Here is a 57,671-nt window from a genome sequence, read left to right as displayed (position 1 = left end):
CTGCAAATGGTAATGAAGAAACCCAAATGTCGCAGATTGAAAACATGATCAACCGTGGCGTTGACGTCCTGGTGATAATTCCTTACAACGGACAAGTCTTAAGCAATGTCATCAAAGAAGCGAAGCAAGAAGGGATAAAAGTCCTGGCATATGACCGTATGATCAACGATGCCGATATCGATTTTTATATCTCTTTTGATAATGAAAAAGTGGGCGAATTACAGGCTCAATCACTGGTCGATATTGTACCCCAGGGGAATTATTTTTTGATGGGGGGTTCGCCTGTCGATAATAATGCGAAACTGTTCCGCGCCGGGCAAATGAAAGTATTAAAACCGTATATTGACGAAGGAAAAATTAAGGTTGTCGGCGATCAATGGGTTGACGGCTGGTTACCTGAAAATGCCTTGAAGATTATGGAAAATGCGTTGACCGCCAACAATAACAAAATTGATGCCGTTGTCGCATCAAATGACGCAACGGCGGGCGGTGCAGTTCAGGCGCTAAGTGCACAAGGTTTATCAGGAAAAGTCGCTATTTCCGGACAGGATGCAGACCTCGCCGGTATCAAACGCATTATGGCAGGTACGCAAACGATGACGGTGTATAAACCAATCTCCCTGCTCGCCAATACCGCCGCAGAGATCGCCGTCGAAATGGGGAATGATAAGCAACCTAAAGCAGATACCACGCTGAACAATGGTTTGAAAGATGTCCCTTCCCGACTGCTGACGCCTATTGATGTGAACAAAGACAATATTTCCGAAACCGTCATCAAAGACGGGTTCCACAAGCAAAGTGAGCTTTAAGCGTTACGCCCTCTGAATCATCAGAGGGCGGTACCCACGTTGCAGAAAAATAGCGACAGGTACATGTCAACATCCACGCAGGGTTCTCTTATTGGCTTATGTGGAGCAGTTATGCCATATCTACTTGAAATGAAGAACATTACCAAGACATTCGGCGTCGTGAAGGCGGTTGATAACGTTAGCCTCAGGGTCAATGCCGGCGAAATCGTTTCATTATGCGGCGAGAATGGTTCTGGGAAATCAACATTAATGAAGGTGCTGTGTGGTATTTATCCGTACGGCTCTTACGAAGGCGAGATAATTTTCGCAGGCGAAACGATTCAGGCTAACCATATTCGCGACACAGAACGCAAAGGTATTGCCATTATCCATCAGGAATTAGCCCTGGTTAAACATTTGACGGTTCTGGAAAATATATTTCTTGGCAGCGAAATCACGCGTAATGGCCTTTTGGATTACGACATGATGACGCTGCGTTGCCAAAAATTATTAGAACAGGTGAGCTTGTCCATTTCGCCCGATACACGGGTAGGCGATTTAGGTTTGGGTCAACAGCAACTGGTCGAAATTGCTAAAGCGCTGAATAAACAGGTCCGTCTGCTCATTCTGGATGAACCCACCGCCTCGCTCACTGAGCAGGAAACCGCCATCCTGCTGAATATTATACGTGACCTGCAGCAGCATGATATTGCCTGCATTTACATTTCACACAAACTCAATGAGGTCAAAGCCATTTCGGATACGATTTGCGTTATTCGCGATGGTCAGCACATTGGTACTCGTGATGCCACGGGGATGAGCGAAGACGATATTATCACTATGATGGTCGGGCGTGAGTTAACCGCGCTCTATCCCAGTGAACCGCACACCATGGGAGACGAGATTTTACGGGTTGAGCACCTTACCGCCTGGCATCCCGTTAACCGCCATATTAAGCGTGTTAACGATATTTCCTTCTCACTTAAGCGCGGTGAAATTCTGGGTATTGCCGGGCTTGTCGGAGCCGGGCGTACTGAAGCCGTTCAGTGTCTGTTTGGTGTCTGGCCAGGGCGCTGGGAGGGGAAAATATTCATTGACGGTAATCAGGTCGATATTCGTAACTGCCAGCAAGCCATTGCTCACGGTATTGCTATGGTGCCCGAAGACCGCAAAAAAGACGGTATTGTTCCCGTGATGGCAGTGGGAAAAAATATCACGCTGGCGGCCCTCGACACCTTTACCGGGCCTCTGAGCCATCTTGATGATGCAGCAGAACAAAAATGCATTCTGGAATCTCTCCAGCAACTCAAAGTAAAAACCTCCTCTCCCGATCTTGCCATTGGTCGTCTGAGCGGAGGCAATCAGCAAAAAGCGATTCTGGCACGTTGCCTCCTGTTAAATCCCCGTATTCTCATCCTCGATGAACCCACACGGGGAATTGATATCGGCGCTAAATATGAAATCTACAAGCTCATCAACCAGCTTGTACAGCAAGGTATTGCCGTCATCGTCATCTCTTCCGAATTACCCGAAGTGCTCGGGTTGAGCGATCGCATCCTGGTGATGCATGAAGGAAAACTGAAAGCTAACCTGGTGAATCATAACCTGACTCAGGAGCAGGTCATGGAAGCCGCATTGAGGAGCGAACAGCATGTCGAAAAACACCCCGTCTGAAGCGAAACTCGCGGCCCCACGGGCAAGCGGCTTCCCCGGAATCAAATCGCTTAATTTACAAGTCTTCGTCATGATTGCGGCGATTATCGTTATCATGTTGTTCTTCACGTGGACCACAGATGGCGCTTATCTCAGCGCCCGTAACGTCTCTAACCTGCTGCGGCAAACGGCGATTACGGGTATCCTTGCTGTCGGTATGGTATTCGTAATTATCTCTGCCGAAATCGATCTCTCGGTTGGTTCGATGATGGGCTTACTGGGCGGCGTCGCGGCAATTTGCGATGTCTGGCTCGGGTGGCCATTACCGCTGACGGTGATTGTCACGCTGGCGCTGGGTTTGCTCCTCGGCACCTGGAATGGATGGTGGGTTGCCTACCGCAAAGTCCCTTCGTTTATTGTGACACTTGCCGGCATGCTGGCTTTTCGCGGTATTCTCATCGGGATCACCAACGGCACAACTGTCTCTCCCACCAGCGCTGCGATGTCACAGATTGGCCAAAGTTACTTGTCTGATGGTACTGGCTTTATCATCGGCGCACTCGGGCTGATGGCGTTTATCGGCTGGCAATGGCGTGGGCGTATGCGCCGCCAGGCGTTAGGCCTGGAATCTCCCGTATCGACGTCGGTTGTCGGTCGCCAGGCGTTGACGGCCATTATCGTATTAGGCGCTATCTGGCTGCTAAATGATTATCGTGGCGTCCCGACGCCAGTGCTACTGCTGACGCTGCTGCTGCTCGGCGGGATGTTTATGGCGACGCGCACCGCCTTTGGTCGTCGCATTTATGCCATCGGCGGCAATATCGAAGCCGCGCGTCTGTCAGGGATTAACGTCGAACGTACCAAGCTCGCGGTCTTCGCTATTAATGGCCTGATGGTGGCGATAGCCGGGCTGATCCTCAGTTCACGACTTGGCGCAGGCTCGCCTTCTGCCGGGAATATTGCTGAACTGGATGCGATTGCCGCGTGTGTGATTGGGGGAACCAGCCTGGCGGGAGGTATCGGGAGTGTCGCCGGTGCCGTCATGGGCGCATTTATCATGGCCTCTCTCGACAATGGAATGAGTATGATGGATGTTCCCACCTTCTGGCAATATATCGTGAAGGGTGCGATTCTGTTACTGGCGGTATGGATGGACTCAGCAACCAAACGCCGCGCCTGAATGTAAGAGAAGTGGGGAAGTCTCAATGCCGGTAAATACCTACCGGCATTGTTTTTATGCATGATTCAGCAGGAAAAGAACCATGTTTGATAAACGTCATCGTATCACGCTGTTATTTAACGCTAACAAAGCTTATGACCGCCAGGTCGTCGAAGGGGTCGGCGAATATTTGCAAGCGTCGCAATCCGAGTGGGATATCTTTATTGAGGAGGATTTTCGTGCCCGGATTGATAACATCAAAGAATGGTTAGGAGATGGCGTCATCGCCGACTACGACGATGACGAGATTGCCTGCCTGCTTGCTGACGTTGACGTTCCTATCGTTGGTGTCGGCGGTTCCTACCACCTTCCTGAACATTATCCACCAGTCCATTACATCGCCACGGATAACTTCGCGTTGGTGGAAAGCGCCTTTCTGCACCTGAAAGAAAAAGGGATTAACCGTTTTGCCTTCTATGGCCTACCCGCCTCCAGCGGTAAACGCTGGGCAGCAGAACGTGAATACGCGTTTTGTCAGTTAGTCGCCGAAGAAAAATACCGAGGCGTGGTCTATCAGGGGCTGGAGACGGCGCCAGAAAACTGGCAGCACGCGCAAAATCGCCTGGCAGACTGGCTGCAAACCCTACCGCCGCAAACCGGCATTATTGCGGTGACTGACGCCCGTGCGCGCCATGTACTGCAGGTCTGTGAACATCTGCACATCCCGGTGCCTGAAAAGCTGAGTGTCATTGGGATTGATAACGAAGAGCTCACCCGTTACCTGTCACGCGTCGCGCTCTCGTCGGTCGCGCAGGGGGCGAGGCAGATGGGATATCAGGCCGCCAAAATGCTGCACCGCCTGCTGGCCAACGAAGAGATGCCCTTACAACGTATCCTCGTCCCACCGGTGCGCGTCGTTGAGCGTCAGTCAACCGACTATCGTTCACTCACAGACCCGACCGTCATTCAGGCCATGCATTTCATTCGCAATCATGCCTGTAAAGGTATCAAGGTTGATCAGGTGCTGGACGCAGTGGGAATTTCTCGCTCCAATCTGGAGAAGCGTTTCAAAGAGGAAGTGGGGGAGACTATCCACGCCGTCATCCATGCCGAAAAACTGGAAAAAGCACGTAGCCTGTTGATTTCAACCACACTGTCGATCAACGAGATCTCGCAGATCTGTGGCTATCCTTCCCTGCAATATTTTTATTCGGTCTTTAAAAAAGAGTATGGCACGACCCCAAAAGAGTACCGTGACCTGAACAGTGAAGTGTTGTTGTGATGTATTTGCCGGATGGCGGCACTAATGCGCCACCCGGCATTTAACGATTACATATGTGCGGCAATTAAGCGCTGGTTATCCTGGTACATGGCGAACAGATAGTTGTTATAACTTTGTCCTTTCGTTGAATAACCCTTCAGCTTATGAATCATCGCGGTCGCCGTCACTTCCTGATCCGCTTTGCGCAGCTGCGCACGAGACTTACGGAAGGAAGAGTAAGCCGGGTGGGTATTCAGGTTGATGACATAGGCGCTGACCGACTCTTTAACAGAGTCAAACTGAGAATAGCCTTTCACCTTACCCGGCGCGTTGCTGCAACGGCCTTTCCCACATTTCATACCGAACAAATTGTTATTGTTACGGGCCAGCTTAGAGGTACCCCAACCGCTTTCTGCCGCCGCCATCGTCGCCACCATACTGGTGGGGATAATGTCGACACGTTCAAGCAACGTGTTCCACGGAACTTTACGCGTATTGCCGGACCAGCTCACCTTGTAGCGTTTAGCGATATCTTTCATACGCGCGCGCTCAGAAGGCGACCAGCGATTCTGGTATTGCTTCGAAATCAGCCAGTTACGATCAGCCGTAATGGCAGCATTTTGACTGGTAATATAAGGCATAACCGTCCGGAGAAACGCTTTTTTCCTTGGTGTTCCGGAAGGGTATTTTCGCAAATCAGGAAGTGAACTGCTCTTTGCACTATTGCGAGAATACTCTTGTTTACTGCTTGCCTGTGTACTACTTGTCTTGGTTACGTGGGACGTCTGACTCGTTGTCGTCGTGTGCGTCTTTGCCAGCACCTCACCCGAAAATACGATGGTGAGTAACATAAGAATCATGGCCCCATATCGTCGAATGGGAGTCAATATCATTAGGTCTCCTGGTCGGATTTATACATTCCAACACCTTATATTTTTCACAAAAATGAGAGTTGAATCTCAAATCATATCAAAAATAGCCGTCAAGAGCACTCAAAGGAATAGTCCAATTCTGAAACTATGTCATGCACTAACGGTTAGGGATGTCATTAATTCGATGAAAATGTGGAGGTTATCGCAAAAAAAGACTCTTTTTTGCACACGATCGCTCATCCTCGCGCCTCATCCTGGATGTATTCATCCAAAGGATGAGTTTCCCGCCCCCTTTCACTGGCAAACTGACGAAAAGCGCAGCAACAAGGACCGCGTTATGAAACTTGCCGCCATTGCTTTGGCGTTTATGCCCGGTATTGCGATCGCCTCATCATGGACAACGCCCGGCTTCCCGACCTTTACTGCACAAGGGACCGGTAAATTTGTCAGCCATAGCACGTTGACGAAGGGTACCCGTCCTTTAACGCTGACGTTTGACCAACAGTGCTGGCAGCCCGCAGAGACCATCAAGCTCAATCAGATGCTGTCCCTCAAACCCTGCGAGGGAACCCCTCCGCAATGGCGACTTTTTAAAGAGGGCGACTATACGCTGGAGGTAGATACCCGTTCGGGCACGCCAACGCTGATGCTGTCAGTAAAAAATGCCGCCGAACCTGTCGCCAGTCAGGTGCGTCAGTGCCCAAAATGGGACGGTTCGCCGCTGACCCTGGATGTCGCCCAGACCTTTCCGGAAGGTTCAAAGGTACGCGATTTCTACAGCCAGCAAATCGCTACGGTTAAAAATGGTCACATCACGTTCCAGCCCGCAGCGACCAGTAATGGACTGTTATTGCTGGAACGGGCAGAGACTGACGCTCCCGCCACGTTCGACTGGCATAACGCCACCGTCTACTTTGTGCTGACGGACCGCTTCCAGAACGGCGATCCGACAAACGACAGCAGTTATGGCCGCCATAAAGACGGTATGCAGGAGATCGGTACCTTTCATGGCGGCGATTTACGCGGGCTGGTGAGCAAACTGGACTACCTGCAGCAGCTTGGCGTCAACGCCCTGTGGGTCAGCGCCCCCTTTGAGCAAATTCATGGTTGGGTCGGCGGCGGAACCAAAGGTGATTTCCCCCATTACGCCTACCACGGCTATTACACTCAGGACTGGACCCGACTTGACGCCAATATGGGTACCGAAGATGACCTGCGCGCACTGGTTGACGGCGCACATCAGCGCGGCATTCGCATTGTGTTCGATGTGGTGATGAACCATACCGGTTACGCCACGCTGGCGGATATGCAGGAGTACCAGTTTGGCGCGCTGTATTTATCGGGAGATGAGCTGAAAAAAACGCTCGGTGAGCGCTGGACGGACTGGAAACCCGCGGTAGGTCAAAGCTGGCACAGCTTTAATGATTACATCAACTTCGGCGATAAAGCCGCATGGGAAAAATGGTGGGGTAAAAATTGGATCCGTACCGACATCGGTGATTACAACACTCCGGGCTTTGATGACCTGACCATGTCCCTGGCCTTTCTGCCCGATCTCAAAACCGAGTCCACCATCCCTTCTGGTCTGCCCGTCTTCTATCAACACAAACCGGATACCCATGCCAAAGCCATTGCGGGTTACACGCCGCGAGATTATCTGACTCACTGGTTAAGTCAGTGGGTGCGAGACTACGGCATCGACGGCTTCCGTATCGATACCGCGAAACATGTCGAACTTCCCGCATGGCAACAACTAAAAACGCAGGCCAGCGCTGCGCTGGTTGAATGGAAACGCGCCAATCCCGACAAAGCTCTGGATAACAGTCCCTTCTGGATGACCGGTGAAGCCTGGGGTCATGGCGTGATGCAAAGCGAATATTACCGCCACGGCTTCGACGCGATGATTAATTTTGATTACCAGGAGCAGGCGGCAAAAGCGGTCGATTGTCTGGCAAATATGGATCTCACCTGGCAACAAATGGCTGACAAGTTGCAGAATTTCAACGTCCTGAGTTACCTCTCATCGCACGATACTCGCCTGTTCCGGGAAGGGGACAATAACGCAGCGGAGTTGTTACTGCTGGCGCCAGGCGCTGTGCAGATCTTTTACGGCGATGAGTCTGCGCGACCTTTCGGTCCTACCGGCTCCGATCCTCTGCAGGGTACACGGTCAGATATGAACTGGCAGGACGTGAAGGGCAACGCGGCGGATACCGTTGCACACTGGCAGCGTATCAGCCAGTTCAGAGCCCGGCATTCCGCCATTGGCGCAGGTCAACAAACAACCCTTTCGTTAAAACAGGGATACGGCTTCGTGCGCGAGCAAGGTGACGATAAAGTGATGGTCATTTGGGCTGGCCGCCCCTGATGCCTTCCGGGTTCTGGCATCAGACATGTGTCAGAACCCTTTAGCAAAATAAAACACTTACCAGGCGGAGATTAGCAGCATAAAACGCAAATCGCTTCACCGTCGTCTGATTTGCACCCTGTCAGAGGTAGCGCTATGGTTAGCCACTTTACTCCTTAGCCCGACAGATCACCTGCTATGACATTCTCACTTTTTGGCGACAAATTTACCCGCCACTCAGGCATTACCCGCCTGATGGAGGACCTCAACGACGGTTTGCGCACGCCCGGCGCAATCATGCTTGGCGGCGGTAACCCGGCGCAAATCCCGGCAATGCAGGAATACTTCCACACGCTGCTGGCCGAGATGCTGGAAAATGGCAAAGCCACTGATGCGCTTTGTAATTATGACGGTCCGCAGGGGAAAACCGAATTACTGGATGCGCTCGCCGCACTGCTCCGTGAAACGCTGGGTTGGGATATCGGGCCACAAAATATTGCGCTAACAAATGGTAGTCAGAGCGCATTTTTCTACTTGTTTAATCTCTTTGCCGGGCGCCGTGCCGACGGTACAACCAAAAAAGTGCTTTTCCCGCTCGCGCCGGAATACATTGGCTATGCCGATTCGGGTCTGGAGGAAGATCTCTTTGTTTCCGCACGCCCGAATATTGAGCTGTTACCGGAAGGCCAGTTTAAATATCACGTTGATTTTGAACACCTGCATATCGGTGAAGAGACGGGCATGATCTGTGTATCGCGCCCAACAAACCCAACAGGCAATGTCATCACTGATGAAGAATTGATGAAACTGGATGCTCTGGCTCACCAGCACGGCATTCCGCTGGTGATTGATAACGCTTATGGCGTTCCCTTCCCGGGGATTATTTTCAGCGACGCGCGGCCATTGTGGAATCCCAACATTATCCTGTGCATGAGCCTCTCCAAGCTGGGGCTGCCGGGTTCTCGCTGCGGCATTATTATAGCCAATGAAAAAATCATCACCGCCATCACCAACATGAACGGCATTATCAGCCTGGCGCCTGGTGGTATGGGTCCCGCGATGATGTGCGAAATGATCAAACGCAACGATCTGCTGCGCCTGTCAGAGACCGTGATAAAACCGTTTTATTACCAGCGCGTTCAGGAGACGATTGCCATCATTCGCCGCTATTTATCTGAAGAGCGCTGCCTGATCCATAAACCGGAAGGCGCCATTTTCTTGTGGTTGTGGTTTAAAGAGTTGCCCATAACGACGGAATTGCTCTATCAGCGCCTGAAAAAACGCGGCGTGCTGATGGTGCCTGGCGACTACTTCTTCCCAGGTCTTGATAAACCGTGGCCGCACACGCACCAATGCATGCGGATGAATTACGTTCCCGATCCGGAAAAAATCGAAGCGGGCGTAAAAATTCTGGCAGAAGAGATTGAACGCGCCTGGCTTGAGGGCTGACAAACCATCACACTCCCGGCCATGATTACCGGGAGTGTGACGTTCACAACGGTTGGGAAAGCAGACGTTGACGTTGTAACGTGGCGACATCCAGGCACGCTAAGGCATGGGTGGGACAAGCCTCGACGCAGGCGGGCCCCGCCTCGCGATGCCAGCATAGATCGCATTTGATGGCCTGCGCCCGGGACAACGTCGACACCACATTCATCGCCCCAAACGGGCATGCCAGCATACAACTTTTACACCCGATACAGCGCGATTGCTCAACGAAGATATGTCCATGTTCTCGACGAATAGCCTGCGTCGGGCAGACGTTCGCGCACGGCGCGTCTTCACATTGATGGCAGGCGACTGCCGTTGTGAACGTGTTATCTTTAACAACCCGAATTCGCGAGACGAATTCTTTGGAGGACACTGCGGCACAGTCCTGGTGCTCCTGATGTGAGACCACACAGGCAACTTCGCAGGTCCGACATCCAATGCACTTCGCTGCATCCGCCACAATGAAGGGGTTCATGACCTGCTCCCGATGACCTAAAACGCCAGAGTGCCAGAGAGGCCGCCAGCGCTGCTTTGATCCGACAACGGAAATCATTCATTTTTGTCATATGCCCGTCATGTTCTGGTGTTTTGCCTGATACGTTGATTCCCAGTCAGCGAGTTTCCCCGGGTCATTGCTATTCAAACGTGTAGAGGGAAATGAGGATTTGGATCAACGAGAAGTGATGAACAACTTGCCGGACAGCGGCGCTAACGCGTTCTGTCCGGTCAACCATTGCGGTATTTCACGATATGACGTAAAAATTCGCCCCCTTCCCTGAGGGCAAACGGGATGATAATCAGAAGCGCCAGCTCAGCCCAGTCATGAAAGCGAAACTGTCGTCGCGATCCACCATCGGGCTGTCTTTCACATCGTCCGGCAGCACGGTATACGTTGCGTTGGCAACCAGCACCAGATTGTTGGTTAACGGATACTTCATGGTCAGACCCACATACGGCATCCAGCTGTCGTCAGGAGAGTAGCTGGACAGTCCGCTGCGGCGGGATTCGCTGCCCGATACACCGTAGTAGTAGTCGTTGAAATTTTCGTCGTAATAGAAGACACCAGCAGACGGTGTAAGGGTAAATTTACCCACAGGCATTTGGCGGAAAACTGAAACTTCACCGACCCAACCATTGCTGTTATCCAAAACATCTGCGGCAGCAGAGACTTTCACGCTTCCCCACTTCTGGTGGTGATACCATGCGGCACCAACCATGGCTGTGCTGTCGCGCTTATCCAGCTGCTTCATGTCATGCTCATCGTTGTCGGCAGGATCAAACTCCAGCGGCATCCAGGAAGCAGTTAAGCTAAATTCATTATTCTCATTTTTTGAAAGAATATAGCCTAAGGATGTTTGTCTGAAATAAAAAGACTCACTTTCGTAACTGATCAGCGGTACCGCGTGAACATTTTCATTATATCCGCGATAAGGTGATTCATTATAAACAGCACCTGCACCAAGAGAGAATTCTGAAGCAGTTGCACTAGCCATAAAAGACATTGCAAATATTGCCAAAATATTGCGTTTAATTAACATGCCAAACTTTCCATTTTAAAATATGCTACAAAGCGCGTGCATAATAATGCTTACAATTTCATCGATGCAATGCACTTATTTATATAGTAATATATAAATTCATATATATATGGATTCTATAATGAATAAACAACAACTCAAGCTGAGAGAATTAAAGATTATCTCGGTGATTGCTGCCAGCGAAAACATCAGCCACGCCGCGTTAGCGCTGGGTATCGCACAGGCAAACGTTAGCAAGTATCTTGCTGATTTTGAATCAAAAATAGGCTTAAAGGTATTCGACAGAACCACCCGACAACTGACGCTCACACCGTTTGGGGCCGCGCTTCTTCCGTATATCAACACTTGCCTGGATAAAAATAATCAGTTAACTAATTTTATTGCTGATTATAAGCATGAGAAACGCGGACGCGTTACTTTGTATGCGCCTACAGGTATTACTTCTTATTTATCTAAGAATATTATCGCTAATATAACTGATATTGGCGATATTACCTTGATACTCAAAACATCAAACCTTGAACGAAAAGCATTTTATGAGGGCGTCGACTTTCCCGATGACTGCGACATTATGGTGACGTATGCTCCACCAAAAGACCAAACGTTGGTTGCCTCATTTCTGGCAAAATATACAGTCAGCGCTTACGCAAGTCGTGAATATCTAAAAAAACACCCAATTAATCATCCCGATGAACTTGAAAATCATTCCTGTATTCTTATTGATTCGATGATGATTGATGATACTAATATCTGGCGTTTTGCCTCAAACGGTGGAGGCGACATTCATGAATATCGGGTGAAAGGAAATTATGTTTGCGACAATACGCAAGCAGCACTCGACCTTGCCCGTAATCATTTGGGCATTGTCTTTGCGCCTGATACATCATTAAAGCAGGATATTCAGTCCGGGACATTAATCCCCTGTTTTCCGGAACAACATCAGTGGTGGCTGGATTTAGTCGTTATCTTCCGCAAGCGCGAGTATCAACCGTGGCGGGTGCAATATGTCCTGGATGAGTTGCTAAATGAAATTCGTCATGAGCTTGCTCACGTAATCCAGAAATCACCTGAGCAAGCTTGTCAATTAACAGATCAATGATCGAGATACAGGTAGTGCATCCAACTGGTCATTCGCAGCAGCACTTTACGCATAATGGAGACGTGGCTAAAGTGCTCGGAATAGACGGCAACCTGGGCGAAGATACCGTCAGGCAGCGCGTTGAAATCCGCATTCTCATTCAGCTCAATGCTGGCAATCACCCCATCCGTTCCCGGCGTTATGTTTAAAGATTGTAAGGCGCCCATCGACTGATATGTCCCCCCTGGAACTGCGGGACTAATAGAAGAGAGCTTCCCGCTATACACTTTCCCCGGCAAGGCGTTAAACACCACTTCAGCTTCATCGCCAGGTTTCAGACGCAGCAGCGAATTCTGTCGGAACTGGGCGATAATTTGCCGTTTCTGGCTGGGAATAAACACCATTACCGGACGCAGAGGCAGAGCGGCGGCATAGGTGCCCGGGCGAATCAATACCTGCGTCGCATATCCATCGCTCGGCGCACGCACGATGGTTTGCTCAAGGTTAAATTCCGCTTCCGCAAGTTGTGCTCTGAGGCTGGCGACCTGCGAGTTTTCACCCTGAACCAGACTGTCTAACTGACTTTGAATCTGCTGCTCTTCGGCAATGGATGATTTTACTGCCGCTTCCTGCGCCAGATAATTCTGGCGAGCAGCATCAATGTCGCGTTCCGAGAACGGATTTACTTTTGCCTGGCTCCCCTGCAGGTAACGTTGATAATCTTTCCCGAGGCGATCCCGCGTGGCTTTCGCCTTTTGAGTATTGGCCTGCATTTCTGCCAGTTGCGCGACAAGCGACTGCTCTTTATGGCTCGCCGTGACAATATCAGCCTGCAGACGATCAACCCGGGCCTGATAACGTCCTGGATTCAATTTAAAAAGAACTTCCCCTTTTTTTATCAGGGTATCTTTCTTATCCGTCACTTCAATGACAGTACCCGTCACCAACGGCACGACAGGAATGGAGACCACTGCCTTCTGCGCTTTAAAGGTATACGGATGGTTATAGTTCATCAGTAATATTAGGGCGCTAACAATAAATATACCGCCTAGTGCAGCAGTCGGTATTGTCCATTTATTGACGGGAATTTTGAAGATCTTAAACATGGCCCATGCAAAAGCCACGTAAGTGAGAATAATCAGTAAATCCATAAAAATTACTCCGCTGGGGAGGACTTAGCCTCGACCAGTTTTTTTTCCAGTCCGGCGACACGCTGTTGCAACTCAATAAGGTCGGGATTATGACTTTGCATTCCCCACCCGCGGTCCGGACGATAAAGCGTGGCCCAAATCCATAAGAAGGGCCAAATAATATGTAACGTAAACAAACTCACCCAACCGGCGACATGTATCGCATCGGCATGTGGATGATTACGTTTTTTCGCAATGAGGTAGGGAATATCATGCAGAATGATAATCCCATAAAAAATAACCAGGAATACGACAACCAATACGCCTAACGCAAAATAATTCAGGAACATATTTCCCTCAAAAACCCAAACATATCAATCAGCATTTTAACAAAAACAAATACATTCGGACGATAGTAATGGGGGGAGCGCTCACCAGGCAATGACCATATTTATATAAAGTCATATTGATTTGTATATACCATAAGAATGGTGTGGATTATGGTTTTTCCTGATACTGCCAACGTCGCGCAATTAGCTCATCAAAATGGAATAGTCTGATTTACAATCAATTACTGATCAGAGTAACCCTCTGGTATGCGTCAGGCTTACTAAGCATGCAATGTCGTACCTTATCAACCCCCCTTATCCTCAAAGTAAACAAAGATGCTCAATGTCCCTCTAACTTAAATATCTGGCCTCATATTATTCTTTTGCTTTAGTCGTACAGGCATTAACCCAGACATCAAGAATATGTAAGTAAAATTTGCACCATGGAAGGAAATTTAAATTCAGCAGTAATAATATCTTTAATATTTTTACTGGTTACGTGATGAGTGTCAAACTTTGAGGTTAAATATTCTTGCAATATATGCAACATGGTCTATCCATATGCAGTAAGTATTGATGATTCATTTTTTGACCTAACTCTATATTAACCATTCATCAGTAATGGCTAATATTAGCCAACCAAAAAGGAGTTTTCATGTCTATTGAATTTATGGAAAAGCTAAACATACTGGCTTCTAAAATAAAACAGCAATCTGGTGCTACGGAAACAGAAGAAGCAACAAAAAATGCTTTTGTTATGCCATTTATCAACAACGTACTTGGTTACGATGTCTTTGATCCTACAGAAGTCATTCCAGAATTTGTATGTGATGTTGGAACCAAAAAAGGTGAAAAAATTGATTATGCAATACTAAAAAATGGCGAGGTCCAAATTTTAATTGAGTGTAAAAAAATAGGAGAACAACTCAATATAAATCATGCTTCACAACTATTTCGCTATTTCCATGTAACCAATGCCAGGATTTCCATCCTGACAAACGGACAAGAGTATAAGTTTTTTACTGATTTAGATGCTCCCAATAAAATGGATGAAAAACCATTCCTTGAAATCAATCTTCTCGATCTAGATGAAACCATAATTCCAGAGATAAAAAAACTAACGAAATCTGCATTTGACTTAGAGTCAATCATTAATGCTGCGGGAGAATTAAAATACGTCAGTCTAATCAAAAAAATCCTTCATGCGCAAATGAGTAACCCCGAAGAGGATTTTGTTAAATTTTTTGCATCAAGAATTTATGATGGAATGTTAACTCAAAAAGTTCGAGACACCTTCACAACGCTTACTAAGAAAGCCGCAAGTCAATATATTAATAGCCAGGTAAATGAAAGATTGAAGTCAGCGATTGGAGGCAACGCCATTCCAATCCAGGACGATTCATCCAAAGAAGCAGAGAACGACAACAACAGTAGCAGAGATGACTCAGAAATAAATACAACCATGGATGAGCTTGAAGGATTTCATATCGTTAAAGCTATTGTCAGGACGGTAATTGACGCCCCCAGAATAGTGCATAGAGATACAAAAAGTTACTTTGGTATACTGGTGGATGATAATAATAGAAAGCCGCTATGCAGACTACATTTCAATAGAAATCAAAAATATATCGGTTTATTTGATCTAGAAAAAAATGAAACTCGCCATCCAATAGAAACCTTAGATGATATATATACGTTCAGTGAAACGTTAAAATCTACAGCAGCACTGTATAACTAGATTACGATGCAGACAGCCATAAGGCTGTCTGCTTATACAATCAGAACAATCCTAGCGGCTTATCAGAGTAGCTCACCAGCAGACATTTGGTTTGCTGATAGTGCTCGAGCATCATTTTATGTGTCTCACGGCCAATGCCCGACTGCTTATAGCCCCCAAACGCGGCATGCGCGGGATAAGCATGATAACAGTTGGTCCACACGCGCCCGGCCTGAATGCCACGCCCCATTTTATAGGCCAGACTGCCGTTGCGACTCCAGACTCCCGCACCGAGGCCATATTGCGTGTCGTTTGCGAGCGCCAGCGCCTCATCCATCGTTTTGAAGGTTGTCACCGCCAGCACCGGGCCGAAGATCTCCTCCTGGAATACGCGCATATTGTTCTTACCGAACAGGATGGTCGGCTCGAGGTAATAACCCTCTTTTAGTTCGCCTTCCAGTTGCTTACGCCGTCCGCCCGTCAGAACATCGGCCCCTTCTTTCTTACCAATATCAATGTAATTCAGAATGGTTTCCATCTGACCATGAGAGACCTGCGCCCCCATCTGCGTCACGCTGTCGAGCGGATTACCGCTGCGGATGCTCTCCACCCGGCGAATCGCCCGTTCCATAAAGCGCTCATAAATGGACTCGTGTACCAGCGCACGACTCGGGCAGGTACAGACTTCGCCCTGATTAAATGCGAAGAGGGCAAAACCTTCCAATGCCTTGTCGAAGAACGCATCTTCTTCATCCATCACGTCAGCAAAGAAGATATTCGGGGATTTCCCACCCAACTCCAGCGTCACTGGAATAATGTTTTGCGTGGCGTACTGCATGATCTGCTGCCCAACTTCCGTTGAACCGGTAAACGCCACTTTTGCGATGCGCTTTGAGGTAGCCAGATATTCACCGATCTCCCCACCCGCACCGTTCACCACGTTCACCACACCCGGCGGCAACAAATCGCCAATGATTTCCATCAGCAGCAGCACCGAAAGCGGCGTCAAACGCGCAGGCTTGAGCACCACACAGTTGCCTGCCGCCAGCGCTGGCGCCATTTTCCAGCTTGCCATCAGCAGTGGGAAGTTCCACGGAATGATTTGTCCCACCACGCCAAGCGGTTCATGGAAATGGTAAGCGACCGTGTCGCTGTCCACTTCACTGATACCACCTTCCTGCGCACGGATGCACGAGGCAAAATAACGGAAATGATCAATAGCCAACGGCACGTCGGCAGCGCTGGTTTCACGAATCGGTTTGCCGTTGTCCCAGGTTTCCGCCGTTGCCAGCAGTTCCAGGTTTTGCTCCATACGATCGGCAATTTTGAACAGAATGGCTGCGCGATCCTGTACAGAGGTATGCGCCCATTTGTCTTTAATCTTATGGGCAGCATCAAGCGCCAGATCGATATCTTTTTTGCCGGAAGAGGCCACTTCACACAGCAACTGCCCAGTGACAGGCGTCAGGTTCTGGTAGTACTCACCGTCCGCAGGCGCTACCCAGTCGCCACCGATAAAGTTGTCGTAACGGGCTTTTAACTTCAGAGGATAACCATACTCGCCGGGCTGGATACGTGTTGAAGGGGGGTTATTAGTCATGAACGTCTCCTTAGCTAGTGGGGTACTACAAGGGTAGACGCGGCTGGCGAAATCTTCGCCAGCCTTTTCATGCTTTACGACAAGTATCACGAATTACATGGCAGCGCGATAAATCGCCATGATCTCCTCGTGGGTCGCCTGAATCGGGTTGGTCAGTCCGCAGGCATCTTTCAGCGCATTGGTCGCCAGCACCGGAATATCGTCTTCTTTCACGTTCAGATCACGCAGACCCGCTGGAATGTTCACCTGCTGCGCCAGTTCGCGAATTGCGTCGATACAGGCCTGTGCCCCTTGCGCATCGTCCAGCTCCGCGATATTCACCCCCATCGCCGCGGCACAATCACGCAAACGTCCTGCCGCAACCTGGCTGTTAAACACCTGGACGTGTGGTAACAATACAGCGTTGCACACACCATGCGGCAGGTCATAGAAACCGCCGAGCTGGTGCGCCATCGCATGCACATAGCCAAGAGACGCATTGTTAAACGCCATTCCCGCCAGGAACTGCGCATAGGCCATCGCTTCACGCGCCTTCGCATTGCTGCCATCTTCAACCGCAGTCGGCAGATTCTCAGCAATCATGGTAACGGCTTTCAAAGCGCATGCGTCGGTGACAGGCGTTGCGGCAATAGAAACATATGCTTCGATCGCGTGGGTTAACGCATCCATTCCGGTCGCTGCGGTTAACGATTTCGGCATACCGACCATCAGCGAAGAGTCATTTACGGAGAGAAGCGGTGTGACATGTTTATCCACAATCGCCATTTTAATATGGCGGGCTTCGTCAGTGATGATGCAGAAACGGGTCATTTCCGACGCCGTTCCTGCCGTGGTGTTGATGGCAATCATCGGCAGTTGTGGTTTCGCTGAGCGGTCCACACCTTCATAATCACGGATATCACCACCGTTAGCCGCCACCAGCGCAATACCTTTTGCGCAATCGTGGGGAGAGCCGCCGCCCAGCGAAATCACGCTGTCACACGCATTTTCTTCGAGCATTTTCAGCCCTGCAACCACGTTTGCAGTGGTTGGATTAGGCTGCGTACCATCATAAACCACGCTGAAAATATCACGTTCCTGCAGTGCTTTTTGAATTTCACCCGCCATTCCTAATTGCGTCAGTACGGCATCAGTCACAATTAATGTGCGGCGAAACCCATATTCCGCCATTGTATTCATTGCGTCTTTTAATGAGTCGGTGCCAATGATATTAACTGCAGGAATAAAAAATGTAGAAGCAGCCATAAATCTGTCCTTAAATTTATAAATAAGGCCAGCAGAATACGAATTAACGTTAATTCAAAATATGATCGGTGTTGTTTTTTTTCATAATGGCGGAAAGAAAAGGCACATTAGGTTAATAACCCAATGTGCCTTTTTAAAATCAATATATTTTTTGTATCATTTTAATCAATATAAACATTAATCGTATCATTTCCTTTCAGGAAATAATAAAGCATCTCGTAACAAATGATCATTTCCCCGACGGCGAGTAAACCCAATCCGGTCAAAATATTCCAGAATCTGAATAGCGAGTTTTCGCCCAACATTGAGTCGATCGCGAAAATCTGCCGCGCAGGTCGACCCTTTTTCCCGATCCAGGTCGCGGATCATATTGGCAAAAGAGACAATCCGATCATTACGGTAATAACGATCTTTCACGATTGCCGTAATCATCCCTTGCTGTGCGGCTTGTCGTAATACCTGACGCATGATTTGCTCATCTGTTGCGGTTTCCCGCGCCAGATCCCGCACCCACCAGGGTTCATCGCCAAACAGCGATTCCGTTTTTCGCCAGATGGCCTGTTGCTCGTCGCTGAACCCCGCTTTGTGATCGGGGAGATGCAACCATCCATGATGGCTATGAATAACGCCGCTTTCCCGCATACGTTCAATCAGCAACAGCACCAACGCTTCGTCTTCCATCGGCAGCGCCATACGTCGCAGGCGCTCGCGTCCGGGTCCCGGTTCGTCACGATGCTGTTCATGGTAGGTCGCCAGCGTATCCAGGATTTTACGCTGCCAGCGGGCAGCGACTGGGGCGTTCAACAGGCTGTATCCGGCCTGGATAAAACCGGGCTGATCAATCAGTTGACGCATACCCTCCCCATTGAGCTGGCGGGCCCACGCAAAATCGGGCAAATTGACGGCGCCACGTTCCAGATGAATCGCCAGCGCGGCGCTGTCATCCTGCGCATTCTCCAACGCCGACAGCCACTGTAGATAGTCTGGCTTACGCTTACCACGGCGTGGCGGATTGAGCATCACAATACGCGCTCCCGCCAACGTGGCGCGCGCGGAGATATCACGCAATACCAGCCGGTCGTTATCAGCAAGCCAGAGCGGAGTATCAAAAACCAGTTCAGCCAGCGTACCTTCCAGCAGGGAGACGCGCCCGGTCACATGGCTGGCGGCATGGTGAATATGCAGTGGCTGCCACTGCGTGAGCGGCGTCTGTTGTTCTAAAGAGACAATGACGCGTGTGAATGCTTCCGGCGGCGCATCGGAGAGCAGCCAGTCGCCACGGTTAAGCTGATCTTTTTCCGCGTCACCCGCGATGTTTAACGCGATACGCTGCCCCGCGTGGGCGTGCTCCGTCGGCTTATTCTGCGCATGCAGGCTACGTACACGCATCGGTTTATTCACGCCGGTGAGCCACAATGTGTCGCCAACATTGACTTCGCCGCTGAGCGCAGTCCCGGTCACCACCAGTCCCGCCCCTTTCACCGTAAAAGCGCGATCAAGGGCCAGGCGGAAACTCTGGTTGCTGGCATGGGCACGCGGAGATAATTGCTGCAGATGTTCACGTAACGTGTCAATGCCGCGCCCTTCACTGGCGGCGGTCACAAACAGCTCAGCCCCGGAAAAACCATAGTGGGCCAGCGTCGTTTGGATCTCTTCACGCACCTCGTCAATTCGCGCCTCATCCACGCGATCGGCTTTGGTGAGTGCGACGGTGAGTTGCGGATCTCCCGTCAGCTTTAGGATCTGGAGATGTTCGCGTGTTTGCGCCATCACGCCGTCGTCACAGGCGACCACCAGCAATGCATGATCAATCCCCCCCACGCCTGCCAACATGTTAGACAAAAATTTCTCGTGGCCCGGAACGTCAATAAATCCAAGCACGCGGCCATCCGGTTGAGGCCAGTAGGCATATCCCAGATCGATAGTCATGCCGCGTTTCTTTTCTTCAGGCAGGCGATCGGCATTCACCCCCGTAATTGCCTGTAATAACGTTGTTTTACCGTGGTCAACGTGTCCGGCAGTGGCAATAATCATTTCAACATCAGCTCCATAAACCGGGTTTCATCTTCAAGACAGCGCAAATCCAGCCATAAGCGGCCATCATAAATTCGGCCAATGATGGGGGTGGGTAGCGCACGCCAGCGCGCTGCCAGCGCATCGAGATGGCTTCCCCGCCCATCATGCGGGGTAAAAGTCAGTGCCGCGCTGGGCAACCGATCAACAGGCAGTGAACCGCTGCCAATCTGCGACAGACAAGGCATGACATTGACGGCAAACACGCTTTCATAGTGCGCGGTAAGTAACGACTGTAACCGCTGCGCCTGCGCCTGAATCGCCGCTTCTTTACGGGTTAACAGCCGCAGCGTCGGTAATTTCTCCGCTAACGCTTCCGGGTGCAGGTACAGCCGCAGTGTCGCTTCCAGCGCCGCGAGAGTCATTTTATCCGCCCGCAGCGCACGTTTCAGTGGATGACTTTGCAAACGGGCAATCATCTCTTTCTTACCAACAATAATTCCGGCCTGTGGTCCACCCAACAGTTTGTCGCCAGAAAAACTCACCAGGCTGACGCCGGCAGCAATCAGTTGCTGCGGCATCGGCTCTTTTGGCAAACCATACTCACTCAGATCCACCAGTGATCCACTACCCAGATCCGTTACCACCGGAATATCCCGCTCCATCCCGATCGTCGCTAATTCAGCTTCATCCACCGAATGCGTAAATCCTTCGATGCTGTAGTTGCTGGTATGCACTTTCATCAACAAACCGGTGTTCTCGTTCACCGCCTGACGATAATCATTTGCATGCGTCCGGTTAGTTGTCCCCACCTCATGCAGCATACAGCCCGCCTGGCGCATCACATCCGGAATACGAAATGCACCGCCAATCTCAACCAGTTCACCACGGGAAACGACCACCTCTTTACCGCTGGCCGTCGCCGCCAGCATCAGCAATACCGCCGCCGCGTTGTTATTAACAATACAGGCATCTTCCGCGCCGGTGATGCGACATAACAACGCCGCGATCGCCCGATCGCGGTGCCCGCGGCCAGCATCATCCAGGTCATACTCCAGCGTTACCGGTGAACGCATGGCATCTGTTACCGCGTCAATAACCTCTTGCGCCAGTAGCGCACGCCCGAGATTGGTGTGCAGTACCGTTCCCGTCAGATTGAACACCGGACGTAACGCGCTTTGCGATTCTTTTTCCAGTCGGGCTTTCGCCTCTTGTGCCCAGTTATCACTCCACACCGGCAATGCCTGCACGTCCCGTATCATCTCTCTGGCTTCATTGAGCATCTGGCGAAGCAGCTCCACCACCTGGGTATGCCCGTGAATGTCACGCAAAGAATGAAAGGCGCTATCACGCAATAAGCGATCAATAGCGGGAAGCTGACTGTAAAGCGAACGCGTTTCGGTTGTCATGGAAAAGCCTGGCTGTTGGTGGCCCTCTCCGTTGTGGAGAGGGAAATCGACATAGGGGGGATTGTACCGTGAGTTTATTCAGGCGGACATAATACGCATCAAGCCTTTGGTGGTTCCGTGCGTGCGAAGCTTTCACGACTAAAGAGCGTTTCAACCAGTTTGACTAATTGCGGTCTGTCCACACACCAGCCTGGCGCCACGCGGCGGAAGTTGAGGTAGCCCACCGCACAGGCAATCGCGATGGTGGCCAGGTTTACCGTATCGGTGGTGAGCGTCCCCTTCACGAGATAGCCCTCAATGGCATCCAGGCTGCGGTTGATCTTCTCCCGCTGGCGCAGCAGTTCCGTTTCTGATTGCTGTGCGGCGGGTCGCGCCTGTTCACGCACGGAAACCAGCCCGGCGTCCATAATGCCGTCCGCCAGCGCCTCAAGCTGGCGTACTTTCAGCGACGCCATCGGTTCACGCGGTAGCATGGCCGGCGCAATATCCAGCAATTCGATATATTCCGCAATGATAGGCGAATCGAACCAGAACTCCCCGTCGTCAGTCACCAACGCGGGAACTTTACCCAGCGGGTTATACTCCGCCACGCCATTTTCTGCATTGTAAGGGAGTTCATTAACAAATTCGAAGGTGATGCCCTTTTCCAGTAACAGAATGGAAATTTTGCGTACAAATGGGCTGGTGTAGCTGCCGATGAGTTTCATGTTCAGTCCTTTTTGCCAACAAAAATATCAGTATGGCTCAGGAATGAGCAAAAGGCAGGTGATGCTTATCGCACTCCTGCCTTTCATTTCATTAGTGATCTAAATAGAGATAGTGCATCCAGCTGGTCATGCGCAGCAATACCTTACGCATGACGGATACGTGGGCGAAATGGTCAGAGTAAACCGCCACCTGCGCATAGATACCGTCGGGCAGCGCGTCTACGTCGGCGTTCGGATCCAAATCAATCAGCGCAAGGACGCCATCCGTTCCCGGAACCACCGTCAGCGACTGCAAAGCCCCCTGAGCCTGGTAAGAGCCACCGGGAACCACCGGTAAAACGATTCTCAGCTTGCCGTGAAAAACTTGCCCTGGCAGCGCATTGAACACCACTTCCGCATCATCACCCGCTTCAAGGCGTAATAATGAATTTTGGCGGAATTGCGCAATGATTTGTCTTTTTTGCTCAGGAATAAACACCATCACTGGACGTAACGGTAGTGCGGCCGCATAGGTGCCTGGGCTGATGAGCACCTGGGTAACATAACCGTTGCTGGGAGCGCGAATGACCGTTTGTTCAAGGTTATATTTGGCTTCCGTCAGCTGCGCTCTCAGGCTGACGATCTGCGACTGCTCACCGTTAACCATACTGTCTAACTGACTCTGAATTTGCGCTTGTTCGGCAACGGTGCCTTTTACCATGGCATCTTGCGCCAGATAGTTTTGCCGCGCATTGTCGATATCGCTTTCAGAGAAAGGATTCACCTTCGCCTGGCTGCCTTTCAGGTAACGTTGATAATCTTTGAACAGCCGGTCGCGTTCGGCGCTTACCCGCGCGGTATTCGCCTGCGCTTCAGAAAGTTGCGCTTTTAACGTCTGTATATTGTGCGTCTCCGTCACCAGGTCAGCCTGCAGTCGATCGACTCGCGCCTGATAACGAACAGGGTCGAGTTTAAACAACACTTCGCCCTTTTTAATCAACTGATTACTTTTATCCGTCACTTCGCTAACAATCCCGGTGACCTGCGGCGTGATCGGAATAGAAATAACCGCTTTCTGCGCGGTAAAGGTATAGGGGTGGTTATAGTTCATTAAGAGAATCAAACCACTGACGATAAACACGCCGCCTAATGCTGCCGTTGCCAACGTCCATTGATTGACCGGGATCCTGAAAATCTTAAACACCGCCCACGCTAACGCCACGTAGGTCAACACAATCAGCAGATCCATGATTAGCGCTCCACAGAGGAATCATCGTCGGGGGTTTGTACCCGGGCCAGTTTTTGTTCTAGCTGTGTAATACGCTCTGACAGCGCGGCAATGTCGGGGTCAGGCTCCTGCCCTGCCGGTTTGACGTGGGATTGCATGCCCCAGCCTCGTTCCGGCTGATAGAGCGTTGCCCAAATCCACAGAAACGGCCAGATAATATGCAGCGTAAACAGGCTCACCCAACCCGCCGTGTGGATGGCGTCGGCATGGGGGTGATTGCGCTTTTTTGCAATCAAATAGGGGATATCGTGAATCGCGATGATTCCATAAAACAGAATCAGGAAAACGAAGATCAGCACTCCTAACGCGAAATAATTTAGAAACATACCTGCCTCGCGTTCACGTTTAATAAGAGTTTTAAATTGCAGGCAGCCGATGACTATCATGGCTGATGTTTTGAACATAATTCGAAATCATCATTTTCGCCATAGCACGAAATGCTAAATTTTCGCGGTGAGAGGTTGCTCAATTTCAGGGGTGTTAACGTGAAGGGGAGAACCTCTCATGGATCACCTCCACACGACGTCGCAGCAAAAATATCTTGTGATTTATATCACAAAAATCCAACAAACCATCAAAGAAAAAAAGTGATCACAGTCACATTTAATTGCCATTTTTTGCCGCTACGATCATTTTGTTGTTTTTTTACACAGCATTATCGTGATCAATATCACATCAAATACCGCTCTACCCCCTATATTTATGTGACAAAAATCACACAACAAGTCGTCGACTGGACAGTTGAACGATTCAGTGCCAAATTTCGCAGTATCTACAGGGTACGGCTACCTCTGCCGCCACATTAACAATAATCCTCGGGCTTCCAGCCTGCGCGACAGCAACATAAGAAGGGGTGTTTTTATGTCATCCGATATTAAGATCAAGGTGCAAAGCTTTGGTCGATTCCTCAGCAACATGGTGATGCCAAATATCGGCGCGTTTATCGCGTGGGGTATTATCACCGCATTATTCATTCCAACAGGGTGGTTGCCGAACGAAACGCTGGCGAAGCTTGTTGGACCGATGATCACCTACCTGTTGCCGTTACTGATAGGCTATACCGGCGGACGTCTGGTCGGTGGCGATCGCGGTGGTGTGGTGGGTGCAATCACCACGATGGGTGTTATCGTTGGTGCGGATATGCCAATGTTCCTCGGCGCGATGATCGCAGGTCCGTTGGGTGGCTGGGCAATCAAACATTTCGATAGCTGGGTAGATGGTAAGATCAAGTCCGGTTTTGAGATGCTGGTGAATAACTTCTCCGCTGGCATCATCGGTATGATCCTCGCCATTCTGGCGTTCCTCGGCATTGGTCCGCTGGTTGAAGCACTGTCCAAAATTCTGGCTGCTGGCGTTAACTTCATGGTCGTCCATGACATGCTGCCGCTGGCGTCTATCTTCGTTGAACCGGCGAAAATCCTGTTCCTCAACAACGCCATCAACCACGGTATCTTCTCACCGTTGGGCATCCAGCAGTCCCATGAAATGGGCAAATCCATCTTCTTCCTGATTGAAGCGAACCCGGGTCCGGGGATGGGCGTTCTGCTGGCATACATGTTCTTCGGTCGCGGCAGCGCTAAGCAGTCAGCGGGCGGTGCGGCAATCATCCACTTCCTGGGCGGTATCCACGAAATCTACTTCCCGTACGTGCTGATGAACCCACGTCTGATCCTCGCCGTTATCCTTGGCGGTATGACCGGTGTGTTCACACTGACCATTCTCAACGGCGGTCTGGTTTCTCCGGCCTCTCCGGGTTCCATTCTGGCAGTACTGGCGATGACGCCAAAAGGTGCCTACTTTGCTAACATCGCCGCAATCTGCGCAGCAATGGCAGTCTCCTTCGTTGTCTCTTCTATTTTGCTGAAAACCAGCAAAGTAAAAGAAGAAGAGGACGATATCGATGCGGCAACCCGTCGTATGCACGACATGAAAGCCGAGTCTAAAGGTGCATCTGCGCTGACTGCCGGTGATGTCACCAATGACCTGAGCCACGTGCGTAAAATTATCGTCGCTTGCGATGCTGGTATGGGCTCAAGCGCCATGGGCGCAGGTGTGCTGCGTAAAAAAGTGCAGGATGCTGGGCTGACCCAAATCTCTGTCACCAACAGTGCAATCAACAGCCTGCCCCCAGATGTGGATCTGGTGATCACTCACCGCGATCTGACTGAGCGTGCGATGCGTCAGGTACCTCAGGCGCAGCATATTTCGCTGACCAACTTCCTGGATAGCGGCCTGTACAGCAGCCTGACCGAGCGCCTGGTTGCGGCACAGCGCCACAACGTCAACGAAGAGAAAGTTCGCGATCATCTGAAAGACAGCTTTGACGAAGGCGACAACAACCTGTTCAAGCTGGGTGCGGAAAATATCTTCCTGGGTCGTAAAGCGGCGACCAAAGAAGAGGCGATTCTCTTTGCCGGTGAGCAACTGGTGAAAGGCGGCTATGTAGAGCCGGAATACGTTGCGGCAATGCTGGAACGTGAAAAACTGACCCCGACCTATCTGGGTGAATCTATCGCCGTTCCGCACGGCACCGTTGAAGCCAAAGACCGCGTGTTGAAAACGGGTGTGGTGTTCTGCCAGTACCCAGAAGGCGTTCGCTTTGGCGAAGAAGAAGACGACATTGCCCGCCTGGTGATTGGTATTGCCGCACGCAACAACGAGCACATCCAGGTAATTACCAGTCTGACCAATGCACTGGATGATGAATCCGTGATCGAACGTCTGGCGCAAACCACCAGCGTGGATGAAGTTCTGGAACTGCTGGCGGGTCGTAAGTAAGCGTTATTGCCCGGTGGCGTTCACGCTTACCGGGCCTACAAAATCCTCTCCCTTGTGGAGAGGGTTAGGTTGAGGGAAATGCCTCACCCCAGCCCTCTTGGGTAAAAACATTAATGAAGGTTAATACTATGAAAGCATTACATTTTGGCGCAGGTAATATCGGTCGTGGCTTTATCGGCAAACTGCTGGCCGACGCGGGGATACAACTGACTTTCGCAGATGTAAATCAGGTGGTGCTCGACGCCCTGAATGCCCGTCATAGCTATCAGGTTCATGTTGTGGGTGAAAACGAGCAGGTCGAAACCGTATCCAACGTGAATGCCGTAAGCAGCATCGGTGACGAGGTGATTGATCTGATCGCGAACGTCGATATTGTGACCACGGCGGTTGGGCCAGTAGTACTGGAACGTATTGCACCGGCAGTCGCGAAAGGTCTGGTAAAACGCAAAACGCAGGGCATCGAAACCCCGCTGAATATCATCGCCTGCGAAAACATGGTACGTGGCACCACCCAGTTGAAAGGCCATGTGATGAATGCGCTGCCAGAGGAAGATAAAGCCTGGGTTGAACAGCATGTGGGCTTTGTTGATTCCGCCGTAGACCGTATTGTTCCACCTTCGGCGTCGGCCACCCACGATCCGCTGGAAGTTACCGTAGAAACCTTCAGCGAATGGATTGTCGACAAAACCCAATTCAAAGGCGAGCTGCCGAACATCCCAGGTATGGAATTAACTGATAACCTGATGGCATTTGTCGAACGTAAACTCTTCACGCTGAACACCGGGCATGCTATAACCGCGTACCTCGGAAAATTAGCAGGTCATCAGACCATCCGTGACGCGATTCTCGATGAGAAAATCCGTGCGGTGGTTAAAGGCGCGATGGAAGAGAGCGGCGCAGTGCTGATCAAACGCTACGGCTTTGATGCGGATAAACACGCAGCATACATCAAGAAAATCCTTGGCCGCTTTGAAAACCCGTATCTGAAAGATGACGTTGAACGCGTGGGGCGTCAGCCGCTGCGTAAACTGAGTGCGGGCGATCGTCTGATCAAACCGCTGCTCGGGACGCTGGAATATGCGCTGCCGCACGCCAATCTGGTCAAAGGGATTGCCGGTGCGATGCACTATCGCAGCGATGAAGACCCACAGGCTCTGGAACTGGCTGCACTGATTGAAGAGAAAGGCCCGCAGGCGGCGCTGGCACAGGTTTCCGGACTGGATGCTAATAGCGATGTCGTTGCCGAGGCGGTTAACGCGTATAACGCAAAGTCATTATGATGCCGTACCAGGCGCAGGGCATCCTGCGCCTGAATAATAGATTGTCAGATATGCAGCCAATAATGGAACAAACCCAGGCCTTTGAAAACCGTGTGCTTGAACGTCTGAATGCTGGCAAAACCGTACGAAGTTTCCTGATCACCGCCGTGGACCTACTCACCGAGGCGGTGAATATTCTGGTGCTTCAGGTATTCCGCAAAGACGATTACGCGGTGAAATATGCTGTAGAACCGTTGCTCGACGGCGACGGACCGCTGGGCGATCTTTCTGTGCGTCTGAAACTCATCTATGGCTTGGGTGTTCTCAGCCGTCCGGAATATGAAGATGCCGAGCTATTGATGGCGCTACGTGAAGAGTTGAATCACGACGGTAATGAGTACGCGTTTACGGACGATGAAATCCTCGGCCCATTTGGCGAGTTACACTGCGTGATGGCGCTTCCGCCGCCGCCGCATTTCGACACTTCTGACCCGGGTTTGTATGCAATGCAAATTCAGCGCTACCAACAAGCAGTGCGCTCAACGATGGTGCTCTCTCTTACCGAGCTGATTTCCAAAATCAGCTTGAAAAAAGCATTTCAGAAATAGCCCGGCGCAGACCTACTGATTTTAATCCTGTTTTGGCCTGTATATCTGCCGATAATATTCCAGCCGTTGCAGATACATCTGCACATTCTCTTGCGGTACTTCAGCAGGGACAACATTACGCGGCGGCGTTTTATTCAGATATTCCCGGAAAGCCTGACTTGAAGCCATAAAATCTACAGTCTTATCAATAAGAGCTGATGCATTCTCACCGATTTTTCCCATGATAACCCTCCATGAATTCTCCGCGTTTCATAGACGCGGCTGCCTATTGCAGTTTAGGATCAGATTAATAATGACATTGAGGAAAACGTGCTTAATCGTAAACCGATTAATTAATCTTTACATCTTTCTCTTTTTATCTAAAAATCTTATTTAATCAGGCCACTATGAAAAATAATTAGCATCATAATACTTGCCTTGCTTAATTATTTTTATCCCATTAGTTGTGAATAATACCCCTCTGCGCGCATAATATGGGATATTCATCCTATTTTTATCAGAAGCTACCCCATGAAAGAAGTCGAAAAAAACGAAATTAAACGTCTCAGCGATCGTCTGGATGCCATCCGCCATCAGCAGGCCGATCTCTCCCTGGTCGAAGGCGCCGAAAAATACGCCGAACTGGAAAAAGAAAAAGCAACCCTGGAAGCTGAAATTGCGCGTCTGCGCGACGTTCACAGCCAAAAGCTGAGTAAAGAAGCGCAGAAATTGATGAACCTGCCGTTTCGTCGTGCGATTACCAAAAAAGAACAAGCTGACATGGGCAAGCTGAAGAAAAGCGTCCGTGGCCTGGTGGTTGTACACCCGATGACCGCGTTAGGTCGCGAAATGAACCTGCAAGAGATGACCGGTTTCGCAAAGACTGAATTCTGATCTTCTGCCGGGTAGCTACCCTGCTTACCCGGCCCTTCTATTGGCCCTACCAATTCCCGCATAATCCGCTCAGTGGTTCACACTTCCCCAAAATTTCATTACACTAACGTTGCCAATAAATAACATTTAGTTAACCATTCATTGTCATCATCCCTACAACACAATATTGGCAGGACCACTTTTACACAGAATGTGACAAAGAGATGAGCACAGACTCATTGCATTGTGTGTGTGGCCCTCAGGAGACCTGCAATGAATCTCTGGCAACAAAACTACGACCCGGCTGGGAATATCTGGCTTTCCAGCCTGATAGCATCGTTACCCATTCTGTTTTTTTTCTTTGCTCTGATTAAGCTCAAGCTGAAAGGCTATATCGCCGCCTCGTGGACGGTAGTGATCGCGCTGACCGTGGCGCTGCTGTTCTACAAAATGCCTGTCGATCATGCATTGGCCTCTGTGGTATACGGCTTCTTCTACGGTCTGTGGCCGATTGCCTGGATCATTATTGCCGCCGTATTCGTCTATAAAATCTCGGTGAAAACAGGCCAGTTCGACATCATCCGATCATCGATATTGTCGATCACGCCTGACCAACGTCTGCAAATGCTCATCGTTGGTTTCTCCTTCGGTGCCTTCCTTGAAGGGGCAGCCGGTTTTGGCGCTCCGGTCGCGATTACCGCCGCGCTGCTTGTTGGCCTGGGTTTTAATCCGCTGTACGCAGCAGGACTGTGCCTGATTGTGAACACCGCGCCTGTGGCGTTTGGCGCGATGGGTATCCCTATTCTGGTTGCCGGTCAGGTCACCGGGCTGGACAGCTTTGAAATTGGCCAGATGGTAGGGCGTCAGCTACCGTTCCTGACGATTATCGTTCTGTTCTGGATTATGGCGATTATGGACGGCTGGCGCGGCGTGAAGGAAACCTGGCCTGCGGTAATGGTGGCGGGCGGTTCGTTCGCTATCGCCCAGTACCTGAGCTCTAACTTTATTGGCCCCGAGCTGCCTGACATCATCTCGTCACTGGTTTCTCTGGTGTGTCTGACCCTGTTCCTGAAACGCTGGCAACCGGTGCGCATCTTCCGCTTTGGCGATATGGGCGCGTCACAGGTCGATCAGACCCTGGCCCGTACAAACTACACCGCGGGTCAGGTTGTTCGCGCCTGGTCACCGTTCCTGTTCCTGACAGCGACCGTGACGCTCTGGAGTATCCCTCCGTTTAAAGCGCTGTTTGCGCCGGGTGGTGCTATGTACCACTGGGTGGTTAATATTCCGGTTCCGTATCTCGACAAACTGGTTGCCCGTATGCCGCCGGTGGTACACGAAGCCACCGCCTACGCTGCGGTCTACAAATTCGACTGGTTCTCGGCTACCGGTACCGCCATTCTGTTTGCCGCATTACTGTCAGTGGTCTGGCTGAAAATGAAGCCGTCTGCCGCCATCCAGACGTTCGGCAGTACCCTGAAAGATCTGGCGCTGCCGATCTACTCCATCGGGATGGTGCTGGCGTTCGCTTTTATTTCTAACTATTCCGGCCTTTCCTCGACGCTGGCATTGGCACTCGCACACACGGGCAGCGCTTTTACCTTCTTCTCTCCGTTCCTTGGCTGGCTGGGGGTATTCCTGACCGGATCAGATACCTCTTCGAACGCGTTATTTGCCGCTCTACAGGCGACTGCCGCTCAGCAAATCGGCGTCTCTGACGTGCTGATGGTCGCCGCCAATACCACCGGCGGCGTGACCGGCAAGATGATCTCGCCACAGTCCATCGCCATCGCCTGTGCGGCGGTGGGGCTGGTCGGCAAAGAGTCTGATCTGTTCCGTTTTACCGTTAAACACAGCCTGATTTTCACCTGTATGGTGGGCGTGATCACCACGCTTCAGGCCTATGTTCTGACCTGGATGATTCCATGATTGTGATGCCCAGACGCCTGTCGGACGAGGTCGCTTCTCGTGTGCGGGCGCTGATTGAAGAACAACAGTTGGAAGCGGGCATGAAATTGCCCGCTGAGCGCCAACTGGCCGTACAGCTTGGCGTGTCGCGCAATTCCTTGCGCGAGGCGCTGGCAAAACTGGTGAGCGAGGGTGTACTGCTTAGCCGTCGCGGCGGTGGGACATTCGTCCGCTGGCAGCATGAATCCTGGTCTGAACAAAATATCGTTCAGCCACTGAAAACGCTGATGGCGGATGACCCGGATTACAGTTTTGATATCCTGGAAGCCCGCCATGCGATCGAGGCCAGTACCGCCTGGCACGCCGCGATGCGCGCCACTGAGATCGATAAAGAAAAAATTAAGGCCTGCTTTGACGCCACACTGAGTGAAGACCCGGATATCGCGTCACAGGCGGATGTTCGCTTTCATCTCGCCATTGCCGAAGCGTCGCACAATGTGGTGCTGTTGCAGACTATGCGAGGTTTCTTCGACGTACTGCACTCTTCGGTCAAACAGAGTCGCCAGCGTATGTATCTGGTTCCGCCCGTCTTTGCCCGTCTGACAGAGCAACATCAGGCCATTCTAGACGCCATTGTGGCGGGCGATGCGGAAGGCGCGCGCCAGGCAATGATGGCCCACTTAGGTTTTGTCCACACCACAATGAAACGATTTGATGAAGACCAGGCCCGCCAGGCGCGAATCACCCGCCTGCCCGGAGACCATAATGATATTTCCAGGGAGAACAAAGCATGATTATCTCAGCAGCCAGCGATTATCGCGCCGCAGCCCAGCGCATTCTGCCCCCTTTCTTGTTCCACTATATTGACGGCGGTGCCTACGCGGAACACACCCTGCGCCGCAATGTGGAAGATTTGTCTGAGGTGGCGCTTCGCCAGCGTGTACTGAAAAACATGTCTGACTTAAGCCTGGAAACCACGCTGTTTAATGAAAAGCTGTCGATGCCGGTTGCCCTGGCCCCGGTTGGGTTGTGTGGTATGTACGCCCGTCGTGGCGAAGTGCAGGCCGCCGCTGCCGCAGATGCCCACGGCATTCCGTTCACCCTCTCCACCGTTTCCGTCTGCCCGATTGAAGAAGTGGCGCCGACCATCAAGCGCCCGATGTGGTTTCAGCTTTACGTACTGCGCGACCGCGGCTTTATGCGCAACGCGCTGGAACGCGCAAAAGCAGCAGGCTGCTCACCCCTTGTCTTTACCGTCGATATGCCTACACCGGGGGCGCGCTACCGTGACGCTCATTCAGGCATGAGCGGCCCGAATGCCGCACTGCGCCGCTACTGGCAGGCAGTAACCCACCCGCAATGGGCGTGGGATGTTGGTCTGAATGGTCGCCCACACGATTTAGGCAACATTTCCACCTACCTGGGAAAACCGACCGGACTGGAAGATTACATTGGCTGGCTGGCGAACAACTTCGATCCCTCCATCTCCTGGAAAGACCTCGAGTGGATCCGTGAATTCTGGGACGGCCCGATGGTGATCAAAGGGATCCTCGATCCGGAAGATGCCCGCGACGCAGTACGCTTCGGTGCCGATGGCATTGTGGTGTCTAACCACGGCGGCCGTCAGCTCGATGGCGTGCTCTCCTCCGCTCGCGCCCTGCCCGCCATTGCCGATGCCGTCAAAGGCGATATCGCCATTCTGGCCGACAGCGGAATCCGTAACGGTCTGGACGTCGTACGCATGGTCGCTCTGGGGGCTGATACCGTGCTGCTGGGTCGCGCGTATCTTTACGCACTGGCCACCGCAGGACAATCAGGAGTCGCCAACTTACTGAATCTTATCGAAAAAGAGATGAAAGTAGCAATGACGCTGACCGGCGCAAAAACGATTAGCGAAATCAGCCGTGATTCTCTGGTGCAGGAGCTCGGAAAAAGCCTGCCTACCGCACTGACGTCACTTACCCGTGGTGATGCCGCGTAACGCAGACCCCTCTTAACATCCCCTGCTTTCGAATGGCCGGACTGATTTTCAGTTCGGCCATTTTTAATTCAAAACTAACGATTAGTTAACATTTACACCAAATTAATTTGACAATTTTTGCGCGATCGCAAATGTATATACAAGCAAATACAAGAGCAACTCACACACATCCAACATCACAACGGGCGAGGATTACATGGTGTATTCCGGTAAAGTGAATATCCAGCAGGCAATCGATGACACTCCTTTTTCGCGCTTTCACTGGGTAATTATCGTATTAGGATTTCTGGTTCTGGCCATTGACGGATTCGACACGGCGGCGATGGGCTATATTGCTCCCATGCTCTCTGCCGACTGGGGGATTCAGAAGCAGGATCTCGGGCCCGTATTAAGCGCTGCACTGCTGGGGCTGTCACTCGGGGCACTGGTCGCCGGGCCAATGTCAGATCGCATGGGGCGTAAGCGCGTGCTGGTCTTTTCCTGTCTGTTTTTTGGCCTTGCCAGTCTTGGCACCGCATATGCGCAATCGCTGAATATGCTGACGCTCTGGCGGTTCCTCACCGGGCTTGGACTGGGCGCTGCGATGCCCAACGCAATTACGTTAGTGTCGGAATTTGCGCCAAAGCGTTGCCGTTCAATGACGATTAATGCCATGTATTGTGGTTTCCCTCTTGGTGCGGCAGGCGGTGGGGCAATCTCTTCCTGGCTTATCCCCCATTACGGCTGGCACAGTGTGCTGTTGGCGGGTGCGATCGCCCCGCTGGTGTTAACCATATTACTGGTGCTCTTCCTGCCGGAGTCGGTCAAATATCTGGTGCATCGTGGTAAAGACATTAGCCAAATCAGACGTGTTGCCCAACGTTTCATCACGGGTAACCTTGAGCAGGTCACCCAGTTTTATCTGGATGAAGAACGCACTGCAGACAAAAAAGGCAGCGTGGCACAACTGTTCAGCATGCCCTGGTTACCTGGCACGCTCATGCTCTGGACGACCTACTTTATGGGGCTGGTGATCTATTACGTGTTACTGAGCTGGATGCCGACGCTGATGCTGGGAATGGGTTACCCACTGGCGGAATCGGCGTGGCTCACCTCGCTGTTCACTTTCGGCGGCACGGCAGGGATCCTGCTGGCAGGCTGGATGATGGATCGTTGGGAAGCGCACAAAGTGGTCACCACCGGTTTTATCCTGACCATGCTGTTCGCCCTTGCGCTCGGGTTTGAAAACAACCATATCATCCTGTTTGGCGCGCTGATCTTCCTGATGGGGATCACTATGAATGGCGCGCAATCCGGTCTGCAGACGCTGGCAGCAACGTTCTATCCTACCCATTGTCGCGCAACGGGTATTGCGTGGATGCAGGGCGTCGGACGCTTTGGCGGCGTGGCAGGAACCCTGACCAGCGCGCAGTTGCTTTCCCTGCAATGGCAGGCCGACAGTATTTTGATGTTTCTCAGCCTGCCGGCGCTCGTAGCCGCTGCCGCCACGCTTTATAAGCTGCAACGCTACAAGCTACAACGTCTGACCGTCGCATAGCACGGGTGATTTCTGCTATTCTGCCCCCCGCACTAAGGGGGCAGTATGCTAAACATCGTTCTATTCGAACCAGAAATCCCGCCAAATACAGGCAATATCATTCGTCTTTGCGCCAACACTGGCTTTCGTCTGCACATTATTGAACCGATGGGGTTCACCTGGGATGACAAGCGCCTGCGCCGCGCAGGGCTGGATTATCATGAGTTCACCGCGGTAAAGCGCCACCACGATTACGACGCTTTTGTGGCAGCGGAAAATCCCCAGCGCCTGTTTGCGCTGACCACAAAAGGTACACCGGCGCATAGCGCAGTCAGCTATCAGGATGGCGACTATTTGATGTTTGGGCCCGAAACGCGAGGTCTGCCAGCCAGCATTCTTGATGCCCTGCCCGCTGAACAAAAAATTCGCATTCCAATGATGCCGGACAGCCGCAGTATGAACCTGTCAAATGCCGTGTCAGTGGTCGTGTATGAAGCGTGGAGACAACTGGGATATCCAGGGGCGGTATTGCGTAGTTGATTTTTGTCGGATGGCGGCTGACGCCTTATCCGACCTACGAACGCATTTGCCATTGATTTTTCTGGCATTATCGGCGCAGTCAGATTGGACACGTACCGCGCGCAGCGACCGGAGCGTACACGCAGTACGTGAGGATGGCGAGCACAGCCCGGGTTCAAGATGACAAGTAAGATAGTCCGGAAGTTAGATGCCGTCGCCGTACTCAAACGTATGGTGGATCCCGTTGAAATGCTGATCCATATCCATGGACGGCTTATCGCTGTCAGGTTTACCGACAATACGTGCCGGTACGCCTGCGGCGGTGGTGTGCGGCGGAACAGGCTGCAATACCACGGAACCGGCACCAATCTTCGCGCCGCGACCAACTTCAATATTGCCGAGGATTTTCGCCCCCGCGCCAATCATCACGCCTTCACGAATTTTCGGATGACGGTCGCCGCCCGATTTACCGGTCCCGCCCAGCGTTACGGATTGCAGGATGGAAACATCGTTTTCAATGACCGCCGTTTCACCCACCACAATCCCGGTGGCGTGATCGAGCATGATGCCACGGCCAATTTTTGCCGCTGGGTGAATATCGACCTGAAAGGTCACTGATACCTGATTTTGCAGGAAAATCGCCAAAGCCCGGCGACCTTCATTCCACAGCCAGTGGCCAATACGATACGCCTGCAGAGCATGAAAACCCTTCAGGTACAAAAGTGGGGTTGAGTATTTATCGACCGCCGGGTCGCGAGTGCGCACCGCCTGAATATCGCAGGCCGCTGAGGCGATCATTTCCGGATCTGCCGCGTAGGCTTCCTCTACCACTTCACGTATGGCTATCGCGGGCATGATGGACGAAGCCAGTTTATTCGCCAGCATATAACTGAGCGCACTGCCCAGATTCTCATGCTTGAGTAGCGTGGCGTGGTAAAAACTGGCCAGCATCGGCTCACAGTCCGCAAGTTGACGGGCTTCGGCTTTAATATTGTTCCAGACGATATCCAGTTCTTCACACGGCATTGCGGACTCCAGGTATTGAGGCGAACGACCGGCCCGTTCTTCGCGGGCCGGGTCATTTTTTGTTCAGACAGATCCTTGCGGCTAGTGGCGGCTTCGCTCATCCTTGCGTGCACGACCTAATAACGTCAATGCTGCCTCGCGCGCGTTTTTTCCGCAATACAATACTTGATAAATTTCCTCGGTTATTGGCATTTCGACACCAAAACGGTGCGCCAATTCACGAACTTCTTTTGTATTGCGATAGCCTTCAACCACCTGGCCAATCTTGTCCTGCGCACCTTGAACATCCATGCCCTGTCCGAGCATCATGCCAAAGCGGCGGTTACGCGACTGGTTGTCAGTACAGGTCAGTACCAGATCGCCTAACCCAGCCATCCCCATGAAGGTGGTCGGATCGGCTCCCAGTGCGGCCCCCAAACGTGACATTTCGGTCAGCCCACGGGTGATCAGCGCAGTACGCGCATTGGCGCCAAAACCGATGCCGTCGGACATTCCCGCGCCAATCGCAATAACGTTTTTCACCGCACCGCCAAGCTGTACGCCAATGAAATCCGGATTGTTGTAGACGCGGAAGCTTTTACCGCAGTGCAGCAATTGCTGCAGATCGTCAGCAAAAGTGTCATCCGTTGACGCCAGGGAAATTGCCGTCGGTAAACCCGCCGCCAGCTCTTTGGCAAACGTTGGGCCAGAGATCACCGCGAGCGGAATTTCCGGTCCTAACGCTTCTCGCGCGACATCCTGCAACAGGCGTCCCGTCTCTGCTTCCAGACCTTTTGTCGCCCATACAAGGCGTGCATCCGGGCGCATCAACGGTTTGATCTGACGCAGTACTTCACCAAAGACATGGCTCGGCACCACGACCAGAATATTACGGCTGGCCGCCAGCGCAGTGGCTAAGTCACTTTCCAGGAGAAGCGAGTCAGGAAAAGGCACATCAGGGAGAAACGCGACATTACAGCGATCGTGTTCAAGGGTCGCGATATGTTTAGGATCATGGCCCCACAGGACAACCTGGTGGCCATTTCTTGCCAACGTGATGGCAAGAGCGGTGCCGTACGAGCCGGCACCGATCACAGTCATTGAAGCATTACTTTGGTTCATCAGGCATCCTGATGTTCTTCAGTACCTTCGCCAGCCTGCTGCTGTAAATAGTTCATGAACAGCGCATCAAAGTTGACCGGCGCGAGGTTCAGTTGCGGGAATGTACCGCGGGAAACCAGGCTGGTGATGCATTCGCGGGCATACGGGAACAGAATGTTCGGGCAGTATGCGCCAAGGCAATGCGCCATCTGAGTCCCTTCGATACCACTGATGGAGAAAATACCGCCCTGCTGAACTTCACACAGGAACGCCGTTTCTTCACCCAGGGAAGCCGTAACGGTGACACGCAGCACGACTTCGTACACGTCATCAGCCAGTTGGGTCGATGCAGTATCAAGATCAAGTTTAACCTCTGGCTGCCAATCTTTCTGGAAAACATGCGGCGCATTTGGCGCTTCGAAAGAGACATCCTTGGTATAAATACGTTGGATCTGGAAAGCCATTTCAGTGTTATTTTGTTCTGACATGTTGAGAAAACCCTTTAATGTTGTCCTTTAATACCGTCTTGATGCAATGTTAACGACGTGCGTTAGCTCAGCAGGGGATCCAGTCCACCACGCGCATCCAACGCATACAAGTCGTCACACCCACCGATATGCTGCGCATCAATAAAAATCTGCGGAACCGTCGTACGACCACTACGTTTGATCATCTCTTCACGTTTAACGGCATCGCCATCAATTGGAAGTTCCTGGAAACTCACACCCTTATCGCTCAGCAGCGCTTTTGCACGATGGCAAAACGGGCAGGTCGCTTTGGTGTAGATTTCAATATTGGCCATGACTTCGCTCCTGTGTTTATCTACAGCTTACTTACCGCGTACCAGAGGCAGGTTTTCACCACTCCAGCCTGCAACACCTTCTTTCAGCACAAACACTTTCTCAAAACCAGCTTTAGTCAGCGCCGTTGCAGAGTCCTGGCACTGCATGCCAGAGCCATCTACCACGATAACCGGTTTGTCTTTGTGCTTCTCAAGCTCACCAACGTTGTTGGCTTTGATTTCGCTCGGCAGCAGGTTAGTGGAGCCCGCGATATGGCCTTTGCGGAAGTCGTCGCGCTGGCGTAAATCTACAACAATGGCATCTTCTTTATTGATAAGACGTGTCGCTTCACCGCGTGTAATCACCTTCACTTTCGAGGTCAGGCCTTTGAACGTGGTGAATAATACCGCCACCAGTAACGCAATCCAGGCGATACTTAGAATGGGATGACGGCCAACAAATTGCATAATTTCTTGCATGGGGGGTAACAACTCCCGACTCAGTGATTAAAAAAACCAGGAAAGAAGTATACCTGCGCGTTGTCGCAAATACAGCCAGAGCGTGCAATGGATTGCATTTTTGCGGGGTGCTACGGAAAAAAAACCGTAAATCCGCGCCATCCCCAGGCCGCTCTCCGCCATTATTTGATCTTCTGGGGCTATTTTATCGATTCAGCTGTAGTAAAATTACGCAATTAATTTTGTCTATTGAGTGTGAGGTTGTCGCAATGTCGGTTTCTAAAAAACCTATGGTACTGGTGATCCTGGATGGCTATGGCTATCGTGAAGACAGCCAGGATAACGCCATTTTTAATGCCAAAACCCCAGTAATGGATGCTCTGTGGGCAAAACGTCCGCATACCCTGATTGATGCTTCCGGTCTGGAAGTGGGTCTGCCTGACCGCCAGATGGGTAACTCTGAAGTGGGCCACGTCAACCTGGGTGCAGGCCGCATCGTGTATCAGGATCTGACCCGCCTGGACGTTGAAATCAAAGAACGTACCTTCTTCGCCAACCCAGTGCTGACCGATGCAGTCGATCAAGCGAAAAACGCCGGTAAAGCGGTACACATCATGGGTCTGCTGTCTGCGGGCGGCGTTCACAGCCACGAAGATCACATCATGGCAATGGTTGAACTGGCCGCCGAACGTGGCGCAGAGAAAATCTACCTGCACGCCTTCCTGGATGGTCGTGACACCCCGCCACGCAGCGCTGAATCCTCGCTGAAAAAATTCGAAGACAAATTTGCCGCGCTGGGCAAAGGGCGCGTCGCCTCTATCATCGGTCGTTACTATGCAATGGACCGCGACAACCGTTGGGATCGCGTAGAAAAAGCGTATGACCTGATGACGCTGGCGCAGGGCGAATTCCAGACTGACACCGCTGTAGCTGGCCTGCAGGCCGCCTATGCGCGCGATGAAAACGACGAATTCGTAAAAGCCACCGTAATTCGTGCAGAAGGCCAGCCCGACGCGGCAATGGAAGATGGCGACACGCTGATTTTCATGAACTTCCGTGCTGACCGTGCCCGCGAAATTACCCGTGCATTTGTTAACGCTGACTTCGACGGTTTCGCCCGTAAGAAAGTGGTCAATCTGAACTTCGTGATGCTAACCGAATATGCGGCCGACATCAAAACCGCAGTGGCTTACCCACCCGCATCGCTGGCGAACACCCTCGGCGAATGGATGGCGAAAAACGATAAAACCCAGTTGCGTATTTCCGAGACGGAAAAATATGCACATGTCACCTTCTTCTTCAATGGCGGCGTAGAAGAGCCGTTTGCCGGTGAAGATCGTATTCTGATCAACTCTCCGAAAGTAGCAACCTACGATCTGCAACCAGAAATGAGCTCTGCAGAACTGACCGAAAAACTGGTTGCCGCCATTGAGAGCGGTAAATACGACACTATCATCTGTAACTATCCGAACGGCGATATGGTGGGTCATACCGGTGTGATGGACGCGGCGGTTAAAGCGGTTGAAGCGCTGGATCACTGCGTTGAGCAAGTGACCAAAGCCGTTGAATCCGTTGGCGGCCAGGTGCTGATCACCGCTGACCACGGCAACGCTGAACAAATGCGTGATCCGGCGACCGGCCAGGCGCATACAGCGCATACCAACCTGCCCGTTCCGCTGATTTATGTCGGTGCTAAAAACGTGAAAGCCGTAGAAGGCGGTAAACTTTCCGATATCGCGCCTACCATGCTGACGCTGATGGGTATGGAAATCCCGCAAGAGATGACTGGTAAGCCGCTGTTCATCGTGGAATAATCCCTCCCCATGAGGGGAAAGGCGTTTAATTCCATTACATGGGCCGTGAATCCGCGAAGGTTTTCAGTCAGGCCTCTGATCTACGCCAGCGTAATTAGCGCTGGCGTATTGTTGTGCGCCTTTTCCGCACACGCAGATGAGCGGGACCAGCTCAAATCCATTCAGGCGGATATCGCCGCAAAAGAACGCGCCGTGCGCCAGCAACAGCAGCAGCGTTCTAGCCTGCTTGCACAGTTAAAAGCACAAGAAGAAGCCATATCTGCCGCTGCCCGAGCGTTGCGTGAAACCCAGAACACCCTCGCCCAGTTAAACAAACAGATCGCCGAGATGAATGCGTCTATTGCCAAACTGGAGCAACAAAAAGCCAATCAGGAACGTAGCCTCGCCGCGCAGCTTGATGCCGCATTCCGCCAGGGCGAGCATACCGGAATTCAGTTGATTCTCAGCGGCGAAGAGAGCCAACGTGGGCAGCGCCTGCAAGCCTACTTTGGTTATCTGAACCAGGCGCGTCAGGAAACCATCGCGGAACTGAAGCAAACCCGTGAAGAAGTGGCCTCGCAAAAGGCCGAGCTGGAAGAGAAACAAAGCCAGCAACAGACGCTGCTGTACGAACAGCGCGCCCAACAGGCCAAGCTGGAACAGGCGCGTAATGAGCGCCAAAAAACACTCTCCGGGCTGGAATCATCGATTCAGCAAGGCCAACAGCAGTTAAGCGAAATGCGCGCTAACGAATCCCGTCTGCGCAACAGCCTTGCACGGGCAGAAGCCGCAGCAAAAGCGCGGGCTGAACGTGAAGCCAACGAAGCGCAAGCCGTACGCAACCGCCAACAGGAAGCGACCCGCAAAGGCACGACCTATAAACCGACTGAAAGCGAAAAATCGCTGATGTCACGTACCGGCGGACTGGGTTCCCCTCGCGGACAGGCATTCTGGCCAGTACGCGGTCCAACACTGCATCGTTATGGCGAACAACTGCAAGGTGAGCTACGTTGGAAGGGGATGGTTATCGGTGCGTCTGAAGGCACCGAAGTTAAAGCCATTGCCGATGGCCGGGTCATTTTGGCGGACTGGCTACAGGGTTACGGGCTGGTTGTTGTAGTAGAACACGGCAAAGGCGACATGAGCCTTTACGGTTATAACCAAAGTGCACTGGTCAGTGTTGGTACACAAGTGCGCGCGGGTCAGCCTATTGCGCTGGTTGGCAGCAGCGGTGGTCAGGGCCGACCGGCGCTTTATTTCGAAATTCGTCGCCAGGGTCAGGCCGTCAATCCACAGCCGTGGTTGGGAAGATAAGTTTTGCCTCAGTTTCGCCATATCATTCTCTCACTGGTCAGCCTGCTGGCGTTCGTAACCCCTGTTTTTGCTGGCAAGCTCGCCATCGTTATCGATGATTTCGGTTATCGTCCGCACAATGAAAACCAGGTGCTGGCGATGCCTTCCAATATCTCTGTCGCCGTGCTGCCCAATGCGCCGCATGCACGTGAAATGGCCACCAAAGCGCACAATAGCGGCCATGAAGTTCTGATCCATCTGCCGATGGCGCCATTGAGTAAACAGCCGCTGGAGAAAGACACGCTACGCCCGGAAATGAGCAGCGACGAAATTGAGCGGATTATTCGCGATGCCGTCAACAAAGTGCCGTATGCCGTTGGGCTTAACAACCATATGGGCAGTGCGATGACCTCCAGTCTGTTTGGTATGCAAAAAGTGATGCAGGCGCTGGGGCGTTACGATCTCTACTTCCTCGACAGCATGACTATCGGCAACAGCCAGGCAATGCGGGCAGCCTCCGGAACAGGCGTGAAAGTGATTAAACGCAAAGTGTTCCTTGATGACTCGCAGAACGAAGCGGATATCCGTCATCAGTTTAATCGTGCCATTGAGTTAGCTCGCCGTAATGGTTCCGCCATTGCTATCGGACACCCTCACCCGTCAACGGTGCGCGTGTTGCAACAGATGGTCTATAACCTACCGGCAGATATCACGCTGGTGCGCCCAAGTAGCTTGCTCAACGAACCCCAGGTGGATACATCTACACCCAACCTGACACCACCGGGCAACAATGAACCGAACGCACCGCGCAACCCATTCCGTGGTGTGAAGCTGTGTAAACCGAAGCAACCGTTAGAGCCAGTCTATGCCGACCAGTTCTTTAATGTCTTGAGTGAAAGTATTCGCCAGAGCACCGTCGTCACTTACTTCCAGCATCAATGGCAGGGTTGGGGAAAAGCATCCTCTCCCAACGGGGTGAACGCTAACGCAAATTAAGCGGAAGATGAGCAGGAAAATAAGATCCTGCAAAGCGAGCAAACGTTTATAAAAACACCTTCGCAGCGTGTAGTGTTCTGCAGAAAAAAGGGCTGGATAACCAGCCCTTTTACAATTAATCCCAGCTCAGGATCACTTTCCCTGACTGGCCTGAGCGCATTGCATCAAAGCCTTTCTGGAATTCATCAATTGAGAAGTGATGGGTGATGATCGGAGTCAGATCCAGACCAGACTGGATCAGTGCAGCCATCTTGTACCAGGTTTCAAACATTTCGCGACCATAAATGCCTTTGATAAACAGGCCCTTAAAGATCACCTTTGTCCAGTCGATAGACATGTCTGAAGGAGGGATCCCCAACATGGCAATACGACCACCGTGGTTCATGGTATCCAGCATGGCACGGAACGCTGGCGGCGCACCGGACATTTCCAGACCCACGTCAAACCCTTCGGTCATTCCGAGCCTGGCCATCACATCAGGTAGATTCTCTTTCGAGACGTTTACCGCATGCGTGATGCCCATCTTACGTGCCAGCTCCAGACGGTATTCATTGACGTCAGTGATGACTACATGGCGTGCACCCACATGTTTTGCCACTGCTGCAGCCATAATACCGATCGGGCCTGCGCCTGATACCAGCACATCTTCGCCCACCAGATCAAACGACAGTGCCGTGTGTACCGCGTTGCCGAACGGGTCAAAGATAGAGGCTAAATCGTCGGAGATATTGTCCGGGATTTTAAAGGCGTTAAACGCAGGAATAACCAGATACTCAGCAAAACAGCCTGAGCGGTTTACACCCACACCCGTTGTATTACGGCACAGGTGAGTGCGTCCGCCGCGACAGTTACGACAATGGCCACAGGTGATGTGACCTTCACCGGAAACACGGTCACCCACCTTAAATCCTTTGACTTCCTGGCCGATACCGACCACTTCGCCAACATATTCGTGCCCAACAACCATAGGTACCGGGATCGTTTTTTGCGACCATTCATCCCAGTTATAGATGTGAACGTCGGTCCCGCAGATGGCTGTTTTACGGATTTTAATCAGCAGATCGTTATGTCCGAGTTCCGGTTCAGGAACGTCGGTCATCCAGATGCCCTCTTCCGCTTTCAGTTTGGATAACGCTTTCATCTCACATCCTCAGGCGATAACGCCCAGTTGTTTACCAATACGCGTGAATGCCGCAACGGCACGCGTAATTTGCTCAGGCGTGTGCGCCGCAGACATCTGGGTACGAATACGCGCCTGACCTTTTGGCACCACCGGATAGAAGAACCCGGTGACATAAATACCCTCTTTTTGCAGTTCGCGAGCAAATTCTTGCGCAACCACAGCATCTCCCAGCATAACCGGGATAATGGCATGGTCAGCGCCCGCAAGCGTAAAACCTGCCGCAGACATCTGCTCACGGAACTGACGTGCATTCGCCCACAGGCGGCCACGCAGTTCGCTGCCAGCTTCCACCATCTCCAGCACTTTAATGGAGGCGGCAACAATCGCCGGCGCTAATGAGTTGGAGAATAAATACGGGCGAGAACGCTGACGCAACCATTCCACCACCTCTTTATGCGCTGCCGTATAACCGCCGGATGCGCCACCCAAAGCTTTACCTAACGTACCGGTAATGATGTCTACACGGCCCATCACATCGCAGTATTCATGAGAACCACGACCGTTCTCACCCACAAAACCGACAGCATGAGAGTCATCAACCATCACCAGCGCATCGTATTTATCCGCCAGGTCACACACCCCTTTCAGGTTGGCGATCATGCCGTCCATAGAGAACACACCGTCAGTCGCGATCAACACATGTCGGGCACCGGCTTCTCGCGCTTCTTTCAGACGCGCTTCCAGCTCCTGCATATCATTATTGGCGTAGCGAAAACGCTTCGCTTTGCACAGACGTACACCATCAATAATAGAAGCGTGGTTCAGCGCATCGGAAATAATCGCATCTTCTGCACCCAACAACGTTTCGAACAGGCCGCCATTGGCATCAAAGCAGGAGGAATACAGAATGGCATCTTCCATACCCAAAAATGTCGCCAGTTTTTGCTCCAGCTGTTTATGGCTGTCCTGGGTACCGCAGATAAAGCGCACCGAGGCCATACCAAAGCCGTGGGAGTCCATCCCGGCTTTCGCTGCTGCAATCAATTCCGGATGATTCGCCAGCCCCAGATAGTTGTTGGCGCAAAAGTTGATGACGTGGCTTCCATCCGCCACGGTAATGTCCGCCTGCTGTGCAGACGTGATAATGCGCTCTTCTTTAAACAATCCTTCCGCACGAGCGGTTTCCAGATCGTTGTTCAACTGCTTATAAAAATCCCCACGCATTGCGATTCTCCAGACTGGGCAAATTTCAGCACATATTACCCAAACCTATAAGTTGATACGAGATGACGCGTTATCACTTCTTTAAAATGCAGCATAAATCACGCGTATCCACATGGCTTACCGGTGAATGGCTGAAGCCAGGGCCTTGTGATGGTATGATTACAGATATTCGTGTCTGAGATTGTCTCTGACTCCATAATTCGAAGGTTACAGTTATGATCATCGTTACCGGCGGCGCGGGCTTTATCGGCAGCAACATCGTTAAATCCCTGAATGATAAAGGCATCACCGATATCCTGGTGGTGGACAACCTGAAAGACGGCACCAAGTTTGTAAACCTGGTGGATCTGGACATTGCTGACTATATGGATAAGGAAGATTTCCTGATCCAGATTATGGCAGGGGAAGAGCTCGGCGACATCGAAGCGATTTTCCATGAAGGCGCATGCTCCTCTACGACAGAGTGGGATGGCAAGTATATGATGGATAACAACTATCAATACTCCAAAGAGCTGCTGCATTATTGCCTGGAGCGCGAAATTCCGTTCCTGTATGCCTCTTCAGCAGCAACCTACGGTGGCCGCACATCCGATTTTATTGAATCCCGTGAATACGAGAAACCATTGAATGTATATGGTTATTCCAAATTCCTGTTCGATGAGTATGTCCGCCAGATCCTTCCAGATGCCAACTCACAGATTGTAGGATTCCGCTACTTTAACGTTTACGGACCGCGCGAAGGCCACAAAGGCAGCATGGCGAGTGTCGCATTCCATCTAAACACTCAGCTCAATAACGGCGAAACGCCGAAACTGTTTGAAGGCAGCGAAAACTTCAAACGCGATTTCGTCTATGTGGGTGATGTTGCTGCCGTTAATTTATGGTTCCTCGAAAATGGCGTTTCCGGCATCTTTAACCTGGGAACAGGCCGTGCGGAATCCTTCCAGGCCGTAGCGGATGCAGCTCTGGCTTACCACAAAAAAGGCGACATCGAATACATTCCGTTCCCGGAAAAACTGAAAGGACGCTATCAGGCGTTTACTCAGGCAGATCTGACCAACCTGCGTGCTGCTGGTTACGACAAGCCGTTCAAGACCGTCGCCGAAGGCGTAACGGAATATATGGCCTGGCTGAATCGCGACGGCGACACAAATTCACAAAATCATTCGAGCGGTATCAAGGCGGCAACGAAGTGAATCTCCGGGAGCTTACAAAAGTAAGTGACCGAAGTGAACGCGGGCAGCCAACGCAGAGACAGCTTGAAGGATGAAGTGAATGAAGATACTGGTGATCGGCCCGTCATGGGTGGGCGACATGATGATGTCGCAAAGTCTCTATCGCACGCTCAAGGCGCGCTATCCCCAGGCGATAATCGACGTGATGGCACCGGCGTGGTGTCGTCCGTTGTTATCACGGATGCCGGAAGTCAATGAAGCGATCCCAATGCCGCTGGGTCATGGAGCACTGGAACTTGGCGAGCGGCGCAAACTCGGGCATGGTTTGCGTGAAAAACGTTATGATCGCGCTTACGTGCTGCCAAACTCGTTTAAATCGGCACTCATCCCCTTCTTTGCCGGAATTCCTCATCGTACGGGCTGGCGCGGCGAGATGCGCTACGGCCTGCTTAACGATGCGCGTGTACTCGACAAAGGCGCCTGGCCATTGATGGTCGAGCGCTATGTTGCGCTGGCCTACGACAAAGGCGTGATGCAGACGGCAAAAGATTTGCCACAACCTCTACTCTGGCCGCAATTGCAGGTGAGTGAGGGGGAAAAATCACTCACCTGCAACGAATTCGCACTTTCAACGGAACGTCCGATCATCGGCTTTTGTCCTGGTGCTGAATTTGGTCCGGCAAAACGCTGGCCGCACTATCACTACGCGGAACTGGCAAAACAGCTCATTGATGAAGGCTATCAAATTGTCCTGTTTGGCTCGGCAAAAGATCATGAATCCGGGAACGAGATTTTGGCGTCCCTGAACACCGAACAACAGGCATGGTGCCGTAATCTGGCTGGTGAAACACAGCTGGAACAGGCTGTAATCCTCCTCGCGGCATGTCAGGCCGTCGTCACCAACGATTCTGGTTTGATGCATGTTGCGGCAGCGCTGAACCGTCCACTGGTCGCACTTTATGGCCCAAGCAGCCCGGACTTCACACCACCACTTTCACAGAAAGCTCGCGTGATCCGCCTGATTACAGGTTATCACCGGGTGCGTAAAGGGGATGCGGCAGAAGGGTATCACCAGAGCCTGATCGATATTACGCCAGAGCATGTACTGGAAGAACTTAACAGTCTGTTGTTACAAGAGGAAGCCTGACGAATGCGGGTTCTGATCGTCAAAACATCATCGATGGGTGATGTGTTACATACGCTTCCTGCGCTCACTGATGCACAGCAGGCCATTCCAGGAATTCGCTTTGACTGGGTAGTGGAAGAAGGGTTTGCACAGATTCCATCATGGCACGCTGCGGTTGACCGGGTGATCCCGGTGGCGATTCGCCGCTGGCGTAAAGCCTGGTTTTCTACTGCCATTAAAGCTGAACGCAAAACCTTTCAAGCGGCAGTACAGGCACAACATTATGATGCCATTATTGATGCGCAGGGCCTGGTGAAAAGCGCTGCATTCGTCACTCGTCTGGCGCGTGGCGTCAAGCATGGCATGGACTGGCAAACAGCCCGCGAACCTCTGGCCAGCTTGTTTTACAACTGCCGCCATCATATTGCTAAACAGCAGCATGCAGTAGAACGCACCCGCGAACTGTTCGCTAAAAGTCTGGGCTACAACAAACCGCAGACTCAGGGTGATTATGCTATTGCACAGCATTTCCTGAACAATATGAATACCGATACAGGTCGATATGCTGTATTTTTACACGCTACCACCAGAGATGATAAACACTGGCCGGAGTCAAACTGGCGGGAATTAATTGGTCTGCTAAGCCAGTCAGGTGTTCGCATTAAATTGCCGTGGGGAGCACCTCACGAAGAAGCACGGGCGAAGAGGTTATCTGAGGGATTCGCTCACGTTGAGGTATTACCGCGAATGACGCTGGAAGGCGTCGCGCGCGTGCTGGCGGGAGCAAAATTTGTCGTTTCAGTCGATACGGGGTTAAGCCATCTGACCGCCGCACTCGATCGACCTAACGTCACGTTGTACGGTCCTACGGATCCAGGGCTCATTGGTGGTTACGGGAAGAACCAGGTGGCGTGTCGTGCTCCAGGAAATCAATTAGCAATGCTAAACGCTGATTCAGTCCGCGACGAACTATCATCATTATTATAAAGGTAATTGAATGCCAACCTTGAGTCTTATCAGCCCCTGGCGTCACTACGCCACAAAGACGTCTTCAGCACTGGAAGTGACAACCTATTTGCTCTGTGCCATCACGCTGATTGTTGCAATGTTTGATAATACGCTAAGCATGAAGTTATATAATGTTACAGCGATATTGGGTCTGTTGGCGCTGCTATTACGCGGTAAACCTGAAAGCTATTCGGTACAGTACTGGTTGCTGCCACTCGCTATTTTTATCATCGGCGCACTGGATGTCGCGTGGTATTCCGCCTTTAAGGTTGATCACTCCCCCTTTCGCGCGACCTATCATAGTTATTTGAACACAGCGAAAATCTTTCTCTTTGGCGCTTTTCTTACTTTGCTGGCGTTGACGTCAAGAATTCGCTTTAAGAAAGAGTTACCGCTTTATATCCTGTATTCGCTGTCATTCTTTATCGCGGGATATGCGTATTATATAAAAGCGACCACTGGCATAATTCGTCTTGATTTTGGTATTGGTTCGGCCACGGGCGCAGCCTACTCCATTATGTTTGTCGGGATTGTCAGCGGGATATCGATTCTCTACACCCAGCGGAATCATCCGATGTTATTTTTACTGAATGCCATCGCGATATTCTATGCCCTGGCACTTACCCAGACGCGCTCCACGCTGTTGATCTTCCCGGTGATCTGTGCGCTGTCGTTGGTTGCCGGGTATATCAAGTCGCCAAAGAAACTCTTCTTTTCAGTCATTGGCTTTTTCATCGCACTGGTTGTGCTGATTGCCTTGTTTAGTAAGCCGATTTATAACCGCTACCACGAAGGTGTGTCGGATCTGACGCGCTATAGCCAGGGTAATAGCAAGAGTTCTCTGGGTGCACGTCTGGCAATGTATGAAATTGGCTTCGACATCTTTAAAGAGGCTCCGCTCGCGGCGAGATCCGCCGAGACACGGGCCCAGCGAATGACAGAACTCGCAACTGAGCATAAATATCTGCAAAGCGCGCTGGAGTTTTCGAATGTCCATTTACATAACGAGTTTATAGAAGCCGCTTCACTGAAAGGGATCTCTGGCGTCCTGTCGACACTGTTGTTCTATATCGCGCTGTTCTTTACGGTTTATTATCACCGTTCGCTGGGACTTTTTACGTTAACGCTAGCGATCGTCGGAACGGGGCTCAGTGATGTCATTCTCTGGTCCCGGAGCGTGCCAATCATCTTAATAACCGCGATCGTTTTAATGCTTTTCCTCAAGAAAAATCGATTGCACGGCGATATTGCGCCACAATAAGCTGACCATCAGAAGTGAGCTATCACTCACTTCTGATGTTTCGACAGCAACCCCTCTACCGATTCAGTCAGAACCTTCAGGCTAATATCCTTCACCGTATACGTCGGAGAGACCACCTGTAACGCATTGCAGTTATTCGGTGCCCAGATGAGATGTGAGGGGTAGGTCGTTTGTCGTGCATGTGGATAAAGTGCGAGCGTAGGAATTTCATAGGCCGATGCAATATGGACCAGTGCGGTATCCACGGAGATCACATACTGACTGAATTTTGTCAGTGCAACGGTATAAATGAATTCTTTAAAGGGCAGGGATTCAATGCCAGGTATTGCAATAGCGCGAATATCTTCGGCTAAGCCGGTAAAAATAACCCGGTAATCCGGATGCTGTTTACGGAGATGCGAATAAATCGTACCGATCTGCTCATCAGACAATCGACAGATTTTCTTTGCCCCTAGCGCATTGATAATAATTACTTTTGAGTCGCCAACAAAATTCAGAACATCCTTTTCAACCGACTCTGGTAATGGTAAATCATAACTCACATCAAATTCATGACGTTCATCGCCATAAAAATGACGCAGTATCTCACTGGCCCGTGTACACATGTGCGCCGTTAACTTCTCATCATGCGGATGGTAAACGGTATAGTAACGTTTATACCACTTATCAAAACCCAGGATATGAGCGTGTCTGACACCCGACAGCAACAGGCTATGACCAAAGGAAGGCATGGTTTCAAAGGGGTCAAGTACGATATCGAAAGATTCGCGGGAAAGACGTTTACGTAATGCCAGCACATCTCTGATAGCATTTGATTTTTTAATATAAAACTGATGTATCCGGTTATTACCAGAAAGAAACGCTTTCCCCGTTTCTGTGGTTAATATTGACAGTTGTACACCACGATTAGTCAGTTCGCGATACAACGAACTCAATACGATTAAATCGCCTAACTTGTTGTTATCATGGATTAGCAAGCAGGTCTGAATCTTATCTGCATTAATTTTTGCATTCTTTTTTCTGGCGAAGAAAAATGACAAAAAATTAATCTTAATTTTATTAATGCAGTATCTTTTTTTCTTATGAAAAGCACCTAAACCCATGCGAGTTACCACACTACAAATAAAAAAGAGGTTAATACTAACTTACATAAGAATCGGCACGATCGTGAAGATCATGCGCATTGTTCATGATGTGCTGTCTGGAAGGTAACTTTGCGATATCCCCTGCCTTGATATAGGGAATAATATCGTAGCTTATGGCGGTATCGTTAGACAGATTATAAATATTAAAGTCGTCAACATTCTCACACATAAACTGGAAAAATGGCAGAATTTTGACTAAATCCTTGCTCAGTTCAGAAGGCATTGGATTGCGACTCTCATCATAAAAACGCGCACAGCTCCCGGTGATGTCTAATCCGGAACAGATCGTGTTGTCATAACCTAATGAATACGCTATCTGCATCGCCGTATACGCCACAGTATGGCATGAGCAGTAGCCTGAACTGATATCCTTACTAAACCCAACCAGTCTTTTACGTTTAGAAATGGGCACGCTAATCAAGAGATTCTTATTCCATTTTGAAAGCATTTCCAGCTTCAGTTTCTTGAAAAAGCCACCTTTTTCACGCTTATAAAGTGCGCGTAAAATCAAACAATGAGTTCGCATATATTTCTTATCTTCTTCGGTAGCGGCTTCATAAACATCCATATTGACAACAGTAAACTTACTCGCCCGGCTAAATTGATAAAAATCGTGACGTCTTTGTAGCAAAAAACGCGCATCTGTTAAGACATAAATGAAGGGAGTAATACTATTACTGAGCAAGTATTCCGCGGCGCCGTTAACGGTAATGACATCATTGTTCTGCAAAAAAGAAAGCGGTGTCCCTCGGGAGGTTGGCCCCGATAAGAAAATGATCACGTTATCAGATGTTCTGTTGGCAATAAGTTGTTGAACACCTGCTCGAGTTATAAACTTAACATTACTCATATGAAACCTGTAGGTTTGTCATGCAACTTAAATCACGATGAATCTTTGAGGAAAGTGTTCATGGTTTATCTTTAGCGAGGATGAACAAACCAGGCCGACCAGATTTGTTCATAAAATATACAAACTCATTTTTGCATTTAGAACGACCAAAAGCAATATTCTAAATAATCACATTGAAACTTAGCGCATACTTTTACCTTTCAGACGGCGCAGGAAATTACGCCACTTTTTCTTATAAACCAGGAGATAAAAACCCAAGTCTTTTCTATTATTTTCAATACCATAGTGGCGTTCTAAATCAATACGATCTTTCGCCATTCTCTGTTGGGAAGGTCTTTTTCCGGACAGATCGATTATTCTTATTTCATCATTTTGTAATATGAAGTTACCTTTATGCGGGTCACCTGAGACCATACCATGCCGATGCAAACCTTGAATGGACTGCTTTATCTTCTCTTTCACCTCAGCGGAGATGACGGGCAGGTCAACCAGTTCAACCCCCTCGATATACTCAATGATCATTATGTAGGTATGCACATAACGTAGGGTCTTCACTTCGGCAAGCAAATAAAAGTCATTTAAGGCGTCAAAACCTTCCTGCCGCACGCGATCGGTCTGGTAAAAAAGCTTTTCGTAGTAATCCCCTTTAACCAGCGACTTAAAAAATCGCTCGGTATTTTTGAATTTAGGGTGAAATACTTTCAGAATATATTTCCCATGGTCAGTATCGATTAACACGACCTTGGTGTCCTCAATACTACGAAAGACTTTTAATACTTTAAGATTATGTGTTAAAAAATCATTGAAAATATCAATGTATTTTTTACCATCCTGTTTTACAAATACAGTATAGTTTTTAATTTTTGTTTCAGTGATCATAATTATAAAGGTATCATTTCGCTATAATTTTACGACAGAGGTACGTTACACCCGCAACCACTCCACGCAGATAATGTCTTTGAACCAAAAGATGTTTATATCTTTTTTTATACTCGACCAACGTTCGTGCCTCTTTGGCAGGAACATCTTTCCAGGGTGATTGAATAAAGGCAGTGGTATAATAAATCACGGAAGGATAGCTTGCCCAGGCATGCCAGGGTTTTGTCGCCCCTGTATAGTGAATCAGTTTTGTATCAGAATGGATTATATTTAAATATTTTTCATGCGTCTTATCTCTTAATTCACTTTTAATGGTATAAATTGTATTATATTCACGAGGTAAAAAATGAACTTTATCACGCAGTAATATATTCAGGACATCCTGATCGGGATATTTATAAAAGGTTACACTTCCGTCTTCACCCGTTAACAGAGATAATGCTCTTTCAGTTAATCGATTCTCAGCCCATTGCCGGAGGTTTATCAAAACAACACCAGAGTTAAAATATCGCCCCTGAAGATTAAATGAGGGGAGTCTTTCATTTACCCTGGACTGAATGGAGTCAACGTCTTTTACCACGGCAGCGACATTATCATCGAGGTCAAGACCCAGAAGATAATCTAGAGAACCTTTGCAAATGACATCGGCATCAAGATATAGCAATTTATCCAGTTTGTGATGCAGATAATCAAAAGCGAAAAGTCGAAAATACATAGCTCTTGGCCAGACCTGCGTTTTCGGCAATACCTCAAGACATTTGACATTGATAAGATATAATGAAATTTTTATCTTATGTTCTTGCACCAGCGCTTCAATCTTATCAACGAAGCTTTGTGTGTATTTGTCGCAAATAATATGAAAAGCAACATTAATATCATTATGAATTAATACCGAGGTAATAGACACCCCGACACCATCAAGATAGTTCTCATCAATTCCATAAGAGATATTTAATGTGTTACCATTTTTATCATAGCGCTCATCAAAAACTTTATACTCTGCTATCTCTATTTCAGGAAATGAGTCCACGGCATCACCTATAATTATTTTTATTTAATAATCTTGCTTTTAAAGTAAAGTGCATAATCTATCAGACCAGAGAAATATTGCTTCTGGTTGAACATATGCTTCGCCGCATAACGTAACTGATGACTATTTTTAGGTTTTAGCAATTCAACATTACACCAGGGTGATAACTTTTTCGCATTCAAAAAGCTTTGCGCAACAGGGTAGTTGCCCCATTGATGCCAGGGCTTAGTCGGTCCAATATAATGAATGAACACCGTGTATTCATCCACAGGGTTAACCACATCGCGCTTTAATTCATAATTGATGCTGAATTGGGTATTAAATTTATTACCGATAAAACGCGCTTTGCCAACCAGCAACATATTCAGTACATCCTGATCCAGGTGAGTGATACGCTGTACCACATCCGGATCGCGTAACATCTCGATGGCCTTGCGGGAAATATCCTTAGCGGTCCAGGCAGGAAGGTTAATCAGCAAAAAGCCTGCATTAAAGTAGCCAGAAACCAGTCCCGGCGTTGCCAGACTGACAGAGCGATTCGTCCACCACTCTGACTCTCCCTCCGCAACCACGCCCGCAATTTCATGTTCAGCAAACTGGAGATCTATCAACTCTTGCACACTGCCCCGACAGGCAATATCTGCATCCAGATACAGTACCTTATCCGTTTTTCCCGCGAAGTGATCGGCAATAATAAATCGGAAGTACGTTGCATATGACCAGTTTTTAGTACTTGGTAATGATTTCAACTGCTCGCAGTCAATGAGATACACCACTATTTGGGTGGCGTATTGCTTTGCCAACGCATCAAATCGCGTCTTTTCCTCATTGCTAAATGAGTCAGTAAAGACATGAAATGCAAACGGAGTATTGGGGTTAGCAATTAGTATCGATGCAATGGATACACCGCAACCAAAAAGGAAGTTCTTGTCAATGCCATAGGCAATATTAAACTTATCAGCATCACTATGTTCTGCATAGTTATAATCTAAAGTTTGCTGGATGACTTTTTCTTCAAAATATGTTTGAGTCATAGTGATCACTTATTGATTTTGGAAAAAATCGCATTTTTTAAATGTTGAAAATAGACTTCATTATAGAAGTTATCTATCGACTCAGGAATCAGATTACTATCATACTTCAACTGACCAGAGAGGATTTGGTTGAGTAGATGAATAAACTGCTTGAGATCGTTCGACGGATACAAATCGCCATTAATACCCGGTTTGATCATATCCCGTGGACCAGACATACAGTCGGAACTAATGCACGGGATACCATACGACATGGCTTCCAGTAGGGTCATCGGAAAGCCCTCGAATGACGATGTCAGCAACAGTGCCGTGACGTTCTTTATCTCGTTTTGCACCACATCCCAGGGAGATATCTGCCAACCATGCCAGATAATACGATTGTCAATCCCTAGTTCTCGCCCATAGGCCTGACATTTTTCAAAATCAGAACCATCACCAATGACATGCAACCGCCATTCACCTTCCGCCTGGGATAAACCATTCAGCAGATCCTTAATTCTTTTTTGCCCTTCAAATTTCATCCTTCCGACATACAGAAAGACCGCGGGTTGGCTTTTTTCTGGTTGCGGAATAATCTCTGACTTTCTGGAAACGGGATTATAAACAACGGTAATGTTCTTTTGATCAATACCCCGTGCGATCATCTGTTGTTTGATACCGCTACTGATTGCCAGATGATAATCAGCCCAACTAACACATTCTGCGTGTTTTTTATGATCCAGCGAAAAATGTGGCCAGGAGAATATAGTAAAATTCTGGTCTGATTTCTTCCGCGCTTTACTGGCAAATAGGCAAGACAGCACATCAATACAGATCACCACATCGGGTACTGTTTTCTTCAGCCAGTGGCTAAACGTATGGATATGCTTTGCCCGACGTAAAAAGCTCAGACGGATAGTAGAGAAAGAGCATGAGTAATTAATACCGTTTAACCATGCCTTATCCATTTTGTCATTTCGGCAAAAGAAAAACATCTCACACTGGATTGCAGAATGTTCGGCCTGAAAGTTATAGATAACATCCCGAATGACCGTTTCCATTCCACCAAAACCAGAAACGGACTCACCAATAAATGCAATTTTCATATAGATTATCCAGTCCCTGCTAAAATTTCATGTTAAATATCTTCATCAATAAATAACGCAGGTAATAAGATATTGCCTCACCATATTTACTCCCCTTCCATAGCAATTTAGATTTTATTCTGATTTCACTTGCCGATGGGGATAGATATCTTTTGGCATTACGCCAGGGCGATTGAGAAAAGTATCGCCCGAAGTTATTGGCATTAAAAATAAGATACCATGGTTTATTTGGTGTTACATAATGCATAATAACTGTGTTTTTTATATTTTCATTTTCTGCATTGTGATATACACTTAATGTTGTTTTATTGTTGAATTTTGCATTGAGATATTGTAGGCGACCATTAAGTAAAATATTTAAAACATCCTGATCTGCGTATCTGTAAATTTTACCGCTATTGATCATAGTCAATGCTTTCTGCGTAATATTATTTTCTCGCCATTCTTGAGTGTTAATTAGCATAACGCCAGCATTAAAATATTTAATAAAATTCACGCCATAATCTAAATTATCAACACGTGCTTGCATTTCTATAGAATCTGAAATTACTCCAGCAATATTATTTTGCAAGTCGTAGTTAACCAATTCAATTAAATTACTATAGCAAATTATATCACAGTCCAGATACATCACATTAGTAATGGATTGATCAATAACTTCCGGAATTAAAAAGCGCAAACATGTTGATAATGGAATCCCCAGAACCAACGTTTCAGGATTTATATTAAAACTACCTTTTATATGATAAATTGTAATTGACACATTTGGTCTATTTAACTCATGAAATAATGCCATATCATTTGCTGACACATCAGAAACTAACAGATGAAAATGTAAGTTGATATTTTTATTATTTTCAATAATAGAGAATATCGCCACCCCAGCAGGCATTACGAAACCACAATCAAAACAAAGTGAGATATGAAGCGTATTTGCTAATCCTCCTATATTAGGAAATAGCTCTTCTTTTTTTGCGACGAAATCGCTGACATTTATCAATTTAGGAAACCCTGCTTAATTGAGATAAACAATAATATAAATACATTATAATTTTTTACGAATCGTTCTTTCTCTGATTTTTTCTGCTTTTATTTTAGCTTTTTCAATAAGCTCATCTTCCCGCTGGAAGATGACATTCAGGGGTAAACTAAAATAAACCTTCATAAAGCGGAAAACATCCCGCTGAGTCAGGCCAATGTTCATTGAGGAAAAATAGAGACCGATGAGATCTTTATCGCGCCAGCGGCGTGGAACGTTACGACGAATTTGTGCCCGGTGTAGGTCAATAACCGAAATTTTAAGATCTTTTTCCTCACCCGAGAAAGGCAGATGCAAAAGGAAATGACATATATAACAATCACGATGATTGATCCCCCCTGCATGCATTTTTTGCACCATAGTAGCAACACGCTCGATGATCATCCGCTTCACTTTTACATCTGGAGGATTCGTTGCCCAGTCAGCGCAATACTCTTCCAGACTGAGGGTAGGAGTGAGATCTTCAGTAATGATGAATGAGGTTCTGGTTAGAGGATTCAGGCCTTTTTCACCAAACCCCACACCGTGCATCGTGTCTACACCTAAATCACGGAGGCGATGAATCGCATTCCACTCTCTGTCGGCACCTAACACCGGCATGCGCAGTGAGAGCAGATTTTTGACAATCTCTTTTAGAGAGGTGCCTTTATGCCATTTAAGGAAGTAGCTTTTATCGGCCAGTTCAAATCGCAGTGTTCTGCGGGTTTCCAGCTCTCTGAAGACTTCACCCTGCAGCGTTTTAACTTCCTCGAACGCATCTTTACCTCGCCATAGCGTGGCCAGCGGCTCTTTCAACTCAACCATCCAAATCACCTGTAATAATATCCGCCGCTTTTTCTGGCAGACTGTACAAATCTTGTGTATCGGCATAGTACCTGGCGTTTTCTGCCCAGGCCGCACGCAATGAAGGCTGAGTTAACGCTTTGCGTAAAATCTCATTTAGCCCTTCTTGTCGGTAAGGTTCTTCTATCGCGGCACCACAATTAGCATCCACAATATAATGCGCGTAACCGCAAACAGATGTGGTCAGAACAGGTAATCCCGCCGTGATCGCCTCCAGCAAGACAATACCGGCAGCTTCCTGATAAGCGGGGTGTAATAATATATCGGCGGCAGCCATTAACTCAGCCACATCATTGCGGCCAGAAAAGAAATGGACATTTGCTCTCACACCCAGCTTTTCCGCCAGAGATTCAAATTTTCTCGGCTTATCCTGACCTACAATAAACAGCAGCGTAT

General features: G+C 49.8%; 53 protein-coding genes and 1 pseudogene (2 of these 54 cut by a window edge). 24 read left to right on the top strand and 30 right to left on the bottom strand.

Features of this window, described 5'->3' with window-relative positions:
- The 4 genes from xylF to xylR all read left to right on the top strand — a co-directional run.
- Positions 1-809: the 3' portion of a D-xylose ABC transporter substrate-binding protein gene (xylF, locus tag CJP72_RS16505; RefSeq protein WP_162382431.1), read on the top strand. Its footprint begins 184 nt before the window's first position; the window shows 809 of its 993 coding nt (coding positions 185-993); the start codon falls outside the window, past its left edge; its stop codon occupies positions 807-809.
- Between the two features lie 111 nt (positions 810-920).
- Complete coding sequence (locus CJP72_RS16500; RefSeq protein ID WP_162382430.1) at positions 921-2,462, top strand: xylose ABC transporter ATP-binding protein; 1,542 nt, start codon at positions 921-923, stop codon at positions 2,460-2,462.
- The gene (gene xylH, locus CJP72_RS16495) at positions 2,440-3,621 is read left to right on the top strand and encodes a xylose ABC transporter permease XylH (protein ID WP_162382429.1); all 1,182 of its coding nucleotides are present in this window, start codon (positions 2,440-2,442) and stop codon (positions 3,619-3,621) included. Before CJP72_RS16500 ends, xylH begins: the two co-directional genes overlap by 23 nt.
- Positions 3,622-3,703: 82 nt before the next feature.
- Positions 3,704-4,882, top strand: coding sequence for a D-xylose utilization transcriptional activator XylR (xylR, locus tag CJP72_RS16490; RefSeq protein WP_162382428.1), 1,179 nt, complete (start codon positions 3,704-3,706; stop codon positions 4,880-4,882).
- Between the two features lie 47 nt (positions 4,883-4,929).
- Here xylR and CJP72_RS16485 read toward each other — a convergent pair whose 3' ends face one another.
- Complete coding sequence (locus CJP72_RS16485; RefSeq protein ID WP_162382427.1) at positions 4,930-5,754, bottom strand: protein bax; 825 nt, start codon at positions 5,752-5,754, stop codon at positions 4,930-4,932.
- A 316-nt stretch (positions 5,755-6,070) separates the two neighbouring features.
- Here CJP72_RS16485 and malS point away from each other — a divergent pair, with 316 nt between their 5' ends.
- Together malS and avtA are read left to right on the top strand one after the other, a co-directional pair.
- The gene (malS, locus tag CJP72_RS16480) at positions 6,071-8,101 is read left to right on the top strand and encodes an alpha-amylase (protein ID WP_162382426.1); all 2,031 of its coding nucleotides are present in this window, start codon (positions 6,071-6,073) and stop codon (positions 8,099-8,101) included.
- A gap of 177 nt (positions 8,102-8,278) precedes the next feature.
- Positions 8,279-9,529: a valine--pyruvate transaminase gene (gene avtA, locus CJP72_RS16475; protein ID WP_162382425.1), complete on the top strand. Its 1,251-nt coding sequence runs from the start codon at positions 8,279-8,281 to the stop codon at positions 9,527-9,529.
- 43 nt (positions 9,530-9,572) lie between these two features.
- Here avtA and CJP72_RS16470 read toward each other — a convergent pair whose 3' ends face one another.
- Together CJP72_RS16470 and CJP72_RS16465 are read right to left on the bottom strand one after the other, a co-directional pair.
- Entirely contained in the window at positions 9,573-10,046 is a 474-nt protein-coding gene (locus CJP72_RS16470; protein ID WP_162382424.1) for a 4Fe-4S dicluster domain-containing protein, read from the bottom strand.
- Between the two features lie 322 nt (positions 10,047-10,368).
- A complete protein-coding gene (locus CJP72_RS16465; RefSeq protein WP_162382423.1) occupies positions 10,369-11,109 on the bottom strand; it encodes a MipA/OmpV family protein in 741 nt (246 codons plus the stop codon).
- Between the two features lie 121 nt (positions 11,110-11,230).
- Here CJP72_RS16465 and CJP72_RS16460 point away from each other — a divergent pair, with 121 nt between their 5' ends.
- Positions 11,231-12,208 (top strand): LysR family transcriptional regulator, encoded by a 978-nt coding sequence (locus CJP72_RS16460; RefSeq protein ID WP_162382422.1) that lies wholly within the window; start codon positions 11,231-11,233, stop codon positions 12,206-12,208.
- Here CJP72_RS16460 and CJP72_RS16455 read toward each other — a convergent pair.
- Together CJP72_RS16455 and CJP72_RS16450 are read right to left on the bottom strand one after the other, a co-directional pair.
- On the bottom strand, positions 12,202-13,338 hold the full coding sequence (locus CJP72_RS16455) for an HlyD family secretion protein (RefSeq protein WP_162382421.1): 1,137 nt from the start codon (positions 13,336-13,338) through the stop codon (positions 12,202-12,204). The genes CJP72_RS16460 and CJP72_RS16455 overlap by 7 nt on opposite strands.
- Positions 13,339-13,343: 5 nt before the next feature.
- On the bottom strand, positions 13,344-13,667 hold the full coding sequence (locus tag CJP72_RS16450; RefSeq protein WP_162382420.1) for a DUF3302 domain-containing protein: 324 nt from the start codon (positions 13,665-13,667) through the stop codon (positions 13,344-13,346).
- 634 nt (positions 13,668-14,301) lie between these two features.
- Here CJP72_RS16450 and CJP72_RS16445 point away from each other — a divergent pair.
- Positions 14,302-15,384, top strand: a complete 1,083-nt coding sequence (locus CJP72_RS16445) for a type I restriction endonuclease (RefSeq protein WP_193568748.1) — start codon at positions 14,302-14,304, stop codon at positions 15,382-15,384.
- A 40-nt stretch (positions 15,385-15,424) separates the two neighbouring features.
- Here the strand turns inward: CJP72_RS16445 and aldB are convergent, their stop codons facing one another.
- The 7 genes from aldB to CJP72_RS16410 all read right to left on the bottom strand — a co-directional run bounded on the left by aldB (position 15,425) and on the right by CJP72_RS16410 (position 23,930).
- Complete coding sequence (aldB, locus tag CJP72_RS16440) at positions 15,425-16,963, bottom strand: aldehyde dehydrogenase AldB (RefSeq protein ID WP_162382419.1); 1,539 nt, start codon at positions 16,961-16,963, stop codon at positions 15,425-15,427.
- 93 nt (positions 16,964-17,056) lie between these two features.
- Complete coding sequence (yiaY, locus tag CJP72_RS16435) at positions 17,057-18,208, bottom strand: L-threonine dehydrogenase (RefSeq protein ID WP_162382418.1); 1,152 nt, start codon at positions 18,206-18,208, stop codon at positions 17,057-17,059.
- Positions 18,209-18,394: 186 nt separating this feature from the next.
- Entirely contained in the window at positions 18,395-20,242 is a 1,848-nt protein-coding gene (selB, locus tag CJP72_RS16430) for a selenocysteine-specific translation elongation factor (protein ID WP_162382417.1), read from the bottom strand.
- Positions 20,239-21,630 carry an L-seryl-tRNA(Sec) selenium transferase gene (gene selA / locus CJP72_RS16425; RefSeq protein WP_162382416.1) on the bottom strand — a complete coding sequence of 464 codons (1,392 nt, stop codon included), beginning with the start codon at positions 21,628-21,630 and terminating at the stop codon, positions 20,239-20,241. The genes selB and selA overlap by 4 nt, the downstream gene beginning before the upstream one ends.
- 98 nt (positions 21,631-21,728) lie before the next feature.
- Entirely contained in the window at positions 21,729-22,337 is a 609-nt protein-coding gene (locus tag CJP72_RS16420; protein WP_162382415.1) for a glutathione S-transferase, read from the bottom strand.
- 91 nt (positions 22,338-22,428) lie between these two features.
- Positions 22,429-23,565, bottom strand: coding sequence for an HlyD family secretion protein (locus CJP72_RS16415; RefSeq protein ID WP_162382414.1), 1,137 nt, complete (start codon positions 23,563-23,565; stop codon positions 22,429-22,431).
- 2 nt (positions 23,566-23,567) lie between these two features.
- Entirely contained in the window at positions 23,568-23,930 is a 363-nt protein-coding gene (locus tag CJP72_RS16410) for a DUF3302 domain-containing protein (RefSeq protein WP_162382445.1), read from the bottom strand.
- 535 nt (positions 23,931-24,465) lie between these two features.
- Here CJP72_RS16410 and mtlA point away from each other — a divergent pair.
- The 3 genes from mtlA to mtlR all read left to right on the top strand — a co-directional run bounded on the left by mtlA (position 24,466) and on the right by mtlR (position 28,249).
- Positions 24,466-26,382 (top strand): PTS mannitol transporter subunit IICBA, encoded by a 1,917-nt coding sequence (mtlA, locus tag CJP72_RS16405; protein WP_162382413.1) that lies wholly within the window; start codon positions 24,466-24,468, stop codon positions 26,380-26,382.
- A 128-nt stretch (positions 26,383-26,510) separates the two neighbouring features.
- Positions 26,511-27,662 carry a mannitol-1-phosphate 5-dehydrogenase gene (mtlD, locus tag CJP72_RS16400; RefSeq protein ID WP_162382412.1) on the top strand — a complete coding sequence of 384 codons (1,152 nt, stop codon included), beginning with the start codon at positions 26,511-26,513 and terminating at the stop codon, positions 27,660-27,662.
- Positions 27,662-28,249 carry a mannitol operon repressor MtlR gene (gene mtlR / locus CJP72_RS16395; protein WP_162382444.1) on the top strand — a complete coding sequence of 196 codons (588 nt, stop codon included), beginning with the start codon at positions 27,662-27,664 and terminating at the stop codon, positions 28,247-28,249. Before mtlD ends, mtlR begins: the two co-directional genes overlap by 1 nt.
- A 21-nt stretch (positions 28,250-28,270) precedes the next feature.
- On the opposite strand, the gene CJP72_RS16390 is transcribed toward mtlR, so the two are convergent.
- Entirely contained in the window at positions 28,271-28,471 is a 201-nt protein-coding gene (locus tag CJP72_RS16390; RefSeq protein ID WP_162382411.1) for a hypothetical protein, read from the bottom strand.
- 288 nt (positions 28,472-28,759) lie between these two features.
- Between CJP72_RS16390 and CJP72_RS16385 the strand changes: the two genes are divergently transcribed.
- The 6 genes from CJP72_RS16385 (at position 28,760) to trmL (ending at position 35,046) form a co-directional block, all read left to right on the top strand.
- Positions 28,760-29,122 carry a YibL family ribosome-associated protein gene (locus CJP72_RS16385; protein ID WP_162382410.1) on the top strand — a complete coding sequence of 121 codons (363 nt, stop codon included), beginning with the start codon at positions 28,760-28,762 and terminating at the stop codon, positions 29,120-29,122.
- Positions 29,123-29,374: 252 nt separating this feature from the next.
- On the top strand, positions 29,375-31,030 hold the full coding sequence (gene lldP / locus CJP72_RS16380) for an L-lactate permease (RefSeq protein WP_162382409.1): 1,656 nt from the start codon (positions 29,375-29,377) through the stop codon (positions 31,028-31,030).
- Positions 31,027-31,803: a transcriptional regulator LldR gene (gene lldR, locus CJP72_RS16375; RefSeq protein ID WP_162382408.1), complete on the top strand. Its 777-nt coding sequence runs from the start codon at positions 31,027-31,029 to the stop codon at positions 31,801-31,803. Before lldP ends, lldR begins: the two co-directional genes overlap by 4 nt.
- On the top strand, positions 31,800-32,990 hold the full coding sequence (lldD, locus tag CJP72_RS16370) for an FMN-dependent L-lactate dehydrogenase LldD (RefSeq protein WP_162382407.1): 1,191 nt from the start codon (positions 31,800-31,802) through the stop codon (positions 32,988-32,990). Before lldR ends, lldD begins: the two co-directional genes overlap by 4 nt.
- Positions 32,991-33,186: 196 nt before the next feature.
- On the top strand, positions 33,187-34,527 hold the full coding sequence (locus CJP72_RS16365; RefSeq protein ID WP_162382406.1) for an MFS transporter: 1,341 nt from the start codon (positions 33,187-33,189) through the stop codon (positions 34,525-34,527).
- A 45-nt stretch (positions 34,528-34,572) separates the two neighbouring features.
- Positions 34,573-35,046, top strand: coding sequence for a tRNA (uridine(34)/cytosine(34)/5-carboxymethylaminomethyluridine(34)-2'-O)-methyltransferase TrmL (gene trmL, locus CJP72_RS16360; protein ID WP_162382405.1), 474 nt, complete (start codon positions 34,573-34,575; stop codon positions 35,044-35,046).
- A gap of 183 nt (positions 35,047-35,229) precedes the next feature.
- On the opposite strand, the gene cysE is transcribed toward trmL, so the two are convergent.
- The 5 genes from cysE to CJP72_RS16335 form a co-directional block, all read right to left on the bottom strand.
- Complete coding sequence (gene cysE / locus CJP72_RS16355; protein ID WP_162382404.1) at positions 35,230-36,051, bottom strand: serine O-acetyltransferase; 822 nt, start codon at positions 36,049-36,051, stop codon at positions 35,230-35,232.
- Positions 36,052-36,132: 81 nt separating this feature from the next.
- The gene (gpsA, locus tag CJP72_RS16350; protein WP_162382403.1) at positions 36,133-37,152 is read right to left on the bottom strand and encodes an NAD(P)H-dependent glycerol-3-phosphate dehydrogenase; all 1,020 of its coding nucleotides are present in this window, start codon (positions 37,150-37,152) and stop codon (positions 36,133-36,135) included.
- Positions 37,152-37,619 carry a protein-export chaperone SecB gene (gene secB, locus CJP72_RS16345; protein WP_003024155.1) on the bottom strand — a complete coding sequence of 156 codons (468 nt, stop codon included), beginning with the start codon at positions 37,617-37,619 and terminating at the stop codon, positions 37,152-37,154. The genes gpsA and secB overlap by 1 nt, the downstream gene beginning before the upstream one ends.
- Before the next feature lie 62 nt (positions 37,620-37,681).
- Positions 37,682-37,933: a glutaredoxin 3 gene (grxC, locus tag CJP72_RS16340; RefSeq protein WP_162382402.1), complete on the bottom strand. Its 252-nt coding sequence runs from the start codon at positions 37,931-37,933 to the stop codon at positions 37,682-37,684.
- 27 nt (positions 37,934-37,960) lie between these two features.
- Positions 37,961-38,392 carry a rhodanese-like domain-containing protein gene (locus tag CJP72_RS16335; RefSeq protein WP_162382401.1) on the bottom strand — a complete coding sequence of 144 codons (432 nt, stop codon included), beginning with the start codon at positions 38,390-38,392 and terminating at the stop codon, positions 37,961-37,963.
- 248 nt (positions 38,393-38,640) lie between these two features.
- Here CJP72_RS16335 and gpmM point away from each other — a divergent pair, with 248 nt between their 5' ends.
- From gpmM to CJP72_RS16320, 3 genes are read left to right on the top strand one after another with little or no spacing between them, the layout of a single operon-like run.
- Entirely contained in the window at positions 38,641-40,185 is a 1,545-nt protein-coding gene (gene gpmM / locus CJP72_RS16330; protein ID WP_162382400.1) for a 2,3-bisphosphoglycerate-independent phosphoglycerate mutase, read from the top strand.
- 33 nt (positions 40,186-40,218) lie between these two features.
- The gene (envC, locus tag CJP72_RS16325; RefSeq protein ID WP_342212325.1) at positions 40,219-41,478 is read left to right on the top strand and encodes a murein hydrolase activator EnvC; all 1,260 of its coding nucleotides are present in this window, start codon (positions 40,219-40,221) and stop codon (positions 41,476-41,478) included.
- Positions 41,479-41,481: 3 nt separating this feature from the next.
- Positions 41,482-42,453: a divergent polysaccharide deacetylase family protein gene (locus tag CJP72_RS16320; protein WP_162382398.1), complete on the top strand. Its 972-nt coding sequence runs from the start codon at positions 41,482-41,484 to the stop codon at positions 42,451-42,453.
- 115 nt (positions 42,454-42,568) lie between these two features.
- Here the strand turns inward: CJP72_RS16320 and tdh are convergent, their stop codons facing one another.
- The gene (gene tdh / locus CJP72_RS16315) at positions 42,569-43,594 is read right to left on the bottom strand and encodes an L-threonine 3-dehydrogenase (RefSeq protein ID WP_162382397.1); all 1,026 of its coding nucleotides are present in this window, start codon (positions 43,592-43,594) and stop codon (positions 42,569-42,571) included.
- 9 nt (positions 43,595-43,603) lie between these two features.
- On the bottom strand, positions 43,604-44,800 hold the full coding sequence (kbl, locus tag CJP72_RS16310) for a glycine C-acetyltransferase (protein WP_162382396.1): 1,197 nt from the start codon (positions 44,798-44,800) through the stop codon (positions 43,604-43,606).
- 215 nt (positions 44,801-45,015) lie between these two features.
- Here kbl and rfaD point away from each other — a divergent pair, with 215 nt between their 5' ends.
- From rfaD to CJP72_RS16290, 4 genes and pseudogenes are all read left to right on the top strand, one after another.
- Entirely contained in the window at positions 45,016-45,996 is a 981-nt protein-coding gene (gene rfaD, locus CJP72_RS16305; protein WP_162382395.1) for an ADP-glyceromanno-heptose 6-epimerase, read from the top strand.
- 79 nt (positions 45,997-46,075) lie between these two features.
- Positions 46,076-47,122, top strand: a complete 1,047-nt coding sequence (gene rfaF, locus CJP72_RS16300) for an ADP-heptose--LPS heptosyltransferase RfaF (protein ID WP_162382394.1) — start codon at positions 46,076-46,078, stop codon at positions 47,120-47,122.
- A 3-nt stretch (positions 47,123-47,125) separates the two neighbouring features.
- The gene (gene rfaC, locus CJP72_RS16295) at positions 47,126-48,088 is read left to right on the top strand and encodes a lipopolysaccharide heptosyltransferase RfaC (RefSeq protein WP_162382393.1); all 963 of its coding nucleotides are present in this window, start codon (positions 47,126-47,128) and stop codon (positions 48,086-48,088) included.
- Positions 48,089-48,098: 10 nt separating this feature from the next.
- A pseudogene (locus CJP72_RS16290) lies at positions 48,099-49,151 on the top strand (O-antigen ligase family protein); the annotation flags it as partial.
- 53 nt (positions 49,152-49,204) lie between these two features.
- Here CJP72_RS16290 and CJP72_RS26350 read toward each other — a convergent pair.
- The 10 genes from CJP72_RS26350 to CJP72_RS16245 all read right to left on the bottom strand — a co-directional run.
- Complete coding sequence (locus CJP72_RS26350) at positions 49,205-49,270, bottom strand: hypothetical protein (protein WP_446714975.1); 66 nt, start codon at positions 49,268-49,270, stop codon at positions 49,205-49,207.
- A 126-nt stretch (positions 49,271-49,396) separates the two neighbouring features.
- The gene (locus CJP72_RS16285; protein ID WP_162382391.1) at positions 49,397-50,473 is read right to left on the bottom strand and encodes a glycosyltransferase family 9 protein; all 1,077 of its coding nucleotides are present in this window, start codon (positions 50,471-50,473) and stop codon (positions 49,397-49,399) included.
- Between the two features lie 37 nt (positions 50,474-50,510).
- Positions 50,511-51,365: a 3-deoxy-D-manno-oct-2-ulosonate III transferase WaaZ gene (gene waaZ / locus CJP72_RS16280; protein WP_162382390.1), complete on the bottom strand. Its 855-nt coding sequence runs from the start codon at positions 51,363-51,365 to the stop codon at positions 50,511-50,513.
- A gap of 180 nt (positions 51,366-51,545) precedes the next feature.
- Positions 51,546-52,244, bottom strand: coding sequence for a lipopolysaccharide core heptose(II) kinase RfaY (gene rfaY / locus CJP72_RS16275; RefSeq protein ID WP_162382389.1), 699 nt, complete (start codon positions 52,242-52,244; stop codon positions 51,546-51,548).
- A gap of 13 nt (positions 52,245-52,257) precedes the next feature.
- Positions 52,258-53,274 carry a glycosyltransferase gene (locus tag CJP72_RS16270; RefSeq protein ID WP_162382388.1) on the bottom strand — a complete coding sequence of 339 codons (1,017 nt, stop codon included), beginning with the start codon at positions 53,272-53,274 and terminating at the stop codon, positions 52,258-52,260.
- 20 nt (positions 53,275-53,294) lie between these two features.
- Positions 53,295-54,308, bottom strand: a complete 1,014-nt coding sequence (waaO, locus tag CJP72_RS16265) for a lipopolysaccharide 3-alpha-galactosyltransferase (RefSeq protein WP_162382387.1) — start codon at positions 54,306-54,308, stop codon at positions 53,295-53,297.
- Positions 54,309-54,313: 5 nt separating this feature from the next.
- Entirely contained in the window at positions 54,314-55,393 is a 1,080-nt protein-coding gene (waaB, locus tag CJP72_RS16260) for a lipopolysaccharide 1,6-galactosyltransferase (protein WP_162382386.1), read from the bottom strand.
- A gap of 19 nt (positions 55,394-55,412) precedes the next feature.
- On the bottom strand, positions 55,413-56,393 hold the full coding sequence (locus tag CJP72_RS16255) for a glycosyltransferase family 8 protein (RefSeq protein WP_162382385.1): 981 nt from the start codon (positions 56,391-56,393) through the stop codon (positions 55,413-55,415).
- A 45-nt stretch (positions 56,394-56,438) separates the two neighbouring features.
- Positions 56,439-57,236, bottom strand: coding sequence for a lipopolysaccharide core heptose(I) kinase RfaP (gene rfaP / locus CJP72_RS16250; protein ID WP_162382384.1), 798 nt, complete (start codon positions 57,234-57,236; stop codon positions 56,439-56,441).
- Positions 57,229-57,671 carry the 3' portion of a glycosyltransferase family 4 protein gene (locus CJP72_RS16245; RefSeq protein WP_162382383.1) on the bottom strand. 682 nt of this gene lie beyond the right edge of the window, so the window shows 443 of its 1,125 coding nt (coding positions 683-1,125); the start codon falls outside the window, past its right edge — the gene reads right to left on this strand; the stop codon is at positions 57,229-57,231. The genes rfaP and CJP72_RS16245 overlap by 8 nt, the downstream gene beginning before the upstream one ends.

This window comes from Citrobacter sp. NCU1 (assembly GCF_010231475.1).
Lineage (GTDB): Bacteria > Pseudomonadota > Gammaproteobacteria > Enterobacterales > Enterobacteriaceae > Citrobacter_D.
This window is presented reverse-complemented; position numbering and strand designations above follow the sequence as displayed.

Coding starts and splice junctions, on each gene's coding strand:
- CJP72_RS16460 (WP_162382422.1), top strand. CDS start 11,231: ATGAATAAACAACAACTCAAGCTGAGAGAATTAAAGATTATCTCGGTG.
- CJP72_RS16285 (WP_162382391.1), bottom strand. CDS start 50,473: ATGGGTTTAGGTGCTTTTCATAAGAAAAAAAGATACTGCATTAATAAA.
- CJP72_RS16465 (WP_162382423.1), bottom strand. CDS start 11,109: ATGTTAATTAAACGCAATATTTTGGCAATATTTGCAATGTCTTTTATG.
- rfaF (WP_162382394.1), top strand. CDS start 46,076: ATGAAGATACTGGTGATCGGCCCGTCATGGGTGGGCGACATGATGATG.
- mtlA (WP_162382413.1), top strand. CDS start 24,466: ATGTCATCCGATATTAAGATCAAGGTGCAAAGCTTTGGTCGATTCCTC.
- xylH (WP_162382429.1), top strand. CDS start 2,440: ATGTCGAAAAACACCCCGTCTGAAGCGAAACTCGCGGCCCCACGGGCA.
- lldD (WP_162382407.1), top strand. CDS start 31,800: ATGATTATCTCAGCAGCCAGCGATTATCGCGCCGCAGCCCAGCGCATT.
- yiaY (WP_162382418.1), bottom strand. CDS start 18,208: ATGGCTGCTTCTACATTTTTTATTCCTGCAGTTAATATCATTGGCACC.
- waaB (WP_162382386.1), bottom strand. CDS start 55,393: ATGAAAATTGCATTTATTGGTGAGTCCGTTTCTGGTTTTGGTGGAATG.
- grxC (WP_162382402.1), bottom strand. CDS start 37,933: ATGGCCAATATTGAAATCTACACCAAAGCGACCTGCCCGTTTTGCCAT.
- selB (WP_162382417.1), bottom strand. CDS start 20,242: ATGATTATTGCCACTGCCGGACACGTTGACCACGGTAAAACAACGTTA.
- malS (WP_162382426.1), top strand. CDS start 6,071: ATGAAACTTGCCGCCATTGCTTTGGCGTTTATGCCCGGTATTGCGATC.
- kbl (WP_162382396.1), bottom strand. CDS start 44,800: ATGCGTGGGGATTTTTATAAGCAGTTGAACAACGATCTGGAAACCGCT.
- lldP (WP_162382409.1), top strand. CDS start 29,375: ATGAATCTCTGGCAACAAAACTACGACCCGGCTGGGAATATCTGGCTT.
- mtlD (WP_162382412.1), top strand. CDS start 26,511: ATGAAAGCATTACATTTTGGCGCAGGTAATATCGGTCGTGGCTTTATC.
- rfaP (WP_162382384.1), bottom strand. CDS start 57,236: ATGGTTGAGTTGAAAGAGCCGCTGGCCACGCTATGGCGAGGTAAAGAT.
- gpsA (WP_162382403.1), bottom strand. CDS start 37,152: ATGAACCAAAGTAATGCTTCAATGACTGTGATCGGTGCCGGCTCGTAC.
- trmL (WP_162382405.1), top strand. CDS start 34,573: ATGCTAAACATCGTTCTATTCGAACCAGAAATCCCGCCAAATACAGGC.
- CJP72_RS16450 (WP_162382420.1), bottom strand. CDS start 13,667: ATGTTCCTGAATTATTTTGCGTTAGGCGTATTGGTTGTCGTATTCCTG.
- cysE (WP_162382404.1), bottom strand. CDS start 36,051: ATGCCGTGTGAAGAACTGGATATCGTCTGGAACAATATTAAAGCCGAA.
- CJP72_RS16445 (WP_193568748.1), top strand. CDS start 14,302: ATGTCTATTGAATTTATGGAAAAGCTAAACATACTGGCTTCTAAAATA.
- aldB (WP_162382419.1), bottom strand. CDS start 16,963: ATGACTAATAACCCCCCTTCAACACGTATCCAGCCCGGCGAGTATGGT.
- rfaC (WP_162382393.1), top strand. CDS start 47,126: ATGCGGGTTCTGATCGTCAAAACATCATCGATGGGTGATGTGTTACAT.
- waaZ (WP_162382390.1), bottom strand. CDS start 51,365: ATGAGTAATGTTAAGTTTATAACTCGAGCAGGTGTTCAACAACTTATT.
- CJP72_RS16485 (WP_162382427.1), bottom strand. CDS start 5,754: ATGATATTGACTCCCATTCGACGATATGGGGCCATGATTCTTATGTTA.
- rfaY (WP_162382389.1), bottom strand. CDS start 52,244: ATGATCACTGAAACAAAAATTAAAAACTATACTGTATTTGTAAAACAG.
- secB (WP_003024155.1), bottom strand. CDS start 37,619: ATGTCAGAACAAAATAACACTGAAATGGCTTTCCAGATCCAACGTATT.
- waaO (WP_162382387.1), bottom strand. CDS start 54,308: ATGACTCAAACATATTTTGAAGAAAAAGTCATCCAGCAAACTTTAGAT.
- CJP72_RS16390 (WP_162382411.1), bottom strand. CDS start 28,471: ATGGGAAAAATCGGTGAGAATGCATCAGCTCTTATTGATAAGACTGTA.
- CJP72_RS16500 (WP_162382430.1), top strand. CDS start 921: ATGCCATATCTACTTGAAATGAAGAACATTACCAAGACATTCGGCGTC.
- tdh (WP_162382397.1), bottom strand. CDS start 43,594: ATGAAAGCGTTATCCAAACTGAAAGCGGAAGAGGGCATCTGGATGACC.
- avtA (WP_162382425.1), top strand. CDS start 8,279: ATGACATTCTCACTTTTTGGCGACAAATTTACCCGCCACTCAGGCATT.
- CJP72_RS16415 (WP_162382414.1), bottom strand. CDS start 23,565: ATGGATCTGCTGATTGTGTTGACCTACGTGGCGTTAGCGTGGGCGGTG.
- CJP72_RS16365 (WP_162382406.1), top strand. CDS start 33,187: ATGGTGTATTCCGGTAAAGTGAATATCCAGCAGGCAATCGATGACACT.
- lldR (WP_162382408.1), top strand. CDS start 31,027: ATGATTGTGATGCCCAGACGCCTGTCGGACGAGGTCGCTTCTCGTGTG.
- rfaD (WP_162382395.1), top strand. CDS start 45,016: ATGATCATCGTTACCGGCGGCGCGGGCTTTATCGGCAGCAACATCGTT.
- CJP72_RS16335 (WP_162382401.1), bottom strand. CDS start 38,392: ATGCAAGAAATTATGCAATTTGTTGGCCGTCATCCCATTCTAAGTATC.
- CJP72_RS16385 (WP_162382410.1), top strand. CDS start 28,760: ATGAAAGAAGTCGAAAAAAACGAAATTAAACGTCTCAGCGATCGTCTG.
- xylR (WP_162382428.1), top strand. CDS start 3,704: ATGTTTGATAAACGTCATCGTATCACGCTGTTATTTAACGCTAACAAA.
- mtlR (WP_162382444.1), top strand. CDS start 27,662: ATGCCGTACCAGGCGCAGGGCATCCTGCGCCTGAATAATAGATTGTCA.
- gpmM (WP_162382400.1), top strand. CDS start 38,641: ATGTCGGTTTCTAAAAAACCTATGGTACTGGTGATCCTGGATGGCTAT.
- CJP72_RS16470 (WP_162382424.1), bottom strand. CDS start 10,046: ATGAACCCCTTCATTGTGGCGGATGCAGCGAAGTGCATTGGATGTCGG.
- CJP72_RS16420 (WP_162382415.1), bottom strand. CDS start 22,337: ATGAAACTCATCGGCAGCTACACCAGCCCATTTGTACGCAAAATTTCC.
- CJP72_RS16455 (WP_162382421.1), bottom strand. CDS start 13,338: ATGGATTTACTGATTATTCTCACTTACGTGGCTTTTGCATGGGCCATG.
- selA (WP_162382416.1), bottom strand. CDS start 21,630: ATGACAACCGAAACGCGTTCGCTTTACAGTCAGCTTCCCGCTATTGAT.
- CJP72_RS16410 (WP_162382445.1), bottom strand. CDS start 23,930: ATGTTTCTAAATTATTTCGCGTTAGGAGTGCTGATCTTCGTTTTCCTG.